This is a genomic window from Pseudomonas sp. MF6767, from assembly GCF_016405475.1.
GTDB lineage: Bacteria > Pseudomonadota > Gammaproteobacteria > Pseudomonadales > Pseudomonadaceae > Aquipseudomonas > Aquipseudomonas paracarnis.
In genome coordinates this window covers 113,130-164,420 of record NZ_JAEKCY010000014.1, presented here as the reverse complement: position 1 = coordinate 164,420, position 51,291 = coordinate 113,130, and the positions used below count along the sequence as shown (strand labels likewise).

At 57.6% G+C, this 51,291-nt stretch carries 76 protein-coding genes, 1 tRNA gene and 1 pseudogene (2 of these 78 running past the window's edge); 54 read left to right on the top strand and 24 right to left on the bottom strand.

The features are described from left to right. Positions 1-836 carry the 3' portion of a putative phage abortive infection protein gene (locus tag JFT58_RS30675; protein WP_198834561.1) on the top strand. It extends 232 nt beyond the left edge of the window, so the window shows 836 of its 1,068 coding nt (coding positions 233-1,068); the start codon falls outside the window, past its left edge; the stop codon is at positions 834-836. Positions 837-892: 56 nt separating this feature from the next. Here the strand turns inward: JFT58_RS30675 and JFT58_RS21315 are convergent, their stop codons facing one another. The 12 genes from JFT58_RS21315 to JFT58_RS21260 all read right to left on the bottom strand — a co-directional run bounded on the left by JFT58_RS21315 (position 893) and on the right by JFT58_RS21260 (position 6,879). Next, positions 893-1,375, bottom strand: a complete 483-nt coding sequence (locus JFT58_RS21315; protein WP_198834560.1) for a hypothetical protein — start codon at positions 1,373-1,375, stop codon at positions 893-895. A gap of 69 nt (positions 1,376-1,444) precedes the next feature. After that, the gene (locus JFT58_RS21310) at positions 1,445-1,915 is read right to left on the bottom strand and encodes a hypothetical protein (protein ID WP_198834559.1); all 471 of its coding nucleotides are present in this window, start codon (positions 1,913-1,915) and stop codon (positions 1,445-1,447) included. Further along, positions 1,912-2,154: a hypothetical protein gene (locus JFT58_RS21305; protein WP_198834558.1), complete on the bottom strand. Its 243-nt coding sequence runs from the start codon at positions 2,152-2,154 to the stop codon at positions 1,912-1,914. Before JFT58_RS21305 ends, JFT58_RS21310 begins: the two co-directional genes overlap by 4 nt. A 7-nt stretch (positions 2,155-2,161) precedes the next feature. Further along, entirely contained in the window at positions 2,162-2,725 is a 564-nt protein-coding gene (locus JFT58_RS21300; protein WP_076954162.1) for a siphovirus Gp157 family protein, read from the bottom strand. Continuing rightward, positions 2,722-3,459, bottom strand: a complete 738-nt coding sequence (locus JFT58_RS21295; protein ID WP_166405630.1) for a hypothetical protein — start codon at positions 3,457-3,459, stop codon at positions 2,722-2,724. Before JFT58_RS21295 ends, JFT58_RS21300 begins: the two co-directional genes overlap by 4 nt. After that, positions 3,459-4,553 carry a hypothetical protein gene (locus JFT58_RS21290; RefSeq protein ID WP_198834557.1) on the bottom strand — a complete coding sequence of 365 codons (1,095 nt, stop codon included), beginning with the start codon at positions 4,551-4,553 and terminating at the stop codon, positions 3,459-3,461. The genes JFT58_RS21295 and JFT58_RS21290 overlap by 1 nt, the downstream gene beginning before the upstream one ends. Before the next feature lie 159 nt (positions 4,554-4,712). Next, positions 4,713-4,907 carry a hypothetical protein gene (locus tag JFT58_RS21285; RefSeq protein WP_166405628.1) on the bottom strand — a complete coding sequence of 65 codons (195 nt, stop codon included), beginning with the start codon at positions 4,905-4,907 and terminating at the stop codon, positions 4,713-4,715. Continuing rightward, a complete protein-coding gene (locus tag JFT58_RS21280) occupies positions 4,904-5,095 on the bottom strand; it encodes a hypothetical protein (protein WP_076954166.1) in 192 nt (63 codons plus the stop codon). Before JFT58_RS21280 ends, JFT58_RS21285 begins: the two co-directional genes overlap by 4 nt. After that, on the bottom strand, positions 5,092-5,529 hold the full coding sequence (locus tag JFT58_RS21275) for a hypothetical protein (protein ID WP_166405626.1): 438 nt from the start codon (positions 5,527-5,529) through the stop codon (positions 5,092-5,094). Before JFT58_RS21275 ends, JFT58_RS21280 begins: the two co-directional genes overlap by 4 nt. A gap of 145 nt (positions 5,530-5,674) precedes the next feature. Beyond that, the gene (locus JFT58_RS21270) at positions 5,675-5,890 is read right to left on the bottom strand and encodes a hypothetical protein (RefSeq protein WP_198834556.1); all 216 of its coding nucleotides are present in this window, start codon (positions 5,888-5,890) and stop codon (positions 5,675-5,677) included. Between the two features lie 72 nt (positions 5,891-5,962). After that, entirely contained in the window at positions 5,963-6,202 is a 240-nt protein-coding gene (locus tag JFT58_RS21265; RefSeq protein ID WP_198834555.1) for a hypothetical protein, read from the bottom strand. Between the two features lie 425 nt (positions 6,203-6,627). Further along, complete coding sequence (locus tag JFT58_RS21260) at positions 6,628-6,879, bottom strand: DUF1654 domain-containing protein (RefSeq protein ID WP_019816745.1); 252 nt, start codon at positions 6,877-6,879, stop codon at positions 6,628-6,630. A gap of 243 nt (positions 6,880-7,122) precedes the next feature. On the opposite strand from JFT58_RS21260, the gene JFT58_RS21255 reads away from it, so the two are divergent. Next, entirely contained in the window at positions 7,123-7,611 is a 489-nt protein-coding gene (locus tag JFT58_RS21255) for a DUF2846 domain-containing protein (protein ID WP_198834554.1), read from the top strand. 174 nt (positions 7,612-7,785) lie between these two features. Here the strand turns inward: JFT58_RS21255 and JFT58_RS21250 are convergent, their stop codons facing one another. The 4 genes from JFT58_RS21250 to JFT58_RS21235 are packed head-to-tail and all read right to left on the bottom strand — an operon-like array spanning position 7,786 to position 9,749. Beyond that, positions 7,786-8,442 (bottom strand): hypothetical protein, encoded by a 657-nt coding sequence (locus tag JFT58_RS21250; RefSeq protein ID WP_198834553.1) that lies wholly within the window; start codon positions 8,440-8,442, stop codon positions 7,786-7,788. Beyond that, the gene (locus JFT58_RS21245) at positions 8,435-8,776 is read right to left on the bottom strand and encodes a hypothetical protein (RefSeq protein WP_198834552.1); all 342 of its coding nucleotides are present in this window, start codon (positions 8,774-8,776) and stop codon (positions 8,435-8,437) included. Before JFT58_RS21245 ends, JFT58_RS21250 begins: the two co-directional genes overlap by 8 nt. Positions 8,777-8,834: 58 nt before the next feature. Next, the gene (locus JFT58_RS21240) at positions 8,835-9,062 is read right to left on the bottom strand and encodes a hypothetical protein (RefSeq protein ID WP_198834551.1); all 228 of its coding nucleotides are present in this window, start codon (positions 9,060-9,062) and stop codon (positions 8,835-8,837) included. Between the two features lie 18 nt (positions 9,063-9,080). Then, positions 9,081-9,749 (bottom strand): LexA family protein, encoded by a 669-nt coding sequence (locus JFT58_RS21235; protein ID WP_019816751.1) that lies wholly within the window; start codon positions 9,747-9,749, stop codon positions 9,081-9,083. A gap of 82 nt (positions 9,750-9,831) precedes the next feature. On the opposite strand from JFT58_RS21235, the gene JFT58_RS21230 reads away from it, so the two are divergent. From JFT58_RS21230 to JFT58_RS21100, 27 genes are all read left to right on the top strand, one after another. Beyond that, entirely contained in the window at positions 9,832-10,044 is a 213-nt protein-coding gene (locus JFT58_RS21230) for a transcriptional regulator (RefSeq protein WP_019816752.1), read from the top strand. Positions 10,045-10,094: 50 nt separating this feature from the next. Next, on the top strand, positions 10,095-10,712 hold the full coding sequence (locus JFT58_RS21225) for a hypothetical protein (RefSeq protein WP_198834550.1): 618 nt from the start codon (positions 10,095-10,097) through the stop codon (positions 10,710-10,712). Between the two features lie 130 nt (positions 10,713-10,842). Continuing rightward, positions 10,843-11,691, top strand: a complete 849-nt coding sequence (locus JFT58_RS21220) for a BRO-N domain-containing protein (RefSeq protein WP_198834549.1) — start codon at positions 10,843-10,845, stop codon at positions 11,689-11,691. 1 nt (position 11,692) lies between these two features. Beyond that, positions 11,693-12,670 (top strand): phage replication protein, encoded by a 978-nt coding sequence (locus JFT58_RS21215; RefSeq protein WP_198834548.1) that lies wholly within the window; start codon positions 11,693-11,695, stop codon positions 12,668-12,670. Then, positions 12,657-13,454 carry a hypothetical protein gene (locus JFT58_RS21210; RefSeq protein WP_198834547.1) on the top strand — a complete coding sequence of 266 codons (798 nt, stop codon included), beginning with the start codon at positions 12,657-12,659 and terminating at the stop codon, positions 13,452-13,454. The genes JFT58_RS21215 and JFT58_RS21210 overlap by 14 nt, the downstream gene beginning before the upstream one ends. Beyond that, positions 13,451-13,921 (top strand): hypothetical protein, encoded by a 471-nt coding sequence (locus JFT58_RS21205; protein WP_198834546.1) that lies wholly within the window; start codon positions 13,451-13,453, stop codon positions 13,919-13,921. Before JFT58_RS21210 ends, JFT58_RS21205 begins: the two co-directional genes overlap by 4 nt. After that, positions 13,918-14,505 carry a recombination protein NinG gene (locus JFT58_RS21200; protein WP_198834545.1) on the top strand — a complete coding sequence of 196 codons (588 nt, stop codon included), beginning with the start codon at positions 13,918-13,920 and terminating at the stop codon, positions 14,503-14,505. The genes JFT58_RS21205 and JFT58_RS21200 overlap by 4 nt, the downstream gene beginning before the upstream one ends. After that, positions 14,502-15,083, top strand: coding sequence for a hypothetical protein (locus JFT58_RS21195; RefSeq protein ID WP_198834544.1), 582 nt, complete (start codon positions 14,502-14,504; stop codon positions 15,081-15,083). Before JFT58_RS21200 ends, JFT58_RS21195 begins: the two co-directional genes overlap by 4 nt. Before the next feature lie 144 nt (positions 15,084-15,227). Continuing rightward, the gene (locus JFT58_RS21190; RefSeq protein WP_087715896.1) at positions 15,228-15,410 is read left to right on the top strand and encodes a zinc finger domain-containing protein; all 183 of its coding nucleotides are present in this window, start codon (positions 15,228-15,230) and stop codon (positions 15,408-15,410) included. A gap of 11 nt (positions 15,411-15,421) precedes the next feature. Continuing rightward, a complete protein-coding gene (locus JFT58_RS21185; protein ID WP_198834543.1) occupies positions 15,422-15,739 on the top strand; it encodes a hypothetical protein in 318 nt (105 codons plus the stop codon). 156 nt (positions 15,740-15,895) lie between these two features. Then, positions 15,896-16,234, top strand: a complete 339-nt coding sequence (locus tag JFT58_RS21180) for a hypothetical protein (protein ID WP_010211438.1) — start codon at positions 15,896-15,898, stop codon at positions 16,232-16,234. Beyond that, positions 16,231-16,566 carry a hypothetical protein gene (locus tag JFT58_RS21175; RefSeq protein ID WP_198834542.1) on the top strand — a complete coding sequence of 112 codons (336 nt, stop codon included), beginning with the start codon at positions 16,231-16,233 and terminating at the stop codon, positions 16,564-16,566. Before JFT58_RS21180 ends, JFT58_RS21175 begins: the two co-directional genes overlap by 4 nt. A gap of 49 nt (positions 16,567-16,615) precedes the next feature. Further along, entirely contained in the window at positions 16,616-16,912 is a 297-nt protein-coding gene (locus tag JFT58_RS21170; protein ID WP_198834541.1) for a hypothetical protein, read from the top strand. A gap of 49 nt (positions 16,913-16,961) precedes the next feature. Then, on the top strand, positions 16,962-17,153 hold the full coding sequence (locus JFT58_RS21165) for a hypothetical protein (protein ID WP_198834540.1): 192 nt from the start codon (positions 16,962-16,964) through the stop codon (positions 17,151-17,153). Further along, entirely contained in the window at positions 17,150-17,401 is a 252-nt protein-coding gene (locus JFT58_RS21160; RefSeq protein WP_153649815.1) for a hypothetical protein, read from the top strand. Before JFT58_RS21165 ends, JFT58_RS21160 begins: the two co-directional genes overlap by 4 nt. Before the next feature lie 9 nt (positions 17,402-17,410). Next, positions 17,411-18,034 (top strand): putative metallopeptidase, encoded by a 624-nt coding sequence (locus tag JFT58_RS21155; RefSeq protein WP_198834539.1) that lies wholly within the window; start codon positions 17,411-17,413, stop codon positions 18,032-18,034. 31 nt (positions 18,035-18,065) lie between these two features. Further along, positions 18,066-18,542 carry a DUF2280 domain-containing protein gene (locus JFT58_RS21150; protein WP_198834538.1) on the top strand — a complete coding sequence of 159 codons (477 nt, stop codon included), beginning with the start codon at positions 18,066-18,068 and terminating at the stop codon, positions 18,540-18,542. Then, a complete protein-coding gene (locus JFT58_RS21145) occupies positions 18,517-19,842 on the top strand; it encodes a phage terminase large subunit family protein (protein WP_198834537.1) in 1,326 nt (441 codons plus the stop codon). Before JFT58_RS21150 ends, JFT58_RS21145 begins: the two co-directional genes overlap by 26 nt. Beyond that, on the top strand, positions 19,842-21,302 hold the full coding sequence (locus JFT58_RS21140; RefSeq protein ID WP_198834536.1) for a DUF4055 domain-containing protein: 1,461 nt from the start codon (positions 19,842-19,844) through the stop codon (positions 21,300-21,302). The genes JFT58_RS21145 and JFT58_RS21140 overlap by 1 nt, the downstream gene beginning before the upstream one ends. Then, positions 21,220-22,332 carry a minor capsid protein gene (locus JFT58_RS21135; protein ID WP_233095420.1) on the top strand — a complete coding sequence of 371 codons (1,113 nt, stop codon included), beginning with the start codon at positions 21,220-21,222 and terminating at the stop codon, positions 22,330-22,332. The genes JFT58_RS21140 and JFT58_RS21135 overlap by 83 nt, the downstream gene beginning before the upstream one ends. A gap of 8 nt (positions 22,333-22,340) precedes the next feature. Then, positions 22,341-22,832 (top strand): DnaT-like ssDNA-binding protein, encoded by a 492-nt coding sequence (locus JFT58_RS21130; protein ID WP_198834535.1) that lies wholly within the window; start codon positions 22,341-22,343, stop codon positions 22,830-22,832. A 3-nt stretch (positions 22,833-22,835) separates the two neighbouring features. Continuing rightward, positions 22,836-23,432 (top strand): hypothetical protein, encoded by a 597-nt coding sequence (locus JFT58_RS21125; RefSeq protein WP_198834534.1) that lies wholly within the window; start codon positions 22,836-22,838, stop codon positions 23,430-23,432. A gap of 89 nt (positions 23,433-23,521) precedes the next feature. Next, positions 23,522-24,259 carry a hypothetical protein gene (locus JFT58_RS21120; RefSeq protein ID WP_198834533.1) on the top strand — a complete coding sequence of 246 codons (738 nt, stop codon included), beginning with the start codon at positions 23,522-23,524 and terminating at the stop codon, positions 24,257-24,259. Between the two features lie 3 nt (positions 24,260-24,262). Further along, complete coding sequence (locus JFT58_RS21115) at positions 24,263-25,240, top strand: major capsid protein (RefSeq protein ID WP_158958764.1); 978 nt, start codon at positions 24,263-24,265, stop codon at positions 25,238-25,240. Between the two features lie 56 nt (positions 25,241-25,296). Then, the gene (locus JFT58_RS21110) at positions 25,297-25,602 is read left to right on the top strand and encodes a HeH/LEM domain-containing protein (protein WP_198834532.1); all 306 of its coding nucleotides are present in this window, start codon (positions 25,297-25,299) and stop codon (positions 25,600-25,602) included. Between the two features lie 10 nt (positions 25,603-25,612). Next, positions 25,613-25,990: a hypothetical protein gene (locus JFT58_RS21105; protein WP_198834531.1), complete on the top strand. Its 378-nt coding sequence runs from the start codon at positions 25,613-25,615 to the stop codon at positions 25,988-25,990. A 2-nt stretch (positions 25,991-25,992) separates the two neighbouring features. Beyond that, entirely contained in the window at positions 25,993-26,385 is a 393-nt protein-coding gene (locus tag JFT58_RS21100; protein WP_198834530.1) for a hypothetical protein, read from the top strand. Between the two features lie 85 nt (positions 26,386-26,470). Here JFT58_RS21100 and JFT58_RS21095 read toward each other — a convergent pair whose 3' ends face one another. Beyond that, positions 26,471-26,815: a hypothetical protein gene (locus JFT58_RS21095; RefSeq protein ID WP_198834529.1), complete on the bottom strand. Its 345-nt coding sequence runs from the start codon at positions 26,813-26,815 to the stop codon at positions 26,471-26,473. Positions 26,816-27,006: 191 nt separating this feature from the next. Here JFT58_RS21095 and JFT58_RS21090 point away from each other — a divergent pair, with 191 nt between their 5' ends. The 9 genes from JFT58_RS21090 to JFT58_RS21050 are packed head-to-tail and all read left to right on the top strand — an operon-like array spanning position 27,007 to position 34,418. Next, entirely contained in the window at positions 27,007-27,603 is a 597-nt protein-coding gene (locus tag JFT58_RS21090; protein ID WP_198834528.1) for a hypothetical protein, read from the top strand. Further along, positions 27,600-28,028: a phage tail terminator-like protein gene (locus JFT58_RS21085; RefSeq protein WP_198834527.1), complete on the top strand. Its 429-nt coding sequence runs from the start codon at positions 27,600-27,602 to the stop codon at positions 28,026-28,028. The genes JFT58_RS21090 and JFT58_RS21085 overlap by 4 nt, the downstream gene beginning before the upstream one ends. Before the next feature lie 39 nt (positions 28,029-28,067). Continuing rightward, complete coding sequence (locus tag JFT58_RS21080; protein ID WP_198834526.1) at positions 28,068-28,727, top strand: phage tail protein; 660 nt, start codon at positions 28,068-28,070, stop codon at positions 28,725-28,727. 9 nt (positions 28,728-28,736) lie between these two features. Further along, entirely contained in the window at positions 28,737-29,117 is a 381-nt protein-coding gene (locus JFT58_RS21075; protein WP_198834525.1) for a phage tail assembly chaperone, read from the top strand. 17 nt (positions 29,118-29,134) lie between these two features. Beyond that, a complete protein-coding gene (locus JFT58_RS21070; protein ID WP_073845212.1) occupies positions 29,135-29,440 on the top strand; it encodes a DUF1799 domain-containing protein in 306 nt (101 codons plus the stop codon). Positions 29,441-29,467: 27 nt separating this feature from the next. After that, entirely contained in the window at positions 29,468-32,515 is a 3,048-nt protein-coding gene (locus tag JFT58_RS21065; RefSeq protein WP_198834524.1) for a phage tail tape measure protein, read from the top strand. Continuing rightward, positions 32,515-32,853 carry a phage tail protein gene (locus tag JFT58_RS21060; RefSeq protein WP_054897324.1) on the top strand — a complete coding sequence of 113 codons (339 nt, stop codon included), beginning with the start codon at positions 32,515-32,517 and terminating at the stop codon, positions 32,851-32,853. The genes JFT58_RS21065 and JFT58_RS21060 overlap by 1 nt, the downstream gene beginning before the upstream one ends. Before the next feature lie 9 nt (positions 32,854-32,862). Beyond that, positions 32,863-33,615: a phage minor tail protein L gene (locus tag JFT58_RS21055; RefSeq protein ID WP_198834523.1), complete on the top strand. Its 753-nt coding sequence runs from the start codon at positions 32,863-32,865 to the stop codon at positions 33,613-33,615. A gap of 2 nt (positions 33,616-33,617) precedes the next feature. Further along, on the top strand, positions 33,618-34,418 hold the full coding sequence (locus JFT58_RS21050) for a C40 family peptidase (RefSeq protein ID WP_198834522.1): 801 nt from the start codon (positions 33,618-33,620) through the stop codon (positions 34,416-34,418). Here JFT58_RS21050 and JFT58_RS21045 read toward each other — a convergent pair. Further along, the gene (locus JFT58_RS21045; protein ID WP_054897321.1) at positions 34,405-34,791 is read right to left on the bottom strand and encodes an Imm41 family immunity protein; all 387 of its coding nucleotides are present in this window, start codon (positions 34,789-34,791) and stop codon (positions 34,405-34,407) included. The two genes, JFT58_RS21050 and JFT58_RS21045, sit on opposite strands and share 14 nt — an antisense overlap. Positions 34,792-34,862: 71 nt before the next feature. On the opposite strand from JFT58_RS21045, the gene JFT58_RS21040 reads away from it, so the two are divergent. Then, entirely contained in the window at positions 34,863-35,117 is a 255-nt protein-coding gene (locus JFT58_RS21040) for a hypothetical protein (protein ID WP_198834521.1), read from the top strand. Positions 35,118-35,995: 878 nt separating this feature from the next. Here the strand turns inward: JFT58_RS21040 and JFT58_RS21035 are convergent. Beyond that, a complete protein-coding gene (locus JFT58_RS21035) occupies positions 35,996-36,286 on the bottom strand; it encodes a hypothetical protein (protein ID WP_198834520.1) in 291 nt (96 codons plus the stop codon). Positions 36,287-36,385: 99 nt separating this feature from the next. Between JFT58_RS21035 and JFT58_RS21030 the strand changes: the two genes are divergently transcribed. The 11 genes and pseudogenes from JFT58_RS21030 to JFT58_RS30370 all read left to right on the top strand — a co-directional run. Next, positions 36,386-36,736 (top strand): hypothetical protein, encoded by a 351-nt coding sequence (locus JFT58_RS21030; RefSeq protein ID WP_198834519.1) that lies wholly within the window; start codon positions 36,386-36,388, stop codon positions 36,734-36,736. A gap of 60 nt (positions 36,737-36,796) precedes the next feature. Next, positions 36,797-37,408 (top strand): tail assembly protein, encoded by a 612-nt coding sequence (locus JFT58_RS21025; protein ID WP_198834518.1) that lies wholly within the window; start codon positions 36,797-36,799, stop codon positions 37,406-37,408. Between the two features lie 59 nt (positions 37,409-37,467). Further along, positions 37,468-41,421 carry a TipJ family phage tail tip protein gene (gpJ, locus tag JFT58_RS21020; RefSeq protein WP_198834517.1) on the top strand — a complete coding sequence of 1,318 codons (3,954 nt, stop codon included), beginning with the start codon at positions 37,468-37,470 and terminating at the stop codon, positions 41,419-41,421. A 306-nt stretch (positions 41,422-41,727) separates the two neighbouring features. After that, positions 41,728-42,630 carry a hypothetical protein gene (locus tag JFT58_RS21015; RefSeq protein ID WP_233095417.1) on the top strand — a complete coding sequence of 301 codons (903 nt, stop codon included), beginning with the start codon at positions 41,728-41,730 and terminating at the stop codon, positions 42,628-42,630. A gap of 55 nt (positions 42,631-42,685) precedes the next feature. Continuing rightward, on the top strand, positions 42,686-43,447 hold the full coding sequence (locus JFT58_RS21010) for a hypothetical protein (protein ID WP_054897312.1): 762 nt from the start codon (positions 42,686-42,688) through the stop codon (positions 43,445-43,447). After that, positions 43,448-44,002: a tail fiber assembly protein gene (locus JFT58_RS21005; RefSeq protein ID WP_054897311.1), complete on the top strand. Its 555-nt coding sequence runs from the start codon at positions 43,448-43,450 to the stop codon at positions 44,000-44,002. It begins immediately after the preceding gene. A gap of 57 nt (positions 44,003-44,059) precedes the next feature. Then, on the top strand, positions 44,060-44,593 hold the full coding sequence (locus JFT58_RS21000) for a glycoside hydrolase family 19 protein (protein ID WP_054897310.1): 534 nt from the start codon (positions 44,060-44,062) through the stop codon (positions 44,591-44,593). After that, positions 44,590-44,961: a hypothetical protein gene (locus JFT58_RS20995; RefSeq protein WP_198834515.1), complete on the top strand. Its 372-nt coding sequence runs from the start codon at positions 44,590-44,592 to the stop codon at positions 44,959-44,961. Before JFT58_RS21000 ends, JFT58_RS20995 begins: the two co-directional genes overlap by 4 nt. Beyond that, positions 44,958-45,215, top strand: a complete 258-nt coding sequence (locus JFT58_RS20990; RefSeq protein ID WP_054897308.1) for a hypothetical protein — start codon at positions 44,958-44,960, stop codon at positions 45,213-45,215. The genes JFT58_RS20995 and JFT58_RS20990 overlap by 4 nt, the downstream gene beginning before the upstream one ends. Positions 45,216-45,284: 69 nt before the next feature. Continuing rightward, positions 45,285-45,644: a hypothetical protein gene (locus JFT58_RS20985; RefSeq protein WP_054897307.1), complete on the top strand. Its 360-nt coding sequence runs from the start codon at positions 45,285-45,287 to the stop codon at positions 45,642-45,644. Between the two features lie 4 nt (positions 45,645-45,648). Continuing rightward, a pseudogene (locus tag JFT58_RS30370) lies at positions 45,649-45,827 on the top strand (lysis protein); the annotation flags it as partial. Here the strand turns inward: JFT58_RS30370 and JFT58_RS20980 are convergent. After that, positions 45,814-46,500 (bottom strand): SOS response-associated peptidase family protein, encoded by a 687-nt coding sequence (locus JFT58_RS20980; protein WP_054897306.1) that lies wholly within the window; start codon positions 46,498-46,500, stop codon positions 45,814-45,816. The pseudogene JFT58_RS30370 and the gene JFT58_RS20980 sit on opposite strands and share 14 nt — an antisense overlap. A 101-nt stretch (positions 46,501-46,601) precedes the next feature. Here JFT58_RS20980 and JFT58_RS20975 point away from each other — a divergent pair, with 101 nt between their 5' ends. Further along, positions 46,602-47,027, top strand: coding sequence for a LexA family protein (locus JFT58_RS20975; protein ID WP_034135895.1), 426 nt, complete (start codon positions 46,602-46,604; stop codon positions 47,025-47,027). Then, on the top strand, positions 47,020-48,294 hold the full coding sequence (umuC, locus tag JFT58_RS20970; RefSeq protein WP_198834514.1) for a translesion error-prone DNA polymerase V subunit UmuC: 1,275 nt from the start codon (positions 47,020-47,022) through the stop codon (positions 48,292-48,294). Before JFT58_RS20975 ends, umuC begins: the two co-directional genes overlap by 8 nt. Positions 48,295-48,297: 3 nt before the next feature. On the opposite strand, the gene JFT58_RS20965 is transcribed toward umuC, so the two are convergent. Together JFT58_RS20965 and JFT58_RS20960 are read right to left on the bottom strand one after the other, a co-directional pair. Beyond that, positions 48,298-48,507, bottom strand: a complete 210-nt coding sequence (locus JFT58_RS20965) for a hypothetical protein (RefSeq protein ID WP_034135893.1) — start codon at positions 48,505-48,507, stop codon at positions 48,298-48,300. A 162-nt stretch (positions 48,508-48,669) separates the two neighbouring features. Beyond that, positions 48,670-48,756: transfer RNA gene (locus JFT58_RS20960), tRNA-Leu, on the bottom strand. A gap of 223 nt (positions 48,757-48,979) precedes the next feature. On the opposite strand from JFT58_RS20960, the gene JFT58_RS20955 reads away from it, so the two are divergent. Further along, entirely contained in the window at positions 48,980-49,456 is a 477-nt protein-coding gene (locus tag JFT58_RS20955; RefSeq protein ID WP_054897300.1) for a hypothetical protein, read from the top strand. A 133-nt stretch (positions 49,457-49,589) separates the two neighbouring features. Here the strand turns inward: JFT58_RS20955 and JFT58_RS20950 are convergent, their stop codons facing one another. Beyond that, a complete protein-coding gene (locus JFT58_RS20950) occupies positions 49,590-50,117 on the bottom strand; it encodes a DinB family protein (protein WP_054897299.1) in 528 nt (175 codons plus the stop codon). A gap of 124 nt (positions 50,118-50,241) precedes the next feature. On the opposite strand from JFT58_RS20950, the gene JFT58_RS20945 reads away from it, so the two are divergent. Next, complete coding sequence (locus JFT58_RS20945) at positions 50,242-50,940, top strand: tellurite resistance TerB family protein (protein WP_034127613.1); 699 nt, start codon at positions 50,242-50,244, stop codon at positions 50,938-50,940. On the opposite strand, the gene JFT58_RS20940 is transcribed toward JFT58_RS20945, so the two are convergent. Next, positions 50,937-51,291, bottom strand: partial view of a hypothetical protein gene (locus JFT58_RS20940; RefSeq protein ID WP_054897298.1) — the 3' end only. The gene runs 458 nt beyond the window's last position; only the last 355 of its 813 coding nucleotides appear in the window; its start codon lies beyond the right edge, outside the window; its stop codon occupies positions 50,937-50,939. The two genes, JFT58_RS20945 and JFT58_RS20940, sit on opposite strands and share 4 nt — an antisense overlap.

Below are 51,291 nucleotides of genomic sequence, written 5' to 3'. Positions count from 1 at the left end.
AGCACCCGGAGACCGCGCAATATTGGGGTCAGCTTGGCGATTTTATTGGCGGTATTTTGAATCCGCTATTGAGCTTCTGCGCCCTTATTGCTGTGCTTTATAATCTTTCTCTTCAGAGAGAGGAGCTTGCTCTCGCTCGTAAAGATGCTAGAGATGCTCAGGATATACAGATCAAGCAAAGTGCTATTTTCAAGCAGCAAAACTTCGAATCAGTTTTTTTCAGGCTGCTTGAAGTGCACTCATCTCTTTCAAAAAGTATGAGAATCAGGGTGGGTGCTGGAAGCAACGCTAAAGTGTATGAAGGTGAAGATGCTTTTAGGCACCTTGAGTTAAAGTATCTCGGAGCATCGTATTTGGAGCCAAACCAATACATACCTCTGGATGATCAGCTAAAAGAGGTAAGAGAAAAATCGCAATTATTTTTAGACGACCACGTCGGGTCGGTAGGTCATTACTATAGGAATATTTACCAAATATTGAAATATGTTGATGGTTTTGGCAGTGCTTCGTTTGGCGCTCCAAACAAGCCGCCAGTTGGCATGGAAGTAAGGCGTGCATTGCGATCATATAGATCGCAGAGAAACTATGCGAACATATTAAGGGCGCAATTAAGTAGTAGTGAGGTTTCCTGTCTTTTTCTAAATTGCTTAGCTAAGCAAGGAGATGGCCTGAAATTTTATGTAGAGAAGTACTCTATGCTGAAAACAATAGAACGATCAGTTGTTGGGGATAATAAGGGTTTTTGTGATCTTTTTAATAAGCTTGCATATGCCGATTATGAGGAGATGGATATGCTTGATATTGTAAGCTTAATACGCTCAAGATATAAAAGTTAACGAATGGGCGAGGATGAACTGACTGATCCCCCATGTACGCATATGGGGCGAGACAATCATGAGTTGTCTTCTTTGGCGTTCATTTGAAGCGAATCGGCGAAACCTGCTTGCTGTAATTTGCGCGCCACGATTTGGGATACACAAAAATCGTGGCGCGGAATTACGAAGTAATCGGCGGACTTAACAGTGCCCAGCGAGTGAGCATGCGCGATCAGTCGCCAGATGGCAATCCGGCCCTTCGTCTCGCCCAACTCGGCGGTGAGCGCCGCCAACTGGTTACGCATTCCTTGGCGGAAGTAGTGGCGGATTATGTCGGGTGGCCCTTTGACCTTCGGCGGTGCCGGCGGCAGATCCTCGGCCTGGCCATTCAGCACCAGCAACTGGACCGCTTCGCTTACCTCTTCAATCTCATGCCAGAGCATCAGCTCGTCGAGCATCTGCCGGGTGCCGTACGGGACCGTGTGCCGCAATTCCTGCTCGCCCAGCTCCTGCCGCTTCTCGGCAAGCTTGGCCGTGCGTTCCTTCTGTTCGGCAGCCATGGCCTACCTCTTCTATTCCGCTGGCCGGCAGTGCTAGCCAGGTTTGACGTTTGCGTTGCTGGGCGCGGGCTACGCGGCGCATGAATCGACCTTCACCTGGTGCCAAGCGCCGAACGCTTCGAAGATCCGTGCGGCGTGCGCCTCGTCCAGCGACATCACTTCTGGAATGGCAATCCAACCTGAAGCCACCATCTGGCTTTGATTTGCCTCATCGCGCAGCTTCTTGTAGCAATGCTCGATCACATCTTCCAGGTGGTCGGAGAGGTAGACGCCATCGGGCGCCACCTCCACTGACTTGCTATAGCGGTCGCCGCGGGCGTCAATGCAAAGGGCGCTGAGGTAGATCGTCCAGCGGTGGGGGATACCGCAGACGGCCTGGCCAATCGTCCCAGGTGCGATGTTCTTGAGCGACTTGTAATTGATCATGCCCTGGCGGCCGCTTGGGTCGATGTTCACCACCGCAACGTGATTGGATGCCAGTAGCGAGCGGCACGACCTGGCGATTCGTGCCTGCAGGTTATGCGGCTTGCGCTTGCTCATAACGCCTCCGCAAGTTTGCGCAGCGTCTTACGCTCGGCCCGGGTGATGGGCGGCTTGCGGCGCTTGAGAATGGTCTCAGGATCGATCTTGTTGGAGCGCTTCGCCGGTGGCGGGTTGATCGCCGGGCTTTCGCCTAGGTAGATCGTTCCGCCAGCGGCCAGGAACTGCGCGGTGCGCTCCGATATTGAGTCGACGTGCTGGCGTTGCTGTTCGACCAGGCTGAGGTGATTGCTGATCATGGCTGCCTCACTTAATTCTGATTGAACTGTCGCCGCGTTCCAGGTGCGCCCATTTCGGCTCTTCGAGCAGCTCGTGTTCGGCATCTTCGCCGGCGGCCATACGCTTGCGCACCGCCTCGTTGTGATCGCGGATTTCCTTAAGTTTGGCGGCAATTGCTTTTTTGTCCGGGGCAATGCTCGATTTCACAGTGGTCAACTCGTCCGGCACCGCGTCTTCGTTGTCGACGATCACCCGTTCACTTCCCATCGCTAGAGTGATGGTGAAGAGCGGACGCTTGATCGACTTGATGTTGGCGGCTTCCATGTTCCGGCGCAGGTAGTCGCTGATCTGCGACACGCTGTTGGATTTGATCCGCTTGAGTTCGGCCAGGCGCTCGATTTCGCTTTCGATGGCTGTCACGTCACTTTCGATATTGCGGCGCAACATGACGATGTTGTCAGCCTTGATGTTGAAATCGCCTTGAACCTCGTCCATGGCGTGCTGCAAAGCCTCTTTCAGGCCTTCATCATCAGTGTCGGCCATGGCCTGAAGTTCGGCGAGTTTGCCGGTGAGTGCGTAGAGCTGGGTCATGCTGCTGCCTCTGCGCCTTTCTCAAGGCTTGCTTTGCGCTCTTCGAATGCGCGAGTGATACGGGCAATGAACGCGGGCTCATTGCGGCGAGTGGCTTCGCGGATGTATTTCACGTTCAAGGTCTTCAGTTCGTACGTAGTAACGGCCTTGCCGATGGTCTCAACTGCTGAGGCGAGCCAGTCCACGCGCTCCTGCTTCTGCCGAAGGATTTCTGCGTCCTTGTCGTCGGCGTTTGCGATCGCTTCCTCTTCTTTGAGTTGAGTGACGTACGCTTCGTCATCGAACAGCCCGAGGAACACGTCGGCGCTGAACCCGAGCATCGAAAGCGATTTCTTGATGGCGTCGGTAAGCGATTTTTTTGGCGCTTCGCCGTCAGTGGTCATGCCGTAGGTAGTTTTGTACTGGTACCGAGTGCAGCCGTATTGCTCGATCTCGCCGCGCTGGCCGTCCTGCATGAACCAGAGGGCGATTTTGACTGTGTGACCAATCTCGCGACCTATGCATGCGCGCTTGTCGCCTTCTCCGATGAAGATTTCATGACCCTCATCGAAGCGCTCTTCCACAATCCTCCAGCCCCAACCGATGCCGACCGGGCCAAACAACTCGGTGGCCTTCATGGCCATCGCAGTACCACTCAAGCTAGTGATGTCCTGGCCGTTGACCTTGGCTTTCTTGGTGAACCTGGTGTCGGTCTTATCGACCTTGTTCCAGATATGCATGTTTTGTTCGGACATCACTTATTCCTCCAGCCGTCAGCACGCTTGGCCAGTTCCTTGAAGGAAGCGGCTGGCAGCCTGTTCATGTATTTTTTGTTGTCGCGGTACCATTCTTCCAAGGCCGCCTTGGGCGTCTGGATGGCAACGACGTGCGAGACCTGCTGCTTGTATGAGGTCGAGTTGGCGACTTGCGAGTAATACGCGCCGCGCACAACCACGGTATTGGTCATTCCCTGTTTGACCAGGCTGTTCAGCTCTTCCTGGGATTGAACGGCAATGGCACCGGGGTGCTTCTGCTGGAACAACCTGTAGCAGGCCTCCCGTACAAGCTCGGTACTGCCGTACTCGACGTATTCAACGTCCGGGATGCCCGCCTCGATCTTCTCTGCCACTTCATCCAGGCGCCCGGTGTCGATCCAGGCGTTTTTGGATACTTGCTTCAGGTCCCAGCCGCTGACCGTTTGGCGATCGCGCTCAAGCTGCAGGTGCTCGGGGAGGATGTCGTAGCCGTAGGTCAGGTCTGTGTCGCAGACGAAGAGCGTTCCGACGTAGAGCTTCCCCGGCCGGGAGGGCAGAATGTGGCCGTACTTAGTGCCAATGACGTCGCTCATTGGCGGTTGCATGCGAAGGCACATGCTGCGGATTTCCGTTTCGTCTTCCTCGGTGAGGCCGGAGACAACGAACTCAACACCCTGATTCTGCCGATGCGCCGGCGTCTCATTGATGCACAACACTTCCGCGTCGAACTGGTCGCTATGCCGGAACTCCGGAACCCACTGTTTGTTGCCGTTCCAAACCTTCACGTCGTAGCCGTTCCGGGTAAGCACCAGCAAAGCGATTTTGTAGCCTTCGCCAAAGCTACCGATGGCGTCGGCGCGGTCGGCCTTTGACGTACTACCCAACACCAGAGTGCTGGCTTTCAGCTTTGCAAAGCGGCTGGTGATGAACAGTTGGCCGTCGGCGAAGGCGTATTCGAAAGGCGACTCGCTATCCAGCGCGTTCTGGACCAGCTCCCGGATGGCCTCTTTCAGACCCCAGTGGCGGACGTAATCGCGGGACAGGGGAAGTTCGTAGGACTTGGAGCGGATGCGATCTGCAATTGCTGCGAGCATGGCGATACTCCCGCGCCATCCTTGCGGGGCGCTGTGAGGTGTATGGTTATTGGGTGATTCGATCAGCGAGGCCGCTGAGCAGCATCAGGAACGTAAAGAGGGCGAGGACAGGGAAGGCGCCGCGCCAGATGAGCATGCGTCGGGTGCGCTGGCGGGTTTTCAACGTCGGACCCTCACCGCAATCCGGCCACCTTTCATGGTCGGTGCCAGGCGCTGGGGCAGATCCCGCACCAGGTCCTCACGCTTGCGGCCGATGAGCTCGTTGAAGGGAAGGCCGAAACCCAGGATGGCGATGCGGCGCTCGATGTCGTCGAGCTGCTCGTCGATCAGCGATTTAACCGGTGCGGTGGTCATGCTGCCTCCTTACGCAGCCGGCTGATCTTCAGTAGCCAGGCGCTGTAGTGGTGGAACTCTTCGGCGTTGATGGCGCCGGTAGTGAAGTGGCGGACAATCAGGCCCTCAGTCAGTGACTCGGCAAGGTCTGTTGTGTCCGGATGCTCAAGCTCGAGCAGAGCGGTGGTTATCGCGACGTGCGGGCTCACAGGTCCGCATCCACGTCGTCTTCGGCCGCTTCCCGCTCCGCTGCTACAGCTTCGGCGGCGTAGGGCCTGAGCAGGTCCATGGCGATCTTCTCGGCGGCTTCGATGGGGCGGGGCTGGCCGATCAAGTCGGCGGCGTGGCCGCGCGAGTCCGCCTGGCCGCCGAGGATCGACGACAGGAACAGCCGAGCAAGTGAGTCGCGCTCGTCCAGGCCGTCGATCTGGCGTTGGTTCAGGTGGCCTTGCAGGTAAGTGCAGAACCGGTCAAACGTAACCGCTTGCGGCTGGCCGTGGCGGCGCTTCCACTTGATATCGACGCCGCACACTAGCTGTTCCGCTGAGTGTTCCAGCCACTCCTGTTCCGGATTGGCCTCGCTGACCTCTGGAGGCAACTGAGCGTCGTAACGCTCCTGGCATATCTTCAATGCTGCATTCATGGTCGCCTCCAAAGTGGCGGGTTGTTCACCTGTATTCGTCAACACTCATGCTTCCCGCTGGTTGCCGATGGGCGTGGGGGACGAGTGCTGACGGGTAGAGGCGAGGTGTTTAAAGCCCCAGTTAAGGGGCTTGAGGTGGGCGGGGTCAGACTTTGTAATGTCCGATGAACTCGGCGTGATCCGGCAATGAGGAAGAGTGGCCCCAGTCATCCGGGTTCTTTGGACCGAAGTCGCGGCAGTTCAGGCCGTGTCCCGAGGAGACCAGGACCTTTCCGCAAGGCAAGACAGCGTAGTGATTTTCGGTAGTTCTGTTCTCGTCGTTGGTGTAGGTGAGGAAACCTTTTGCCAGATCCTGTTTCATTTCGTCTTACTCCGGTGTTCGGTTGTTTTCCAAATGCCCACCGCTCTGGATGTGCATCAGCGAAAAGGTCCGTCACGCCAAAACGTTGTTGTCGTACTGCCGGGTGCCTATGTCGCAATGGCTATGGCCTTGGGCAATGGCGTCGTAGTGGTAGAACAGCGAACCAGTAGCGCGGCACTCTCCGCTTTCTTCATCAGCGATCACTACCGCTGTGATCCGAGTGTTGCGTGCGCTGCTGGTGAAGTGAGCGCTGTATTCACCCAGACGGGCGATGGTCTTTCCGTTTTCTTGAGTGCTGGTGAAGTTGAACATTGCATTTCCCTCCAGGGCTCGGTTGTCATCCCAAGCAGCCCTCGCAAGAAGGCTGCTCAGTGATGCTTTCCGCCGTGACCCGCATAACACCTGGCGTCGGTCTCCGGCTTGAATCAAATGTCACTCCAGCCGCGGGCCTTTCGGCTTGTTCTCCCGCTGGATAACTGTTCTTGGCGCTTTACGCTGCACGCCCGGGTCAGTTGCCAACCCTCTGAACCGTTTAGGCCGGTTCATCGCTGCCTTTGAATCTGGGCCGGTAGTGATCCGGCGAGGGGTGTAACCAAAGAGCGGCGGGCGGAGGCCCTTCGCAGTGGCTGTGTGTCGCTGCGATGGATTAAATATAAGCATGCTTATCTTATGCGTCAATAAGGATGCTTATATATTTTCATGCGGGCGATAAAAAGCCCGCTCAACGGCGGGCTCTTTTATGAGTCGCAGTACTCGCGCCAGCCGATCCTGACGGCGCCGTCATCTAGATGCTCGATCCTTATGCCGGCTGTGTCGCCAATATCCTGGATGACCCGGTGCCAGGCTTCAGGGCTTTCGTCGTCGCGCCTGGAAACCTCGACCAACTGAACCCGCTGGACACGGGGAGAGGCGATCAATCCTTGAAGGCGGCGACCCACAAGCTCGTAGGAATTTCTCGGTTTGGGTGTTGGGTAGGGTGCCTGGTTCATGCTTCGCTCCTTGCGAATACTGTATGTATACACAGTATTGATGCTGTCATGTGTTGGCAAGAGGGCGGTATGAAGTTTCATGCACAAATGCATAGGTTGTCCCCTGCCTGTCGCCTGTGCAGATTCTGCGAATGAGGAGCAGCAAGGAAGCAAGCGAAGCAAATACTGCTGTGACCCAACAAAGGATTTGATTGATAGCCCATCAGTGTTGATCATTAGTCGCTTAATTAGGATGGAGCAGTTATGACTCAAGCACGGAAGATCTCAGTATTCGTCTTATTTGGGCTCCTCAGCTCCTGCACGATGACAGGACCAAAATTCACGCCACTTGAAAACGTAGATTCTCAGCGTGGTGTTATCTATGTCTACAGGCCCAGTAACTACGATATGGGCCTAATGTCCGCCTTGATTTCCTTGGATGGAAAGCAGGTAGCATCTCTAGAGAACGGTGGCTACGTAGCCGTGCCTGTAGCACCAGGTGAGCACACGATCACTCAGAAATGGAAAGCGGGAATTCTGGGGAACTCCAATCTTGAGAGCGGCACCACCACCACTATGGTTGAGGTGCAAAGCTCGAGTGCCTCTTACGTCAGCCTCACATCCAGCGGCAAGAGAGTGGAGGCAAAGCGATTCAATGCGGTTGCGGTTGAGCTCAAATGGCAACTGAATCAAGTCTCTGCCGATCAAGCATTGCCCGAGATATCTCAATGTAGAAAGGTTGAGGCGATCTAGCTTTAATCGGAGCGCAATAAGGAAAGGCAAATTGCAGACAAAGAAAAGCCCGCGATGGGGAGTAGCGGGCTTTAAGGGATGATCGCTAGGAGCTGGGATAACCATAGGCGCTCGACTGTGAAAAGATCGTGAAAGCCCAGATACAAGAAGCCCGGCGCCGGGCCGGGCTGTTCGTTATCTAGCAGATGGTGGTGCCGACGCTGGAGGAGTAACCATGCTTTTCTGCTGAGCTTGTATTTGCTCAAGAAGCTTCCTGGTTTCGGTCGCTTGCTGTTTTGCCTCTTGCACCAGTTCCGAGGTTTCTCTTCCAGAATCAAATGCCGTGAAAGAAAGCCCTACTACAGCGACGATGGTGCCAACCATGACAGCGGTTGCGGACCAGATATTCGCCTTCATACCCTTGATAGGCTGTATTTCCAGTCGGAAGTCACTAACAGCCTGGCGCATGTCGCTTTGGAAATCGGCGATACGACGATCCATCCGCGCTTCAACAGCGGATAATTTGGCGTCCAGTTCTTCACGATTGATGTCACTCATAGCTTCAGTATCGCTCGGTTTTGGAGCGATGTCATCCGGACGGCTTTTAATCATGCTATCAACATCGGCAAGCATTGAATCCAGCGCTCGCCTTGCCTCTCTCATCTTTACCTGGCGACCTGACGCTGATCGAGTTTCGATAGAAGCCTTGCTGCCAATCACGCCTTCGCTGAGGTCAATTACTTTTGATGCTTGAGGGGGATGTGGCTCTCTACCTTCATACGCCTTAATAACGGACCAATCTTCTGCCGTGACGTTTAAGTGGTCAAAGTTAAAGCCGAATCCCTTACTCACCTGATCGCGCCGCCTTCCGCTTGTTTTCCTGAGAGATCATTTTCAGGAGAGTGACGGCCAACTCTTCAGCAACTTCAATGGGGATGGTCAGAGCTGCAATATCATTACGATAGGGAAGCGGAGTCTGTGGCTCAAGAGTGGCTTTTTCAGTATTGTTTGGGTCCGGAACAATCCGCTCCCCAGGTATCTCAAGTGAATCACGACCAAACGTTACGTGCAGTCTCGTTTCACCATTCCAGCTCATAGCCATCGCGGTGAACTTGTCTGCAAACTCATCAACGAATGAGCCAGACCGACGATGCTTGAGTATGCTCCCTTCTTTCGTGCTGCTCACTATCGTCTCCCTGTCTGGATTAATTTTCTACGCCATCCTACCGCGCCAAACGACGCGACTACTCGGGCTTGCTCCGACTTATCTGGCCAGCCTTCACTTCCTCCGCATACCCCACCAACCTGTCAGCTTCCTCATAAAGCGTACCCACCAACCCCATCAGGGCTATAGCGTCGTCATCACTGAGCTTTTCTGCGAGCTTACCCAGGTCGATACAGGACACCTCAAGGTTTGAGGCGATCGCCTTGAGGTCGCGGCGCAGTTGCTGGTTTGGCTTCGTTAGGGACATAGGCCCTCCTGAAAAGCATCAGTAAAACTTCTGCAGCGCCTGTACCACCACACCCACGATCCGGCAGTTCTCGTCGACCGCCTCGATGGGGTAGCTCGGGTTCAGTGGCTTCAGGAACAGCCGGCCGCCATCGCTGACCAGCTTCTTGAACGTCGCTTCATTGCTATCCGGTAGCTTGGCCACCACGAGCTTACCTGGTGCAACCTCAGCCTCTGTGTCCACAAGGATCAGAGTGCCCTCGGTAATGCTCTGGCCGGCGGGCGCCGTCATCGAGTCGCCTTTGACTGTCAACCAGAAAGCGGGGCCTTTGGCGTCGTACTCCGAAAACTCATACGTGTCCGAGATTCCGGTCGGGTAGGGCTCAACCGCCTCGGCCCAGGATCCGGCAGACACCCAACTGATCACTGGATAGCGGAAGCTCTGAGGATTCTGGGCAGCCAGCGATACGTTCGACTCTTCCTTTTTTGAGTCAATGACCATGGGGCCAATATCGTCCGACAGCCAAATAGCACTCACGCCACATATGTGGGCGAATTTTGGAAGGTGTGCGCTTTGAAGGTTCTTGCCTGTCTCCAACTGGGAGATCAGGGGCTGCTCAACACCGGAAACCGTCGCCAGTTTTGCCTGGGTCAGCTTCGCGTGTTTCCGCGCTTCTTTTAGACGTTCTGCAAGTGTGCTCATGCACATGAATTTATAAGTTCCCTTATTGGCTTGCAAATAAGCCTGCTTCTACATAGGATATAAGCAGGCTTATTAGGAGGGCGCTCATATGACCCCTATCGAAAGGCTCGTCGACTTCTTCGGCGGGCAAACCAAAACCGCTTTAGCGCTCGACGTATCCCAGGCGGCAGTTTCGTACTGGGTCGCGGGAATTCACCCAATGCGCGCAGAAAAAGCTTTCAGGGCTGAAGAGTTGACCGGCGGAAAGATCACAGCCCGTGAGCTGTGCATGCCCCAAAAGGGATCCCGATCCGCCGCATGACATCCCTGTCCCCCGTTCCATTGAAGCCAGATTAGAAGAGAGTAGTCGCCATGCATACGTCCAGTTCCAGACACACCGTACAAACCCGTGATCAGGTGCTGGTCGCCCACGCTGCAAACCAGATCGCACGCACCAGCTTGAGCCAGGACGACTTCGCTCAGGCGCTGAGCCGCGAGCTTCACCTGTCGTGCCCGGAGAAGGCCGTCGCCAAAGAGGTGCCGGACTTCGCCGCACTGACCACACAGAACGATGTTGCCGAGTTCGTTAAGGCGACCGGCCGCTGGCTCAAGCGTGTTCAGCGCTGGTTGTCCGGAGACCAGGAAATACCGTCATGGCTGGAAGAGTCGTGGGTTAACGCTCTTGAGCCTGAATACCGCGATCACTGCCTTAACGAGTTGGCGAGCCGCCACGGCCTGACCGGCGCCCGCCAGATGACCAGCGACCAATGCGCCAACAAGAGCTTCGGCGCGCTGATCCGCGCCCTGGGCGATGTGATCGACACCGGCAGCGAAGTCTTCGACGACCAGGTGATGTGCGAACTGGATCTGCCGCACTTACCGGCGTTCGCCAAACAGTGCCGCCAGGTTGAAGCGAAGGCGGGGGAGTTGGGGCGCCGTGCCGAGCAGTTGCTCGTTTCGGTCCAGCGAAATTTGAAATCTGTTTCCTGATTTCCCGCGCATGCGCGGAAATCGGTGCCCATCGGGTTCGCACTATGAATTAAGCGGATCTGAAGCCCAGGCACAAAAAAGCCGACGGTCGAGGTCGGCTAATTCGATAACACTTTGTGAGGCCGATTATATGCAAACCCCGCCACATATCAATAGCTCTACCAATCTCGCGCCACGTTTCTCGCAATCTGAAAACGTGGCGCACAATTCAGCAGTGATTCCGTTCGACTTCGACGGCGCCGCAATCCGGGTCATCACCGACAGGCTCGGCGATCCGTGGTTTGTTGCGCGCGACGTCGCTGACGCCCTCGGTTACTCCAAACCGGAGAACGCGGTGGCCCGTCACTGCAAGGCAGCGACCACTACCCCGAAACAGGGTGGTGGTTTCATGACCATCATTCCTGAGGGGGACCTGTACCGGCTGGTGATGAAGTCCAAACTGCCGGCCGCCGAGAAGTTCGAAGAGTGGGTGGTCGGGCAGGTGCTGCCGAGTATCCGCAAGACCGGCACCTTTTCTGCCCAGAGCCCGAACAACTCCAAGATCGTCGGCGAGCTTGCCATTTTGGAATGCTTCGACCGCCTGTTGAAGCCTGCCAACTCCAGCAAGATGCTGATGCTGGCCAAGATCGCCGCCAACAACGGCCTGGACGCCAAGTTCCTTCCAGGCTACGCCGTTGACGCCGCCCCTGACGCTGCTGGTGGCTCTTCGATGCCCACTAAGGCAATCACCGCCCTCATCAAAGATCACTCCATCGCAAGCACGGCTCGCGCCTTCAACCTAGCATTGGAGGCTCACGGTTTCCTCAAGGTTCTCCAGCGCAAAAACTCCAAGCAGGAGATGGTGGACTTCTGGTCCGTGACCGAGAAGGGCATGGCCTACGGCAAGAACCTCACCAGCCCTCAATGCCCCCGCGAGACGCAGCCTCACTGGTACGTGGATCGCTTCCTTGAATTGGCCGCTAAGGTCGGGAAGGCCTGACATGCAATACACCGTCACGATTAACCAGGTGAAGGCGCTGGAGTGGGGGCTGAATTCTCAGCAGGCCCTGCTGTTCGCCTTCGTCTACGGCTGCCCGAGCTGGACCAAGCCAATCAAAACTGATGACGGGATCTTCTTCGCGCTGAGCAAGGCCAAGATCATCGAGGAACTGCCGCTGCTCACTGATAAGCCGGACACCGCTTACCGCATGCTGAAGGCCTTGGAAGAGGCCGGCTTGATTGAGCTTTCCAGTACTTCGAACATCACGCTTTTCCGCCTCACAGAGAAGGCCGTCGAGTGGAATCAGAAGCTGGACGGGTCGGAAAAATATCCGACCCCACCAAACAACAAGGGTCGGAAAAAAATCCGATCTGCCTCGGATAATTCTCCGAGCAAGGTCGGAAAAAAATCCGGGCAAGGGTCGGATAAATCTCCGACAAATCAGGATACCAATCATCAGGGTACCAATCAGGACACCAGTCAGGACTTGCAGGACGCCGCCGGCAAACCGGCTCAGTCCCGCGGCTTGGTGGTGGTGGTTGACCGCACCGATACTCCCCGGGTCGAGATTCCCGCCGATATGCCGGGCCCCAAGGACCAGGCCTGCAAAACTTTCAAGGTCTGGGCGAACTACGCCATGGCTTACCGCAAACGCTACAGCGCCTGGCCGGTTTGGAACGCCAAGGTCGGTGGCCAGCTCGGCCAACTGGTTGACCGCCTCGGCGCCGATGTCGCCCACCACGTCGCAGCCCACTTCCTGAAAACCAGCGATGCAGTTGTTCTTCGCAAGTGCCACAGCCTCAACGAGCTACTGGCCAACGCCGAGAGCTACCACACCCAGTGGGTAACCGGACAGCGCGTTAACGGCACAACCGCCCGCCAGATGGAACGGACTGAGGCAAACCACTCCGCAGCGGAGCAAGCCGCCCAGATGGTTCTGGCCAAACGCCAAACAGGTGACCGCAATGAATACCTCTGAAATGAACGACCAGCAGGTCGCCGGACTGGCCGCCGCCATCTGCGCCACAGCCGAGGCCATGGGCCAGGAAATGAACCCAGGCACTGCCGCGATGATGGCCGAAGACCTCTGCGCCTACCCGGTACCCGTCGTCAAAGCCGCGCTGAAGGCATGCCGCTTCGAGGTGAAGGGCAAGCTGGCAATGGCAGACATCCTGCAGCGCGTCCAGTCCTCCGACGGCCGTCCCGGCAAGGACGAGGCTTGGGCTATCGCCATGACCACCAACGACGAATTCGAAACGGTGGTGTTGACCGACGAGATCCAACTGGCCCTGGCCGCTGCGAAACCGATCTTGGATGGCGGCGACAAAATCGGCGCGCGCATGGCGTTCATCGACGCTTACCAGCGGTTCGTGAGCAAGGCTCGCGAGGATGCGAAACCGGTCAACTGGCACGTGTCCGTGGGTTTCGATGCCAATCGCCGTATCCAGGCTGTGACCAAGGCGATGGAGTTGAAGCGAATCCCGCGCGAACACGCCCATAAGTACCTAGAGGACCTGAGCGTCGAGCCGATCAGCGAGGATGGTCGGGCCATCGCGGGTTTGCTAACCGGCACCGTTACGCGGCCAGCGCCCGCGCTTCGCCAGAAGCTCGAACTGGTGAAGAACTCCATGCTGGAGATGCGTAAGGCCAGTACCGAGCGGAAAACCGAAATGCGGATTGATGCAGCGAATGGATTGGCTGATCGTCGAGCGCTGCTGATCAAGCAGGTCCGAGAGCTGGAAGCGAAGAGGGCGGCGCAATGACCGACAAGATCAGCGTCAACTGCCAGGCCAAGCTCTCCGAGGCCATCACCAGCCTGACTGCCATGTATCGCGACAAGAAGTTCGTGGTGGTTTCCCTGCGACCTGGCAAGGATCGCACCCTGGATCAGAACGCCTTGTGGTTTGCGATGTACAAGCGCATCGCAGAGATGACCCAGATCGGCGATGCGGCCGACACCCGCCGTTACTGCAAGCTGCACTTCGGTGTGCAGATCCTACTGAACGAGGACGCTGGATTCCAAGCCGATTGGTACCGAGTCATGCGTCACCTTCCATATGAAACGAAGCTGGCCATGATGGGGGAGTGTCATTTGTTCGGCCCTGATGGCTTCCCGGTTACCAGCCTGTTTAATCGCACCCAGGGCATCAATTACACCGACCGCATCGCCACCTATTTCACAGGCCAAGGTGTGGTTTTCACTGATCTGCTCAGCAAGGAGGCTGCATGATCGCCAAGCAACCAAAACCGCGTCGCCCGAAGAAGTGCAGTGTCTCTTCTTGTAAGGCATCTTTTATCCCGCGCGAGAGCTTTCAAACCTGGTGCTCTCCTGACTGCGCTGTAGCTATTGCCCGCGATAGGCAGCAGAGGAAACGTAAGGCACTGGCTCAGGTCGAGCGCCGCGAGATCAAGGTACGCAAGGAAAAGCTGAAGAGTAGGGCGGACCACCTCAAAGATACCCAGCACGCATTCAACGCATGGGTGCGTGCCCGTGATGCGGCACTGCCATGCATCAGCTGCGGCCGACACCATGAAGGTCAGTATCACGCAGGCCATTACCGCACTGTAGGAGCGAACCCAGAGCTGAGGTTTGAACCGCTCAACGCCTGGAAGCAGTGCGCCCCGTGCAATAACCACCTCTCGGGAAACCTCATCAATTACCGAATCTCGCTCCTACAGAGAATTGGCGAGGAAAAGGTGGCATGGCTTGAAGGCCCTCATGAGGCCAAGAAATACACCGTGGAAGAGCTGAAGGCGATGACCGCCGAATACCGGGCAAAGACCAGAGAACTGAAAAAGGGGCAGGCAGCATGAAGATCAACTCAGCGCGCCAGGCGTGGCATGACTGCAACTACAACCCCGCGCCTGGTCAGTCCTCAGATGCCGCGGAACTTGGGGTGGTGGTGCAGAGCAGCGAGCGGGGGCCTACGGCAAATCATGCGGTGCACGGTGCTTTGGCTGGCCATATCCAGTCGGCGATAGCGCGTCTCCATTACCAGTTGCGGGCCTTCGGCAACGCCATGTACGCGGCAGAGCCAACCGATGATGATCGGGAGGAGGCGGAAGATGCGGTTTTCCACCTAGCGTGCTCTCGGGTAGAGCGCATGACTTCCAGTAAGCGTGAACGTGCCGCGTACGTCGCAAAGGGCGTGTTTCGCCGGTATCGATATATGCACCAGGGGGGGCAGTCTTCCAATCCTGACCCGCTCATCAAACCAGAGATCTTTCGTACATGGGTGGAAGGGGAGTACGGCATCAAGCTCTCCTCAGCAGCTTGGGGGAGGGATTGGGAGCCCTTCGTGCAACTCTGCTTCGATGCCTGCTACGACATCGACGCCAAAGCACTGAGCCCAATTGGCGGGATAATTTACAAGATGAAAGAGGCCGCTTGACTTCCCGCACGGCTGAGGGCATTATTTCCCCACAGTTAGTATTTTGCCTTAGGCAACTTGTAATGGAAATTCAAGAAAACCCGGCCATCGAGTCGGGTTTTTTATTGCCCACGGAAAGGGCGATCCAGCAAAAGGAATTTGCAGATGTTGAAAGAATTCAGATGCGGTAACTGCAAAAGACTTCTCGCCCGTACGGGTGGGTTTACAGAGCTCCAGATCAAATGCTCCCGATGCGGGACGTTGAATCATGTGAAGGCCACGAGCCTCGAGCAATCGCCCTTGAGCGACATGAAAGCGGAATCCTCCGCGACAAATCATTCGACTTAAAGGTGACAACGATGGAACCAGTAACTATTGGTGCGAAACACTTCTCCGGCAGCGTTTACATGTCTGCCCAAATCATCAAACCAGCCGATAACGTGGCTGGCGTGATCATTCGGACGGGCCTTTTCTCGGGCCCGGGCGGCTCTGTTATCACGACGGGCACTGCAGCGGCTTCTGGTGTCGGTGATGCAACCAAGCCATTCTTGGCTTACCTGTCGGCCTCGAACGTTATGCAATTGCAATATCCGATCTTTCTACCGCCAGGCTATGGTCTTTGGGCTAAAACTAGCTCTTACCTCGATACCTACATCACTTACGATCTGCTCACCTAACAGGAGGGGCTGCTTTCGCGGCCCTATTCATTTCTATTCAGGGCCTCGACATGATCGGGGCCTTTTCATTTTCGGCTCCACCACACCCATTGCTCCGAGCTGGGAGTGCTGTGTGAGCCGATTCAATTCCCAAACATGCCCCACGGAGTCGAGCGCATGGAGTATCTACAGCGCCTGCTCGACAAGATCGACAGGTTCGAATTGTTGATTGCGGGCCTGATTGGGGCCGTTGTTGCGAGCTGGTGGCACAAGGACGATTTGTCCGACTGGCGAGCCTGGATGGTGTTCTTGATCACCGGGGTTGCATGCTCTCTGTACCTGACGAGCATGGTCAGCGCCTACCTGAATGTCACTGAGCCTAAGATCGTCGCCGGGATTGGTTTTCTCCTGGGCACGTTCGGCGGTTCGCTCCTGGCAGCAATCAACCGAGCCATCAAAGCCGCTGACCTCTGGGCGCTTATCCGCCAGCGGTTCGGGGGAGGCAATCCACCATGAATCTTGAACTGATCAACTCCATCGCCTGCGGCCTGATCGCGGCATGGGCGACCTGGTGCGTACTGAGCGGGAAGGTAAGGGACGGCATCCTCGGGAAGCTGATCTACACCACGATCGCCATCACGGGTTTCGTCGTGTCGGTGCGCAGCCAGAACATCTTCTTCGGCCCGACCACTGCCGGCCTGACGCTGCATGTCTCACTTGCCCTGGCCGGTGCCCGCCACATCTTCATGGTCACCTACTGGCAGACGGTAAAGGCCTGGCTGTGCAAGACGCTGAACTGCGAACACTGCATGACGTGTGCTGATGAGCTAAAGCGCAAAGCCGATTAAATCAAACGCGCCCGGTACTGCCGGCGCCAATCTATTGAGGGCGGACCGAATGGATTACGTCCTCGGCGACCATACCTACTCAGCCAGCTACCAAGACCTACGCGAAGAGCACGCCCGATACGTCCAGATGACTGACAAGCGCTACCTGAAGAAACTGCCAGGGGCTCTGCACTTCGCGGTGTTCGTGTGCTGGTTCAAGGAGCTGCCATCAAGCCAGGTGCTTTCCGATGAGGGGATCGTCCATCAACTGGCTCACCTGATCCATCTGAAGGGTGAGCCCATTGTGATGCGACGCCTTGGTGAGATCCGGGAGCTGTTCGACCAACAACTGCGGCTTGCACCTTAATCCGCGCCACGTTTTCGAATGCGCCAAATCGTGGCGCGAGGTTTTGCAGATGAGCAATGTCACACGCCTGCGCCACGCACTGCCGATGAGCCAAGACATCAACGCCGCGGTAGGCGCCCTCGACAAGGCCATTGCTGATGCAGTGGACGCCGCCAAGACTGCCGGGCTGCCCCAGGGCCTGATCGTTGGATTGCTCCACGGCCACGCCCACGCACAAACGCACCAGATGGTGATGCAATGACTGTCAAGGTTCTTGAGTTCAAGCGGGAAGACTGGCGCGATGCCGCCAAGACCCTGCGCAAGATTGCCGATGACCTCGATGCTGGTGAGCATCCGGAGTGCACGGTAGGCGCCTTGACGCTGATCGGCGCGAAGGGAGAGGTGACCGTGTTCGGCCTCGGCCCTAAGTGCGACGACCTGCAATGCCTGGGTGCCATGCGCCTGGGTGAGCAGAAGCTGATTGATGTGCTGTTGGACGCCGGCGACTGAGGAGAACCAATGGATAGGCCAATGCCACCGGCGTCACTGCTGGATCTGTCTGAGCTATCCGACTTCGGCATCCGCCTGACGCGCGCTCCCGAGGTATGGGGGTGGCTACAAGCCGAGATCCTTGCCGATACCGGCAGCATTCACAACGAAGACCATGCCCATCTACTGGATGCAGACATCCAGGTCATGTGGGCGTCGTCGAGCTTCGAGAAGCAGGGTAGGACGGTCCTGGGCCAGGCCGAACAGGTAGCGTTCCGTGCTGGTGGCTGGCAGAAGGCGCGGATGGAGCAACAGATGCGTGATTGGTTCGGCGATGTGCCGGCCTTCATTATCACCCTAGCTGCGGACTACTGCGCTCAGTGCAGCGACATCGACTTCTGCGCTCTGGTTGAGCATGAGCTGTACCACATCGCACACGCCATGGATAAGTACGGACAGCCTGCCTTCACCAAGGAGGGAGCGCCGAAGCTGGAGATGCGTGGTCACGATGTTGAGGAGTTCGTCGGTGTCGTCCGCCGCTACGGTGCGAGCCCTGACGTTCAGGCGTTGGTGGATGCTGCAAACAAACCCACCGAGGTGGGGAAACTGAATATATCGAGGGCTTGCGGAACCTGTCTGCTCAAGCTGGCCTGATTCTTGACAGGCTCTAGACGGATGAGAACCTATGGCGAACCTGAAAAATGAGGTGAAGAGCTTCATCGTTCAGGCGTTGGCGTGCTTTGACACACCGTCCCAGGTGGTGGAAGCCGTCAAGAACGAATACGGGGTTGTGGTGAGCCGCCAGCAGGTGGAGACGCACGACCCAACCAAGTCTGCCGGAAAGGGGCTTGCTGTGAAGTGGGGGACCCTGTTCCACGACACCCGCAAGCGATTCCGAGAAGAAACCGCCGAGATCCCGATCGCCAACCGCGCCTTCCGGCTTCGTGGCCTGGGCCGAATGGCTGAAAAGGCCGAGAACATGCGCAACCTCGCACTGACCGCTCAGCTGTATGAGCAGGCAGCCAAAGAAGTGGGCGATGTTTACGTGAATCGCCGCATCGAACCTGAGAAGCCTTTGGGCTCCCAAGCGGACCAGCAGCACGCAGTTGCTGAGTACACCCTGGAGCCTGATGAGAATGTCCCCGCTTCCCCGCACCTTTGATCCACCGGTAAAGCTGACGCCCAAGCAGGCGAACATTTACTGCTGGGGTTTCCAGCCTGAGGCCCGCTTCCGTGATGCGGTGTGTGGCCGGCGGTTCGGCAAGACGTTCCTGGGCAAGGCCGAGATGCGCCGCGCTGCTCGCCTGGCTGCCGAGTGGGGTGTAAGCGTCGAGGATGAGATTTGGTACGGCGCGCCGACCTTCAAGCAGGCCAAGCGCGTGTTCTGGCGGCGCTTAAAGCAGGCTATCCCTGAGGCATGGCGTGCACACCGCCCAAACGAAACGGAATGTTCCATCACCCTCAAATCCGGCCACGTCATGCGCGTGGTGGGGCTCGACAACTACGACAACCTGCGCGGCTCCGGTCTGTTCTTCGTCCTGGTGGATGAATGGGCGGACTGCCCGTGGGCTGCCTGGGAGGAAGTGCTGAGGCCGATGCTGTCGACCTGTCAGTACACGATTCCGGGTGTCGGGGTGCGCAAGGGCGGCCATGCGCTGCGAATTGGCACTCCGAAGGGCTTCAACCACTGCTACGACACGTACCTGGACGGTAAACCAGGTGGCGAGCCTGATCACAAGAGCTGGCAGTACACGTCATTGCAAGGTGGCAACGTTCCTCCTGAAGAGCTTGACGCCGCTCGTCGCAAGATGGACCCGCGAACGTTTCGGCAAGAATACGAAGCCGGCTTTGAGAACTACGCGGGCGTCGTCTACTACACGTTCAATCGTACGGACTGCCGCACCAGCGAGCGAATCAAGCCAGGTGAGGCCCTGCATATCGGTATGGACTTCAACGTCATGAAGATGGCGTCAGTTGTCTATGTCGTACGGGACGACCTGCCGCTGGCCCTGGATGAATTCCATGGGGTGCGCGACACGCCGGAGATGATCGAGAAGATTCAGACACGGTTCCCTGGTCATTCGGTGGCGGTCTATCCCGATGCCAGTGGGCAGAACACCAGCAGCAAAAACGCGAGCGAGTCTGACCTTTCGCTACTGAAGAAGGCAGGGTTCACGGTGGTCGTTGACTCAACGAATCCAGGCGTTAAGGACCGCGTCAACTCAGTGAATGCCATGTTCCTGAACACTTACGGTGAGCGCCGACTGAAGGTCAATATTGATCAATGCCCACAGCTGATGTTGTGTCTTGAGCGTCAGACCTATACCGACAAGGGTGAGCCGGACAAAGATCCGAAGAAGGGTCACGACCACATGAATGACGCCGCCGGATATTTTATTGCCAAGCGCTACCCGATCAAAACACGCACAGGCGGAACACGCCGAATTGGAGGCTTGGCCTGATGCCAGTGCAATCGACAAACCCCGACTACGACGCGCACATCGCCGAGTGGGAGATGATGGACGACGCGCTTGAGGGTGAGTGCGCCGTGAAGCGCAACGAGCGCAATCTGCCAAAGCCGAGCGGCATGGTTGAAGCGGAAAAACTCGACGGCGCGGGTAACAAGTACCTGTATGAGAACTACACGAGCCGGGCTCAGTACGAGCATTGGGTGCGTGACTCTCTGCGCTCGATGATGGGGTTGGTGTCTCGGTTGATCCCTGAGATCGAGTTGCCCACCGGCCTGAAAGGGCTGGAGGACAACGCCACTGCCGACGGCTTCGGCCTGAAACAGCTGTTCTTCCGCATGGTGCGCCAGGCCATCTCCCACGGCCGGGTACCGCTGGTGGTGAACATCGACGAGAGCGGCGAGCCGTACTTTTCTACGTACGCCACTCGCAACGCGATCAACTGGGACACGGCTGATCAAGGCGGTCGGCAGGACCTGGTCCTTTCAGTGTTCCGGGAATTCCGCAAAAAGGGCGGGGACCGATACAGCCATGACTGCGACACGGTGTTCCGTGAGTTCTTCATGCTCAACGAGGTTTGCTACACCGCCGTGCGGAATGAAGGCGGAGAGCTGGTCGAGGACGAGAGGCCGTTGGGCACCACCGGTACCGACAACCGCTTGGTCAAAGGCCTGCCATACCTGCCCGTGATCTACTGCGGTTCCACCGACAACTCCCCGGATGTCGACGAGGTGCCGCTGCTGACCATGGCCCGGGCCGCGCTGAAGTCCTACCAGTTGAGCGCTGACTACTTCACGTCGCTGCATCAGACCAGCCACCCGCAGCCGTGGGTCTCTGGCCTGGATGAGGCGGTGGAGTTGAGCGTCACCGGCCCATCTGCTGCGTGGGACTTGGGCCCGAACGGCGAATGCGGCTACTTGGAGTTCCAAGGGGCTGGTATTGAAGCTGTCCGCAAGGCGATGGACGACCAGAAGAATGCAGCACTTGAGGCTGGTGCCAAGGTCATGGACGTGGGCGGTACTGAGTCGGGCGAGGCGCGCAAAACACGCCAGAACGACCAGCACGCAACCCTACACAGCATCGTCATCACGATGGCTGAGGCGATGGAGCAGGGCCTACGGTACGCCGCCGAGTGGAAGGGCTACGACCCCAAGCAGGTCAAGTTCAAGGTGAACCCTGAGTTCGTGACTCCGGTGGTCGACGCCCAGGTGCTCGCCGAACTGCTCAAGGGTGTGATGGCCGGCACGATCAGCGCCGACACCTACTGGCAGTACCTCACCACCGGCAAGCTGCCGGACCGCCCATATGACGAAGAGGCCGACCTGATCAGCGATGAGCGCGAGTCGGCCGGCATCAACTTGGACAAAGACGATGCCATCGACAAACCTGGTGCAGGCGGACAGCCAACTGCTGGAGCAGACGACACGCCACTCAGTAATGCTGGAGCGGCTTAAGGCTGGCGAGGTCAAGAAGTTCGAGAAGTACCTACGCCAGATAGACAAGCTAGTAAGGGAGCAACTCACTCGCAAGGAGCTGACCACCTATAGCCGGGACCGGCTTGAGCAGTTCCTGGCCCGAGTGGACGGCAAGCTGCTGGATATCTACAAGGCCTACGGCGACCTGGTGCAGGCCGACCTGGTCGATATCGCGCTGTACGAGTCAACCTTCGAGGCTAAAAGTCTGAGCAATGCGCTCTCCATCGACGCGGTGGTTCCGACCAACACGGTGATCCGTGCGGCGGTGTTCTCCTATCCGCTTCAGGTAAAGGGCATCGACGGCGGCAAGCTGCTGAAGAGCTTCGTCAGCGGCTGGACGCGCACCGAGACGATGCGCATCACGAACACAATCCGGCTCGGCTTCGGCCAGGGTCAGACCAATGCCCAGATTATCCAGGCGATTCGCGGCACCGCGGCGCAGAACTTCACGGACGGCGTGCTGGCGGTGAGCAACCGCAATGCTGCCGCTGTGGTGCAGACGGCAATCCAGCACGTAGCCACCACGGCACGAATGGAGACGCTGAAGGCCAACAGCGACGTGGTGCTGGGCTATCGCTGGGTGTCGACACTCGATCGCAAGACCTCACAGCAGTGCAAGGGCCTGGACGGCATGCGCTTCGACTTGGGTAAAGGGCCGCTGCCGCCGGCGCACATCAATTGCCGGTCGACTACGGTGCCGACTACCAGGCTTTCGGAGACGTTTGCCAAGGACGCCACGCGCGCTTCGGTGGGGGATAATGGCGGTGCGCAGGTCGATGCCAGCCTGAACTATTACGAGTGGCTGGCAACGCAACCGGCGAGCTTCCAGGATCATGCTCTCGGGCCGGTCCGGGGCAAGTTGTTCCGCGATGGAGGGCTGACGCCGGAGAAGTTCGCCAAGCTGCAGCTCGACAAGTCGTTCAAACCGCTGACCCTAGCACAGCTGAAAGAGGCAGAGCCCGACATGTTCACCCGAGCAGGCGTTACACTCGGCGCTCAACCAGGCTGAGACAGCGCATGCAGATCATCGTTGAGGACGGGAAGGGCGCGCCAGACGCGAATAGCTTCGTTCCGCTGGAGAAGCTGATCTTCTACCGCGACTACTACGGGTTCCGGATCCCTGAAGCAGAGGCTGACCAGGTCGAGCTGCTGTTGCGCGCTGCGGCCGACATCAATGGTCGCCAGTGGAAAGGGCGCAAGGCCAGGCCTGAACAGGCAATGGCTTGGCCTCGGCGTGACTGCAAGATCGAATACCAAACGCTTTCCGAGACATTCGTGCCCTTTGAACTTGAGTGGGGTCAGGTGCGGCTGGCGGTCGAGTTGTATGCCGCCGAGCAGGGCTTCCAGATCGAGGAACCGACGCATTGCACTGAGCCGAATGGCCGTCGCTCCCGGCTAAATCGCGACACTCCTGGCCTGCGCATGCGTCCGCCGCCGTACGCGCCGAGCAGGACACAGTTCGCCGACTACCTGATAATGCGGGGATTGCATTTGGTCACTAAGGAGTAGCTGATGTTCAAATTGCTTCGGTGGGCATTTCTGATAGTGGTATTGGCCACCGTCATTGGTCTCGCTTTTTTGCTCGGTCTGTCGTTTGGCCTTGGCAACAGCCACGGCAAGTTCATTACAGAGACCGTTCCCGTCCTATCAATGCTTGGCGGATGGGTTGCAGGTATTGGCGCGCTGGCAGCGGTTCTCACTACCCTTTGGCTGGCTGATAAGCAGCGTAGAGAGGACGTCGAGAACCTTCGCGTTTCTGTTCGCTCGGCCATCGCGGATACTGGGGAGGGAGGTTGGTTTATTGCACTCGGGATCACGTCTGATGGCAAGCGTCCAGTCAAAGTGACAAGTCTCTCCGTGCAGTCGCTGCATGCGAGAAGTTACCTTCATGTCAGCCAGTTCTGGTGGGGTAGTGATCCATTGCCAGCGTCGATGACGTACGGCGACAGCATTTCCTTGCATTTGGCGCCTGGTTTTGACCGGCAGATTAGTAGTTACGTGAACCAACACTGCCACGGCAAAACTGCGGGCTTGCAGTTTGTTGTAAGCACGACGCTCCATGAATTCAAAGCTTCCATAGACAAGAATCTGCTCACCTTGAGCGACTGAACCTAAAACCTGATTCATACCAACCTCGGCAATGCCGGGGTTTTTTTATGCCTGCAAAGCGGGCTGACCAAACCCAAGGGGTGCACCAAGTGGCAGACGAAAACCAGATTGATCTTGAAGACCCGGCAGTTAAATCCGCGATCGCCGAAGCGGTAGGCGCGGCCACCCTGGGCCTCAAGAACAAAAACACCGAGCTGCTTGGCTCGCTCCGGACCAGCAAAACCGAACTGGACGGCTTCAAGTCCCAGTTTGAAGGCCTGGACATCGCTGCCGTGAAAGGGCTGCTGACCAAAGTTGGCCAGGATGAAGAGACGAAGCTGATTGCCGAGGGCAAGCTGGACGAGGTCATCACCCGCCGTACCGAGCGTCTGCGCACCGACTATGACACCAAGCTGGCAGCCGAGAAGGCCCGAGCCGACAAGGCTGAGCAATTCGCTGCCAAGTACAGCGACAAGGTGCTGGCTGATTCCATTCGCGCTGCAGCCATTAAGGCCGGCGCGCTGCCTGAGGCTGCCGAGGACATCATCCTGCGCGCCCGGGGCACTTTCAAACTCAGTGAAGACGGCGAGGCGATCGCCACCGACCGTGACGGCGAGGTCGTTTACGGGAAGGACGGCAAAACCCCGCTGTCGCCGCTCGAATGGGCGGAATCGCTGCGTGAAACAGCAACACACCTGTGGCCAAGGGCTCAGGGTGCCGGGCAGACCGGTGATCAAGGTGGCAAGGCCACGAAAAAGTGGGGTGAGTACACGGAAACCGAGCGCGCTGCGATCGCCCGTGACAACCCTGAGCTCTTCAAGAAAATCCAGGCCACCAAAGGAACTTAATCCATGGCAACTACCCAACTGACCGACATCTTCGTCGGCGACTACTACGCCTCCCTGGCGCCGGTTAACAGCCCGGAAAAGACTGCTGTATACGAGTCGGGCATTGTGACCCGCTCGCCTGTGCTGGACGCGATCGCATCCGGCAGCCAGGGCACCGCCGAGATCAGCTACTGGCAGGATCTCAACGCGGATGAAGCCCCGAACATCAGCAACGATGACCCGAACGATCAGGGCGAAGTCGGCAAGGTTGAGCAGGACAGCATGCGTGCCCGTGTCCTGTATCTCAACAAAGGCTACGGCGTAACCGATCTGACTGCCGAACTCGCCAATACCGAGCCTCAGCAGCAGATCCGTAACCGCTTCGGCACCTACTGGACCCGTCAGTGGCAGCGGTACACCCTGGGCGCCGCTCGCGGCATCATCGCCTCGAACATTGCCAATAACGGCGGTGACATGGTTATCGACGCGGGCGCGACCATCAACGCCAATGCCTTCCAAGACGCCGCGTTCACTGCGGGCGATGCTGCTGATCAGTTCGGCGCGATCGGCGTGCACTCGGTCGTGATGAACCAGATGGTCAAGCAAGACCTGATCGAGTACCTGCGCGACTCCGACGGCAAGATCATCCTGGCCACCTACCTCGGCAAGCCAGTCTTCATGGACGACGCTCTGGTGTATGGCGCTGGCAAGTACCTGTCTGTGTTCTTCGGCCAGGGCGCTTTTGGTTACGGCGAAGGCACGCCAAAGGTGCCAGTGGAACTTGAACGCAAGCCGGGCGGCGGCAATGGTGGCGGTGCTGAAGTGCTGTGGGAGCGGAAGACTTACATCCTCCAGCCTGCCGGCTTCAGCTGGAAGGGCTCCGAGGCTCAGAACCTCAGCCCGACCGCGACTCAGTACGCGGCTGCTGCGAACTGGCAGCGCGTGTTCAGCCGCAAGCAGGTTCCATTCGCCGCTGTCATCAGCGGTACCACCACGCCGTAATCCGGCCCACACAACCTGGCGCCTTTATGGGCGCCGGGGTGCTTTTGAGGTGACTCATGAAAGTGATCTACACGGACAAGCCGGGCAAAGAGCGCGGTGTGTGCTACCGCCTGTTGAGCGAGTTCTTTGGGGTGATCGGCACCGCGACCGAGGTAGTCGTCGATGGCGATGCCCCGGATATATGCGATGCCTACCAAGCAGCCGGCATCAAGGTTTCCGATGGCAAGGAGCAGGAACCCCCAGAAACCGACCCTCTGAAAATGAAGGTCCCCGAGCTGAAAGAATGGCTGACCGAGAAGGGCATTTCGTTCGACGCGACCGCCAAGAAAGAAGACCTGCAGGCCCTGGTGCCAGCAGAATAAGGACAAGCACATGACCGACTTCATCACCGTTGTCGATGTTGACGCCTCGCTGGGTCCTGACTGGGCCGGCGCCGGTGTTCCGGTCCTTGCTGTGGCTATGGCAAACGCCTGGCTCACAGCCAAGATTAAGCGGGCTGTTCCTGATCCGGTTCCGGCCGAGATCAAAACAGCCGGCGCCCAGGTTGCCAAAGAGGCGGCAGCGGGCAAGTTGTACACGTCCACGCAGAAGGAAGTGCAGAGCAAGACAGTATCCGCGCAGTCCGGCACGTCCGTGAGCAAGACCTACGTGGCAGGCTCTACCGATCAATCGGCCGGCGTGAACTTCGCCCTTGCGCTGCTGGCGCCCTGGATCACGCGATCCGGCGTAATGATGCTGAAAAGGATCTGATCATGGGCATGCGCGAAGAGATCCAAGCCGAGCTGGCGGAAGCGTTCGACGATCCTAATGGCCTGGCCGATGCCGTCAAGCCTGCGACGGGCGTGCGCAAGGTTGCGGGCGAGTATGACCCTGACCTGGGCGGCGAAACGTCGGCGATCACCCTGACGTACGCAGGGCGCGGTGTTCTGGGTAGCTATTTGTCCAAAGAAATAGACGGCTCACTCATCCAGACCACGGACAAGAAGCTGCTAGTGCTCCAAAACGAGCTATTCGTCTCCGAGGCAGGTGTACCGACGGCTATACCAGCGGCACCGGCCATCGGCGATATCGTCAATGGCCTACGAGCTATGAATGTGTCCGCCGATCCGGCAGATGCAACATGGACCGTACAGCTGAGGAAGTGATATGGCGAACCAGTTCTTCTATTGCGAGCATCAACTGAGTTCGCCTAAAGTAAAGAGGAGTGCGATTCCGATCTTGAATAAGCGCCTAGTAGGCGAGCATCTCGTCGATTTTTTTAAGCGTATCGATGTTCGCTTCTCCCTCCTCGAGTTCTTGCTCAAGCAATTTTAAGAGTTCAATCGCGTCGTCAGTGAGTGGTTTGTTATATGGCACTCTTCCGGTAGCAAAACCCGTTACCCATTCCCGATGTGAACTTCTGCAACTAGCTGCAATAGCGTCGCGAAGCTTTGTTGCACTATCGGTGAGGTCTCGTCCGGCGGCCGTATCATCTTGCATACTCTTTCTTGCGTTAGCGATGTTTTTAGCGGCTTGTTGAGAGAAGGGAATTCCCGCTTTTGGAATGATTGACGGGCTGGTTTTTTGCTTGTTCATAGAGAGGATTTCCTTATGCCAATGTTCTATGAGCGTAGAACTAAAATGGCTCTACGATTCACCGTGATGAGTCAATTTCAAGTTGAAATTTACTTTATCACTTATGAACATTGCACTGAAACAAGATCAGTTGACTGGGGAGAGGTCAGTCCCGCCGGGACGTCGATTCTGTATGAAATGCAGGTGCGGTCGTGAGCCGGTCAGGTGTCGGCCAGTCCGGCAGCTTCGCCCTGAGCCTTGCTGAATTCGCCGCCCAGACGGGTGAAGCCATCGACGCCAGCGTGCGCGAGATCATCATAGAGGTCGGCAGCAGCCTGATCCGCATGTCTCCTGTGGGCAATCCGGAGATCTGGGCGCAGAACGCCGTGGCGACCCAGTACAACAAGGCCGTTGACGATCACAACAGCGCGTTGCGTAGCGACCCGGCCAACCTCACGAAGGGCGGCAGGCTCAAGAAGGGCCGCAAGCTCAACGACGGCATGGACATAAAGGCGCCTGAAGGCTATGTCGGTGGTCGTTTCCGTGCGAACTGGCACATTTCGCTCGGCGTGGTCGAAAACGTCACCTTCGACGAGGTAGACCCTAGCGGTGCCGAGACAGTCGCTGCTCTGGTCGCGGCAATGAGTGACTTCACCGCCGGCCAAATGGCCTACATCATCAACAACTTGCCCTATTCGATCCCGCTGGAGTTCGGTCATTCGACCCAGGCCCCTGGCGGGATGGTCCGGGTAACAGTGGCTCGCTTTCAGCAGATCGTGCTGGAGGCCATCAGGAACAATCAGGTATGAGTCACGCACGCGCCCGTCAGGCCATCGAAACGAAGCTGGCCGCATGGGCGGCTGCGCGCCCGATACGAGTGGCCTACGCAAACCAGCCTTTTACACCAAGTGCCTCTGAAACGTACCTGCGAGCCTACCAGCTGCCGGCCAGCACCACCTGCCGCTATCTCGACGGGGAGGCTTACGAGTACGCCGGTGTTTATCAGATCAGCATCGTCTGCCCCTCCGCCCAGGCCATGGCCACCGCCGAGACGCTTATTGATGAGCTGACTCGTCTATTCCGCGTTGACACGCCTCTGACCCGCAACGGTTTCGAGGGACTGATCATTGAGCCAGTAGATCAGGGGCCAACTATCACAGAGTCGGCGACCTACACGGTCCCGGCCAGCTTCACCTATCTGGGTGTCGCAGACCAACCGCCCGCTGGGGCATAACCTACCGCCATCAGGCGGGCATTTAAGAGGAAACACATCATGGCCGCACGCTTCCCGCTGCCGAACGGCGCTGTGCTGGAGATCGCCAGCGTTTTGGGATCTGCTGTACCGTTCACCGCCCTGACAAATGCGAAGCCACCTGTCGCCGCCTCTGTAGGGCACAGTATTGAAAACGGCGACGTCCTGCTGATCAATTCTGGCTGGGCACTCATCAATGACCGCGCTGTAAAAGCTTCCGGCATTACTGCGGACGCTTTTGCTTTGGCTGGTCTCAATACCGCCAATGTCGACAAGTACACCGTGGGCGCAGGCGCTGGCTCGGTGATCCCGGTGTCCGGCTGGACGCAAATCTCGAAGGTCACATCGTTCACATCCTCCGGCGGCGAGCAGCAGTATCAAACTGTCGGCTACCTGGAAGATGACGACGACAAGCAGTTCCCAACCAACCGTAACCCCACCACCATCACCATCGTGGTGGAGGACCAGCCAACGGCCCAGTACGTGGAGACTGTCGAGGGCTACGACGACACCAAGGAGCTGGCAGTTGTTCGCATGAAGCTGCGTAACGGCGATCAGATCCTCTACCCCGGCTACGTGAGTATCACTCCGGATCCGACCATGGAGCGAAATAACGTAATGACGCGCACCATCAGCATCGGGCTTTCTGCTCGCTCGCTCCGCTACTTGGCTGGCGCATAAGGAGTTCCCATGGCAAAAATCAGGATCGCCCAGAGCCCTACATTCAAGGCATTCGTGCTGATTCCAATTGTTGGGGAAGAGCCCGAGAAAATCGAGTTCACCTTCAAGTATCGGGATCGCCCAGGGCTTGCAGCCCTGTTCGATGATTGGAGTGCAAAGGGAAAGGAGATGCGCGCGAGCTTCGGTGAGGCGACCACACTGTCCGATGTCGTCGCGGCCGAGACCGAGCTTCAGGTGCAGCAGATCAAGGATCTAGTTGTTGGTTGGGGTTTCGATGACAAGTTCGACGACAAAAGCATCAACGCCCTTGTTAAGTCCTGTTACGGCACCGCCGAAGCGGTTGTTAACGCTTATCAGGGCGCGTTCAGTCAGGCTCGCCTGGGAAACTGAAGGCGGCAGCCAGCGCGATGTACGCAAGCGGCCAATCTGCTGAGCAGTTGGCTGCTCTCGGGCTGACGGCTGCCGACCTCGATGAGGAAGAGGTCGAAGTCTGGCCCTGCAACTGGCCGTCCTTCCTCTTGTTCAACCGCATGTCCACTCAGTGGCGAGCAGGCTCCAGCGGCGTTATCGGTCTCGACTACAGCAGCATCCGCGACGTAGCCGGGTTCCTCGGCATCAAGAAAAAGAAACTCGCTGAAATCTTCCCTGACCTTCAAGTCCTGGAAGGCGAAGCCCTGCGCGTTATGGCGGAGGAAAGGGAAAACAGCCCGTAACCACGGGCACTTATTCAAGGTGAGTCGATGAACATTGCAGAACTCGGCGTCAAGATCGACTCGGCCGATGCAATTCAGGCAAAAACGAGCCTGGATGAAATGGCGAAGGCCGGCGGCCGGGCCGAGCAGTCCGCCGTTTCGCTGATGAACGAAATGCAGGCGCTGGAAAAGTCGCTGTCCACCAGCGCCAAAACCACCCAGGACCTAGCAAAGCAGCGTGACGCGCTTGCCAAGCTGACCAAGACCGGCGCCTACGGTGAGGCTGAGGCGGCGAAGATCTCGGCTCAGCTCGATAAGCAGCAGATCGCCCTGGCCAAGTCGGCCATGGATGAACAGAAGGCACTGAACAGCCTGCTTGGGGCGATTGACCCGGCCCGCGCGGCGCTGGCAAAGCTGGACAACCAGGTCGAGCAGCTCGGCAAGCACCTCGACGAGGGCCGGATCAGCCAGGATCAGTACAACAGCGCCCTGGGCAAGATTGACAAGGATTATGCAAAGCTTGAAAAGACCACCACCGGCTTCGACAAGCTTCGCCTCGGTACCCGCCAGGCTCAGGAAAACGTTGTTCAGCTTGGTAACGCGCTATCGTCGGGTGACTGGGGCAGCGGCGTGCGTGCCGTGGCTCAATTGGGGGCTGGTGCCGGTGCCGGTGCGGCTGGGTTGCTTGCCATACTTGCGCCGCTGGCCCTGGCCACTGCCGCAGTGGGCGGCTTGGCCTACGCCTATCACAAGGGTAGCGAAGAGCAGGACAGTTACAACAAGTCGCTCATCCTCACGGCCAACTACGCCGGCGTCAGCGCCGGCCAACTGGGCGACATGGCGCGGCAGGTCAGCGCAACCGTGGGCACCACCGGCCAAGCAGCCGCAGTGCTGGCGATGCTGGCTGACAACGGCAAGATCGCAGGCGAGAGTTTCACCGGGATCACCCAAGCCGCCGTATCTATGCAGGAAGCTACTGGCAAGGCTGTCAGCGAGACGGTCTCCGAGTTCTCCAAGCTGGCCGATGACCCAGTTAAAGCGTCCGCTGCGCTCAATGAGCAGTACCACTACCTGACGGCTTCGGTCTACTCGCAAATCGTAGCTCTGGAGAAACAGGGCGATCACGCCGCCGCCGTAAAGCTCGCAACCGATACTTATGCCGATGCGATCAACGACCGCACGCCAAAGATTCTGGCGAACCTAAGCCTTTGGGAGAAGGCGTACAACGCAGTCGCGCGCGCTGCTGACGGCATCAAAAATATCGGTCGTCGCGACATCAACACGGACATCGAAAGCGCCAAGACCGACCTCCTTGAAGCGCAGAACATGGACGGCTTGTTCCAGAACAAGAAGTCCAAGGATGCACTGATCGAGTTCCGGCAAAATCGCCTGAACATGTTGGAGGACGAGAAGGCTGCGCAGGCCGATATCGCCAAGTGGGAGGGCGAGCAAGCCAAGGCGCAGAGTAATGCCGTGACGTCGATGTCGAAAATCGACGCCCTGACCAAATCTGCATGGACGAATGAGCAAAAGCGCACAGAGGCGATCAAGGAGTACAAGCGGCAGCTCGAAAACATCCGCAAGGTTGCGCCGAATGACCCGCGGCTGAATCAGGCAGCGATCGACAAAAACCTAGCGAACATCAACGATCAATTCAAAGATCCAAAGTCTGCCGGAACCCAGGTCGATCTGACCGGCTTCAACGCTGCCAAAAACAACCTAGCCTCCATTGCCGCAGACTATAAAAACTATCAAAAGGAGCTTGACGCAGCGCAGAAGGCCGGGCTTGTGTCGGAGGCTGACTACCTTCTGCGGCGCCAGGCACTGATAGGCAATGAGCGTGACCAGGTGACGGCAGCCTACGAAGCCGAAATCAGCGCGCTTGAGTCCGCCAAGGGGAAGAAGACCACCTCAGCCGCGCAAAGCATCCAGTTGGACCAGAAGATCGCTGACGCACGCGCAGGGCTGGTCAAGGCGCAGAAGGACGCTGATAGCCAACTTGAGGTGCTGGCTACCAACGAGACCGGACGCCTGGCCAAGCAAGAGCGGGCGATAAGCTCCTACGTGCAGGCATTGGGGCAGCAACAGCGCGCCCTGGAGCTTGCCGGTCAGCGTGCCGTATTGGGCGTGGGCCAGGGCGACCGCCAGAACGCATTGAGCGGTCAATTGAACAGCCAGCAAGACCGGTTTGCTCAGCAGTCGCTTGAGCTGGAAAACCAACGCTCCGATCCGTCGCGGAACATGTCGGAGGAAGAGTTCAAGCGTAAGTCGCAGGCGCTCGCAGACGCGAACAAGGCCGCCACTGACCAGATCCGACAGAACTATGCGGATGTGGAGGCAGCCCAGGGTGACTGGACGAAGGGTGCTACCTCGGCCTGGGCCAACTACCTGGATTCCGCACAAGACACCGCAGGACAGACAAAAAGCCTGTTCGGCAATACGTTCAGCTCCATGGAGGACTCAATCGTCAACTTCGCCATGACCGGGAAGATGTCGTTTTCCGACTTCACCAAGTCAATTCTGGCGGACATGGCGCGCATTGCTACTCGGCAAGCAGCGTCTGGGCTTCTCGGCTCGCTTGTAGGGCTCGGTATATCTGCCGCCGGCTCGTACTTCGGCGGCGGGGCCACCACGTCAGCTGGCTCTACAGCGGCAGGGTACAGCCCTGATGTATTGGCGGGCTGGTCTGGCGTGACCCAGGCCAATGGCGGCGCCTGGTCAGGCGGCGTACAGATGTTCGCCGATGGCGGCGCCTTCACCAACTCCATCGTTAGCAAGCCCACGGCGTTCGGCATGGCCAACGGCAAAACCGGCGTAATGGGTGAGGATGGTGAAGAGGCAATCATGCCTCTGACCCGTACGTCGAGCGGCAAGCTGGGCGTTATGGCCATGGGCGGTGGCGGGGCCGGTGCAACGCAGATCAACGTTGAGGTGCATATCGATGGTGATGGAAACGCATCGTCAACCGCTGACGCGCCTGGCTACGACCTGTTCGGCAAGGAGCTGGCGACCTTCGTAGAGCAGAAGTATCAAGAGCTGCGCACGAAGGATATGCGCCAGGGCGGCGTCATCAACAAAGCAATCAAGGGGCGCTGATGGGTATCGAACGATTCACCTGGGCGACGGAGAAGGGCGCGGAGGGCGATATTGCCCAGCGCGTCCGCTCCAAGAAGTTTGGCGATGGTTATGAGCAATCGGTCGAAGATGGCCTGAACAATCAGTGGGAATCCTGGCCGGTGACGTTTACCGGTATGGCAGTGCGAATCCTGGAGATCAGGAAGTTCCTCGACAAACACAAAGGGGCAAAGGCGTTTCTCTGGACGCCACCCCTTGGCGTGCTTGGACTCTACAAGTGCAACGGCTACAAGCCAGTGCACCGCGGCGGCCAGGTCTACGCCATCACCGCCACCTTCGAACAAACCTTTCATCCCTGAGACCTACCCATGGCACTGATCACGGACATCCAGAAGCTGGAGCCCGGCGGCGAAATTCGCCTGTTCGAAATTGACGGGACCGAGTACGGCGCGGATTACCTGCGCTTTCACGGTCACGCGATCCCTCACACGCCCGAGGAACTGCTGGCGTATGAAGGCTCGGAAGACGATCTGCCGGCCAAGTCGATTTGGTGGCAGGGCGCCGAATACGCGGCCTGGCCGGTCCAGATCGAAGGAATTTCTTCCAGTAGCGACGGCACCGCCTCTCGCCCGACGTTCGCCGCCGGCAACATCAACGGTCGCGTCACCGCGCTGTGCCTGGCCTTCGAGGACCTGCTGAAGTTCAAGCTAACCGTCCGCGAGACCCTGGCCCAGTACTTGGATGCGGTGAACTTTCCCGAAGGCAACCAAACTGCTGACCCTACCCAGGAAGCATTGGAGATCTGGTACATCGACCAGAAAACCAGCGAAGACGGCGAGGCGGTGGTCTGGGAGCTGTCCTCACCGGGCGAGATCGATAACCACGGTCTGCCCGGACGGCAAATGACGACGTTCTGCCACTGGGCCATGACCAATGGTTACCGGGGGCCAGATTGCGGCTACACCGGCGCGGCCATGTTCGACGACGAGGACAATCCCACAGATGACCCGGCACTTGACCAGTGCAAGGGCTGCCTGTCGTCCTGCAAGTTGCGCTTTGGCGAGAGCAACGAACTCTCTTTCGGTGGATTCCCTGCCGTTTCTCTGATTGCCCGGAGCTGACCATGCGCAAGCACATCATCGCGGCCATCCAGGTGCACGCGGCCGCCGAGTACCCGAAAGAGTGCTGCGGCCTGTTGCTAACCATCGGGCGAGCCCAGAAGTACTTCCCTTGCCGGAACATCGCCACGGAGGCGAACGAAGAGTTCCGACTTGATCCCGAGGACTATGCCGCTGCGGAAGACCTGGGTGAAGTGATCGGCATCGTTCACTCGCACCCGGACGCTACCAGCAGGCCGTCACCGCACGACCTGGCCATGTGCGAGGCCACGGCGCTGCCCTGGCACATTCTCTCCTGGCCCGAAGGAGACCTCAGGACGATCACGCCGTCTGGCGCCGTGCCGCTGCTCAAGCGCCCGTTTGTTCATGGAGTTTGGGACTGTTGGGCTGTATGCGCAGATTGGTATCAGCGCGAGTGGGGGCTTGAGTTTGAAACCTTCCAGCGCATTGATGGCTGGTGGGAAAGCGCGGAAAATGCCAGTCTCTACGAACAGCATTACGAGGCTGCCGGCTTTGTGCGCGTAGACAGCCCTCAGCGCGGCGACATGATCGTTATGCAGGTTGGCCGGACGGTGCACCCGAACCACGCAGGCATATACCTTGGCACCGATCCGGCGCTACCTGGTGAAGACTCAGGCACGTTCGGCCCAGGGCCATTTCTGCTTCACCACCTATACGGCAGGCCGTCCGAGATCATCGTCTACGGCGGACCATGGCATGACCGAACACGCCTGATCCTCAGGCACAAAGACCGGCGTGCATCATCTGATGTGAGGGAGGTACTTCAGCAAGTTAATGGACGGTGAGCAGCAGTGGGTTCTCTTCTTCAAAGATGTTTTGCTCAGGCATATTTCTGGAGAAAAAACCCTCAAATACCACCTGGAATCTTTCCCGACAGTCGTATAGCTGTGCTCTCTTGAGGTTACGTATTCTGTAGCCGTCATTCCGATCGAGGTGGCAGCCAAATGAAAGGAAACAGTGGCTGAAGATGCGAAACACCTGCCAGTAGAGCTCAGGGTCGATTTCCTCTTCCTTGGCCAATTGGTAGAGAGCCCACTCTAAGAGCCAGTATTCATCTTGTGCCCAGAGCGCGTGCTCGTGTAGTTGACCATTGAATGAGTTTTCGTCGTAGTCATCGCACCGCGGGAAGTTTCTTTGAACTACAAATCGAGGGTCCATCACGAGGTTCCTTATGTCTGCGTGGCAGACCGTTCTTTAACCACGACGATGATCTAAGCTCGGAGGGCCAAATGCAAATCATACACCGCTACATGCTGACCATTCATGACCTCTTCACCATCACTGGTGGCGGAATCTGCGGCGCTGAAGCCGAAGTCGCCATTCTTGATGGCGGTGTCGAGATTGATCGCGTGAAATTTTCCGGCAAGTGCCAGAGCAAAGGCGGCTACAGCCGAAGCTACCATGGCAAGTCAGGGCTTCAGGCTGCGCTTGTATCTGGTGCGGGTAGAATCGATTTTGGCTTGGCGCAGGCAGTCGCTATCTAGGCTCTACGCCGCCCCCCATAAACTCATCGGTTCCTAGCCTGTGCGACCCATACTTCACAGTGTGGCCATCACCTAGACGCTCAGCCTCGATCTCTGCCACATTCTTGTCGGCGTAGATGTCAACAAAGCTCCATGGATCATTACAACCCACTGCCCACCCCAGCACCCATCCAGGCATATCCGGATCTGCTGGTAGATTTTTCACGAGACTTCTGACTGACATGGCCATTCCTTGGTAATTGAAGGCGCAACGCTACTACGGCAATCGTCAGGCGAGTTACTGGCATTCCATCCACGCTGGATGCCTGGACAGGAATAGCGCAAGAGGTTGGAACCGGCATCGCTAATAAGGCAAGCTCTCCGGATATTTAGCCAGCAACACGGATAGGAGGATTTATGCCGAGCAAGTCGTATGAAGAAGGCCGCTGGGGTGTATTCAAGGATCGAGGGCCGGGCAGTCCTATTGGCCATTTGATCGACGGAGTCGGAGAGCCTGTTAGGCAGGGAGAGGGGGTGTTTCAAGTTAGGGACGGCGTTCTCTTCGATACCGATGGATCACGTATAGGTTATTTGGCACCTTTGGGTGATAGCTGGGCTGTCAACTTTGGGGATCATATTGGTCATGTGCTTAGACGTTTGCCTGCTTAGCCAGCGGCGGTGGCCTGGCCCCGCGCTGGGCTTTTTGCATCCGTCCTTCAGTGAAGCGGATGCCTGGCCAGACTCGCGTTTTCAGTGTGATTAGCCTGAATCGGCGAACAGCGTTCACAGGATGCTGAAGTGGGTTTCATCATTCATGTCCTCCAATCTGATCTGCACTCCATTTGCGAAATGAAACGCTATGGTGCTTCCGGTGGCGGTGGGTGCCATGACGTATCCGTTTAGCGCGACTCTACAACGCCTGCGAGCGCACCCACATCTATGTGTGGGCAATTCCAGCCTTGTTCCGGATCGCTCCAGGGCTCAGGCGGTGTTGATGAGGAGCGCCAGAAGATAATGCCGCAATCAAAATAGGCCCTGTACTGCCGACCACCGAAACTGATGTGACTCACGTTGGCCGGGGCGAACACTTTCCCATCACAGGCAAATGATTCGCAGATGAAGGCGTCGCATACCAGTCCGGATAGGTCCGGAGGTGTACCGTTGATTTCCAGTTCAATAGTTTGAGTCATGTTCCCTTGCTCGGTTGAAAAAACGCTGAGGTTGTGCGCGACGCTTTTTGCATCCTACCCCTCAGTGCTACAGTCCCGCCAAACCAAAGAGGGAACGATATGCGGATTTTGATAGCGGCAGTAGCGGTGGCGATGCTGGCGGGGTGTATGGCGCCAACCATGAACGAGGCTCGCCAGTCTGGCCCGTACAAGGTCCTCACTTCCAAAAAAACGGACGCTGCGCTGGCTAAATGCGTCCAGTACGAATGGCAGAACCAGTCGATCTTCGGCGGTACGCCTGGCGCCACCCTTCAGCCTGGCCGCGACACCGGATACACGGTATTCACCGAGGGGTCTCAGTACTTCGTTGACATCCAGTCCAAGGGTTCTGGGTCCGAAGCGAAGTATTACGTGGTGGTCGGCAACTGGATTGCGAATAAGCGATTGACCGCGCTGCAAGGCTGCCTATAGGCCGCACCATTTCATCAAGGCTCGCTTCGGCGGGCTTTTTTATTGTCTGGAGAAAACTCAATGGCAGCACTCGCCATCAATTACCAGCCCATGACTACGATCATGCTTTACGGTCAGCTTCGACAGTTTGGCCGGTCCTTTCGCATGGCAGTGAAGTCGCCGGCAGAGGCTATTAAGGCGCTGTGCGTTCAGATCCCCGGCTTCGAGCGATTTTTGTCGAACGCCAAATCAAGGGGGCTTGAGTTCGCCGTATTCCGAGGAAAGACGAACCTGGCAGAAAAGGAGCTTGGGTTTGCGGGTGGCGGCGATATTCGTATTGCCCCGGTCATCACCGGCAGTAAGCGCGGCGGGGCGCTGCAAACCATTATCGGCGCTGTACTGATTGTTGTCGGCCTTGTCATCACTGGCGGCACTTTCGGCGCAGGCGCCCCTTTTGGCTCAGCGCTGATTATGATGGGTAGCTCCATGGTACTGGGCGGCGTAATCCAAATGCTCAGCCCCCAGGCCGGCGGCCTCAAGACCAGCGCAGCGCCAGAGAATACCCCCGGCTATGCCTTCGGCAGCGCCAAGAACACCACTGCGTCAGGTAACCCTGTACCGCTGTGCATTGGCGAGCGTCGGTGGGGTGGCGCAATCATCAGTGCCGCGATTTACGCCGAAGATCAGATGTAACGACCATCCGCAGCACCAATGCCGGCCATGAGCCGGTTTTTTATTGCCTGGAGGAAAGCATGGGCGCAGCACGCAAGATTGATATCCACGGCGCCAAGGGCGGCGAAGAGAAACCCAAAACGCCAACCGAGGCTCCGGACAGTCTTCGCTCTGTTGCTATTGCCAAGATGCTTATCGCAATTGGAGAGGGCGAGTTCGAAGGCACCCCGACCGCGCGCGATATCTACCTCGACAACACCCCTCTGCAAGATCCCCAGGGCAACATGAACTTCCCGAACGTGAAGTGGGAGTGGCGCACCGGGGCGGTGGATCAGACCTATATCCAGGGCATTCCCTCGGTTGAGAACGAGACCACTATCGGTACTGAGCTGCGCAGCGGGACGCCGTGGGTGCGTTCGATCAGCAACACCCAGCTTTCCGCCGTGCGCGTTCGGTTCGCTTGGCCGGCACTCCAGTCTGTGGATGCCGACGGCAACATCAATGGGTACCGGATCGAATACAAGGTTGAGTTGGCCATTGACGGCGGCGCCTATCAGCAGGTGATGAGTGAAGCTGTCGACGGCAAGACCACTAGCGTATACGAGCGTACCCGCCGTATCGACTTGCCGAAGGCCACTACTGGCTGGCTGATGCGCATCACCCGTATCACGTCCAACCAGAACAACAACAAAATTTCCGACACTATGCAGATCGCCGGCTTCACCGAGGTGATTGACGCAAAGATCCGCTACCCGAACACCGCGCTGCTCTACATCGAGTTCTCCGCTGAGCAATTTCGCAGCATTCCGGCGGTAACCGTCGGCTGCAAGGCTCGCAAATGGCCAGTCCCAAGCAACTACGACCCAGTTTCGCGCACATATAGCGGAATTTGGGACGGGACATTGAAGGAGGCTTATACCAACAACCCTACCTGGGCTACCTACGGCATTACCACCATTGATCGCTTCGGCCTTGGCCGGCGCATCAAGCCGTGGATGGTGGACAAGTGGGAGCTTTACCGGATTTCCCAGTATTGCGACCAACCGGTACCGGACGGGAAGGGTGGCCAGGAGCCGCGCTTCATCTGCAACCTGAACCTGCAGAGCAAGGCTGATGCCTGGTCGCTGTTGCGTGACATCTCGGCAATCTATCGAGGCATGACCTATTGGGCCCAGGGCCAGGTCTTCACCTTGGCTGATATGCCGCGCGCTACTGACTTCGACTTTGCCTACACCCGCGCGAACGTCATCGACGGCAAGTTCACCTACTCCAGCGCCTCTGAGCGCACTCGTTACACCCGGGCGCTGGTCAGCTACGACAACCCGCTGAACAACTACGACACCGACGTCACCGCAGTGACAGACCAGAAGCTGCAGCGGCGCTACGGCGATAACCCGCTGGAGATCAGCGCTATCGGCTGCACCCGCGAATCCGAGGCCCAGCGCCGCGGCAAGTGGGCGCTACTGACCAACTCCAAGGATCGGGCCGTAACCTTCAAGGTTGGTTTGGATGGCCGTATCCCGCTGCCTGGCTACGTGATCCCGATTGCTGACGAGCTGCTGGCCGGCCGCGCCATTGGCGGGCGTATCTCAGCGGTAAACGGCAAGGTCATCAAGCTGGACCGCGACACCCAGGCCAAGCCCGGCGACCGACTGATTCTCAACCTGCCTGACGGCAAGTGCGAGGGCCGCACCGTGCAACTCGTCAGCGGGCGGCAGGTTACGGTCACCGTGGCCTACTCAGTGACGCCTGAGCCGGAACTTGTGTGGGCGCTGGATGCTGATGACTTGGCTGTCCCGCTTTACCGGGTGGTCAGCGTTGCGCGGCCAGAGCCTGGCGTGTTCGAAATCTCGGCCGTACAGTACGACCCGAGCAAGTTCGCGCACATCGATACGGGTGCACGCCTGGAAGAACGCCCGATCAGTGTTGTCCCGGTCACCGTGGTACCACCACCGGCCAGCGTCACGCTGACGTCGAGCTACGCGGTGAACCAGGGCATTGCCATCAGTACCATGAACATCTCGTGGCCAGCCGTCGCTGGCGCCGTCGCCTATGACGTGGAGTGGCGCAAGGACAGCGGCAACTGGATCAAGGTGCAGCGTACCGGCTCGACGAGCGTTGATGTCACCGGCATCTACTCGGGCGCCTACCTGGCCCGCGTGCGTTCGGTGAGCGCCTTCGAAATCTCGTCGATCTGGAAAAGCTCTAGCCTGACCCACCTGGAAGGGAAAACCGGGGCGCCGCCGGCGGTGTCGTTCCTGACCACCACCAGCCTTGTATATGGCATTGGCATTCAGTGGGGATTCCCACCAGGTGCGGAGGACACTGAGCGCACGGAACTTTGGTACAGCCAAACGGCTGACCTGACGACCGCGATAAAGCTGAGCGACTTCAGTTACCCGCAAGCCAAGCACGAAATGCACAGCCTGTTGGCTGGCGCGAGTCTGTTCTTCTGGGCTCGCCTGGTGGATCGGACCGGCAACGTCGGCCCGTTCTTTCCTGTACCTGGTGCAGTCAATGGTCAGGCCAGTTCGGATCAAGCCGAGTATGAAAAATACTTTGCGGACAAGATCGGAAAGGGCGCCCTGTACCAAAGCCTTCGAGAAGAGATCGAGCTGATTACAGGCGATGGGCCAGGGTCGGTGAATGAGCGCCTGGAGGAGGCCAAGCAGGAGCTTGAAGAACTGATCAAGCAAGTAAGCGATGCACTCGCCTACGATCCTGCAAAGCCTTACCTCAAAGGCGACATTGTGCGGCTTGATCAACATCTGTATCAGGCAAAAGGCCCGGTCCCTGTGGGAGAGGCACCACCCAATGCAGTCTACTGGACCGATATTGGCACCATCCTTGAAACAACTGAGGCGCTGGTGTCACAGGTCCAGATCATCGAAACCAAGATCGAGGAAATCGACGGCAAGGTGTTGGCCACCGCTACTTCCGTCGAGGCGTTGCGTTCTGCTGCTCGTGGAGATGATGGTGCAGGCGATCTGGCCGACGCAGTCAAGGGTTGGACATCCACGGCGGATCTTGCAGTAGAGCGTAAAACCCGAGCCAGCGAGAATGATGCGATGGCCCAGCAATTGCTGACCCTGGGCGCCCAGGTCGGTGACAACAAGTCGTCGCTGACGGTGCTTGAGCAGGTGGTTGCCACCAACCGCGAAACTTCCGCAACGCAGATCACCCAACTCAAGAGTGATCTGTCTGCGGTTGATCAAAAGGCGATCGGCAATGCCCAAGCGATTAATGGCCTCGACACGAAGGTCACCAACTTGGACGGGCGGGTCACGGCCCAGGCATCCAGTAATGAATCACTGCGTGCTTCGGTGCGTGGTGACGACGGCGCCGGCGAGCTGGCGGGGGCGTTGAAAGCGTATGAGTCCACCGCAAGTATCGCCCAGCAGATGCGTGTTGAAGCATCTCGCGAATTAGCAACTGCTGAGCGGCTGACTACCTTGCAGGCCGGGATTGATAGCGCGAAGGGGCTTATTCAGCAGGAGGAGCTGGTTAGGGCCACCGCGATCGAGGTTCAGTCCAAGCGAACTGATACGGTCCAGGCCAGTTTGGGCCAGACCAATGCATCGGTTCAGCAGGTGAGTCAGGTCGTAGCGGGCCTTGACGGCAAGGTTTCGGCACAGACAACCATCAAGGCCCAGACCAATGTGGACGGAAAGAAAGTAATGGCGGGGCTCGCCCTTGGCAGCGATGGGGAGACGTCCGAAATTCTGGCGTTTGCTCAGCGATTCGCCATTATCGACGAGGCCAGTGGCGTTGCAACTTTCCCATTTGTGGTTTCTGGCGGGCAGGTTTTCATTAGTTCGGCAGTAATTAAGACGGGCATGATCACCAATGCCATGATCGGTGATTACATTCAGTCAAATAACTACGAGGCAGGGGTCAGCGGGTGGAGGCTTTCATTCGACGGTACGTTTGAGATGAACGGGAATATTGCTGGCCTTGGCACCATGAGGCTAACAAATACATTCCTTAAATTCATTTACGCCAACGGTGTGATTGGTATTGATTTGAGTCTCTAATATGGTCGGATTAGTAATAAGGGATCGCGATACGGGTCTGGTTAAAGTCGATATGACTATGAGTATTAGCCAGACCCAGGGATCAGTAGTTACCAACTCTGCAAATGGTTCAATAGCGATCTCGGCACCGCCCCCTGGCAAGGTCCAGTTTCCAATCGTCGTTCCTCTTCAGGACAGGCAGCTAGAAAAGGGAAAGGTCCCCTCGGTAACCATATCCAACGGGATTCTCTCTTGGATCTACTCGTACAACACCAATGGCTGGGGTAATTTTTCAGCCAATTGCATTATTTACTACGGTTATTATTAATGGCTAATCTCGTAGTTAAAAAACAAGATGGCAGCCTTCTGTTTGATACGGCCAAAATTACCTATGGTCTTGTGAAAAGCGGAAACCTGAGCGTTATCGAGACCTGGTGGCGTCGAAGTTTTAAAGGAGGGAACGTAGATCCTAATTGGGGTGGAAATTGGACAAGCGGAGGTGTAAGTCCTAGCGTTGCCTTTTCAGATGTCATTTATGGCTTCACTGTGGTTGGAGTCACGTCCCCAATTGTATTTCTCACTGGCAGCGGCTGCTTGCAGGGGACAAAGATTACCGGCGATTCAATGACTTTTCTTTACACCAATGCAAGCGTGAATACTAAGTTCTATTGCTTTGATTTGATGAAGGACTCTATTGCGGGGTCTCCGTACCTCAAAACCCGGCAAACGGACGGTGCAGTTACGTTTAACTCTCTGCAACTGGCCTTAAATGTGGTTGCATCCATTCAAGCGCCTGCGCCGACGGGAACGCAGGAGTCGCAATACCCAATCCCGACGGGTAGCAGGCCATACGCGAATGCCGTCTTGAACGTTGAGCAGCGCCAAACACTTCCCAGTTACCAGTCAAATATATTCACCGCAAAGGTAACGATTAATATCAAGTCGGGCATTGAGTACGCCGCGTACCTTCCCTGGAGTAGGGGGTGTCAGATTTGGTTGTACGGGAGCAACGAGGCGAAGGTGACTTATCGTTACGGTGGCAGTGAAGGATGTGGCGGGGTTGTAGGTGGCATTCAGTTTATGTTCGGACCTGCCGGGGGGACACCTGAAGATAGCCCGACGGTTGTGAGTGGTACTCCAATGCCACCGAACTTTTCGCAGATTGCAACGGATAGGCTACCGACGGCTTTGGTGATCGAAACGGCCAACCTGCCATTTCCCTTCAACTGATTTACTTACTCAAAAAGCCTGCCGAGCGCGGGTATTTTTTTGCCTGGAGAAAAATATGGCTTCTTGGTTCTCAGAAGGAACCGTCACCGTCAATAACGGCAACACCGTTGTGACTGGTGTCGGTACGAAGTTTTCTAACTGCCGCTCCGGCGACATGTTTGTCGGTCCGGATAACGGCGTCTATCAGGTTATCAATCCGTCGAGCGATACCTCCGTGTCGATCTCGCCGGCTTATCGCGGAGCCAATGTCTCCGGTGCGTCCTACGGCATTGTCCCTGTAAACGGCTACCCAAAGGCCCTGGCCGATGCGGTCAACCTGATGGTTCAGCAGTGGGGAGCAACGCTCGCAGGGCTTGGCCCCGTCTCCAGCATGACGGTTGTCCCGTTTGCAAATGGTGGTTTAGGTACTACCACCAAGGCAGCAGCCAAGGTAGCTCTGGACCTGGGTACAGCTTCTGCAAAAAACTTTGGCCTTACTAACGGCGACTTGATCCCGGCGGGCGTTCTCAGCGGGATGTTTTCCAATGTCGCCCCAGACGCCTATCAGATGGACAGGCCCGGCGAACCTGGCCAACAGGGCGCGTTCTACAAGTTTCTCAATAATGGTTCTTCGTCTGGGCTGAGCTACTCAACCCTAATTCGAATTCCGTACAACGTTGGATATGAGGCGCAAATCTTCATTCCCGTTTCGCAAGGCACCGGTTCGCTGCACTTCCGCACCACGCCTGGTGCCGCTGGAACCTTCGGTCCCACGTATAGCGTTTACCACACTGGAAACACCACTCGTGCCGCAGACGGCACCTTAAAGGCTATTTAAATGACTACTCGCGCAGCGGTAAACATTCTAGGCGCAACTGGCGCTGTCATTGACATCGCCTCCCTGGGTGTCGACTCCATTACCACAGAACACCCCGGACCCGGCCAGTACCTGGTCTACGGCACGCTCGGGATGGCGCTGGCCCCTGAAGGTTGGGGCTACGTTTTGAACCAGATGGATGCGGCTTGCTCAGTAGCGATCAGCTACCATGACGGGGTGCTGGCGGTGAGCGTTGCTAAAGACGGTGAGCCTGCAGATCTGGCACACAGTATTACTCTGCATGTGGCAGTTGACGCCCTGCCGGCCCAGGAGATTCCTCAATTGCCCCCAACTCCAGCCGATCCCCTGGAAGCCGCCCAGGAAGAAATCGCCAAGCTACGTTCAGCCGCCGACTACGCTATCGCGCCACTTCAGGATGCGGTTGATGTCGACGAAGCCACGGATGCGGAGCTCGCTGCCCTGAAGGTATGGAAGAAGTATCGGCTGGCGCTTAGCCGAGTGGTCGACCAGGCGGACTATCCGCAATCCATTGAATGGCCCGTCGTCCCGGCTTAACGGGTACCGCGCACCACCAGCCGCCTTGAGCGGTTTTTTTTCGCCTGGAGAAAAGCCATGCCTATCACCGAGCAGCAAATGCTGCAGATACTCCCGAACGCCGGCCGCAATGCCGGCGTTTTTGTTCCTGTGCTGAATGCGGCGATGAGTCGACACGCCATTGTCACCCCGCTGCGCATCGCGGCGTTCATCGCCCAGGTTGGGCATGAGTCGGGCCAGTTGCGATACGTGCGGGAGATTTGGGGGCCAACGAAACAGCAGGCCGGGTACGAAGGTCGTGCCGATCTGGGCAACACCGTGAAGGGGGACGGTTCCAAGTATCGCGGGCGCGGGCTGATCCAGGTCACCGGGCGCGCCAACTATGCCGCGTGCGGCGAGGCCCTTGGCCTAGACCTGATCAACAGGCCTGAATTGCTTGAGATGCCCCAGAACGCCGCTATGTCAGCGGCCTGGTTCTGGTCGACTAAGGGCCTGAACACGCTGGCGGATCAGGGTCAGTTCGAGAAGATCACCAAGCGCATCAATGGTGGGCTCACCGGACAGGCCGACCGCCAGGCGCTGTACGACAAGGCGCTGAAGGTGCTGGTATGACGTTGGCGCAGAAGTTGGCTGGCTTGGTCCTAGTGGTGATCCTGCTGCTGGTCTTGGGTGGTGGTTGCGGGGCCTGGTTGGCCGCGCGGCATTACAGACCGCTACTCGATGCAGCGAACACAAACCTGGTAACCACCAGATCGGCCCTGGATAGCTTGGAAGCTCTGGCTGTGGAGCAGGGCAGGAAGCTCGGCGAACTAGTGCAGGCCGGTGAGCTGCGGGAGCGGAACGCCGCGCTGGCGCAGGAGAAAGCCCGGCAGGAGGCCCGGCCAGACTACGCGGCAGCCAATAACCTATTGCGGGAGCGAACCGGTGGTGATCCGGCACAGGCTGCCAGGGCGATCATCGATAAGGAGTTGGGTCTATGAGGGCTTTGCTGGTGGTGCTGGCCATGATTTTGTCCGGATGCGCGGTCCGCCCGCCAGAGGTGCGCACTGTTCGCGTCGAGGTGCCCGTGCTGGTGCCATGCAAGATTAAGGAGGTCGCAGTCCCGCCGTGGGCGGCGCAAGGCCTGAAAAAGTCCGATGGTCTGGAACTCAAGGTGCGCGCGCTGCTGGCTGAGCGCAGGCAGAGAATCGGGTATGAGAAGCAGTTGGAGGCCTTGGTCCAGTCTTGCAACTAAAGTATAGATTGATTGTTTAGGTTGCCGGGTGATATCAGTCTGACTTCATTCATGAGATAGGAAGTCGAAATGTCAGTCACTTTTGCAACAACCAAGCCACAAGCGTTGCTTGATGCCTTCAAAAAGCGTGTTAATCAAGATGAGCAGAAGGACAAGATCACAACATGGGAGGAAAACAAACAAGGCAACTTTACGCATAAAGCTCCGCAGGTTGCGAAGCAAGCCTATATGTGTCCAGTCGTTGGCGATAATGTATTGACTTTCAATATCCGTGCTCCCAAGGGTGAGCCTATCAGTGATTACATCTATGCGTATTATCACGGCCATCTGACCGAAACCTTCATTACTCACTTCAAGAGCTATTTCAGCACGGCCAGCAGCACGGCTGCACCGGCGAAGGGCGACAACATAAAAGGTGAGTATAAATAATTCAGCAGACGGCTGCGATGTGCATGCCTCTCCCTCGGTGCCGTTGTCGTGGTTCATGCAGCCCGTCGAGCCCAGCTTGACCCAGCGCATGCGCAACGAATTGTCCGCATCACCGGTGACGGGGATAACGCGATAATCGCGTTGCGTGCTTGTCAGGCGTATGTTCGGACTATTGCGCGTTGACAGGATTGATAACTCCGGCCTGTTGGTTCCGCACGTTGCCCACAGTCGTATCAACCTTGAACCACTCGAATACCTCGGAGGGTTCGCCCTGGTGGAGCGCCATCTGTTCGGCTCGCTCCTTGGGCGTGGCCGGGTCCAACCATTCCCGTGCCAGGTCTGGCGTCAGCGCCACAGGCCGCCGGTCGTGAATGTCCACCATGCCCCCGGCGCTATCGGCGGTGATGATCACGAAGCCATCATGCTCGCCCGGGCCTTCATCAGCGTCCGGTAGCTGGCCAATGGCAGCGCAGAATATCGGTGCACCATCCCGCCGGCGGATCAGGTAGGGCTGCTTCTTGGGCCCACCTTCGTCCACCCACTCAAACCAGTTGTCGATAGGCGTGATGGCCCGGTGCGGCCAAATCGCCCGGAAGAACGGGCCGTGGGCTACCTTCTCCACTCGGGCATTTATCGGCGCTGCCCTGTCTTTCGCCCAATGCGGCCGCCATCCCCAGCGAACTGGATCGGCGTGGAGCAAATCGCCCTGCAGATGCAGCAATGCAACCGCAGTCGATGGCGCCACGTTGTACCGCTCAATCGGCTGATCGCCCACAGAGTTCGCCAGAGCATTGGGCATGCTCAGCGCTGCAACGAAGTCGTGGATTCCCCGGTACTGCGAAAGCCTTCCGCACATAGGCACCTCTCCGTCTGTCGAAATCCCCTACAGAAAAATTGACCGCAAGCCGGCTGCAAAGTTAACTGTACATTCGTACAGTATGTGTAGAAGGCTGCATCATGAGCTTTACCATTTTAGGTCCTATATCCGAAGGCGGCACGAAGCTGCCTTTCTGCTCGTTTCGTGTACCTGCTGGGTTCCCATCACCGGCAGCCGATCACATCGAACAGCACATCTCATTGGATGAGGTCCTAAATATCAGGGCGCCGCACGTCTATCTGATCGCGATTACTGGCGAAAGTATGCAAGGGGCGGGAATTTTTGAGGGAGACCTGGCTGTTGTGGATCGGTCAATTGAGCCGGCCCATGGGCACGTTGTTGTGGCTCTCTTGAATAATGATCCTGTCTGCAAGCGACTGTGCAAGCGTGGGAAAGAGGTGATTCTTCTGTCAGAGAATCCGAAATACCCAGCGCGGTATGTCCTGGAGGGGGATGAGCTATCGATCTGGGGCGTGATCACCAGCACGGTGCGCAGTCATGTCTAACGCGCCGGTCTTCGCGCTGATTGACTGCAACAGTTTCTATGCGAGTTGCGAACGGGTCTTTCGTCCAGATCTGGCAAAGGTGCCTATCGTCGTACTGAGCAATAACGATGGCTGCGTCATTGCCCGCAGCTACGACGCCAAGCCGTTTATCAAGATGGGCGAGCCGTATTTTCTAATCAAAAACAAGCTGAAGCAACACGGCATCATTCCCTTCTCGTCTAACTACGCACTCTATGGCGACATGAGCGAGCGAGTGATGACTCTGATCGAATCGATGGTTCCTGCCGTTGAAATTTACAGTATCGATGAGGCGTTTGCTGACCTATCGGGTATTCCCGGGCTGGATGCTTTGGGTCGTCAAATCAGGGGGCGAGTGCTGCGCTGCACTGGCATTCCAGTGGGGGTTGGAATAGCGAACACCAAGACCTTGGCCAAGCTGGCCAACCACACGGCAAAGCGATTGCAAGCTCAAACCGGTGGTGTAGTGAACATCACCGATCCGATCAAGCGCGATTGGGTCCTGCGTAATACTGACGTCTGCGAAGTGTGGGGCGTGGGCCGCAAAATGAAACTCCACCTCGACGCCATGGGCATAAAATCAGCGATGGACCTGGCCAAAGCAGATCCTTGGACGCTCCGTAAGAAATTCAGCGTAGTGCTCGAGAAAACGGCGCGTGAACTGGCCGGCACGTCGTGCTTGGAGCTGGACGAGCCGGACCCGCCGAAGCAGGAAATCTGCTGCAGTCGGATGTTCGGCAAGCGGCTGACTGAGCTGCCACCGATCAAGGAGGCGGTGGCCACCTACATGATGCGAGCCTCGGAAAAGCTGCGTGCGCAGAACTCACTCTGCAAGAAGGTCCGCGTGTGCATCCGCACAGGCATGTTCAATCCGGAGGAGGCAAAGTACGCCAACGGCGTGGTGGTGGATATGCCATACCCCACCGATGACGTGCGCCTGCTCACGAAAGCCGCCGTCGATGCGCTCGACAGGATTTTCCGGCCGGGTTTCAAATACAGCAAGGCCGAGGTAATGCTGCTCAACCTGTGCCAGCCAGGCGAATACACCGATGATCTTTTTGCAATATCGCAGCCGACCGAGGCAACCCAGGTGATGACGGTTCTTGATCAGATCAATGAACGTTGGGGAAGGGGAACGCTTCGATCTGCCAGCGTACCTACCAACCCTGACTGGGGTATGCGTCGAGAGATGATGAGCCAGAGCTATACCACTAAGCTGGACCAACTCTGGACGGTGGCCTGCAAGTAGTGCTCATTCCTCCGTCATAAGGACAGCCAGAGACATTTTGATGAATTCTTCATTGTGGCCGATTGTGAAGAGGGCGCCTCGCACGTTGTCTGCTACCTCGGCGGAGCCACGCTGCTCCACCCAGTTAGACAATTCCAGGATGGACGCTTCGAGGGCGAGCTGGTTTTCGTAGAGTTTGGAAAGCAGGGAAGGGATTAGGTCTGAATTCGGCATTGTTGTTCCTCCGTAGGGTGAACAGGGTAGCAGGCAAATTATGGGTTGGGAGATAGGTCGGCAGAACGCCGGAGGAGGGATAATTGCGGAACAGTTATTAGAATTGCGGAACAGAAAAGATAAGGGCCTGCCCAGGTTTCCCTGGCAAGCCCTTGATATCTATGGTGCCCGAACCCGGAATCGAACCGGGACGCCCTTACGAGCGGGGGATTTTAAGTCCCATGCGTCTACCAGTTTCGCCATTCGGGCGGTAGCGCGGTGTAACAGGGTTGGGAATATATAGATCCAGCCGCTTCAGCGCAACCTCCCAGCCGGTTTTCCCGTATAAAGATGCGCAGAAAAAAACGTGACAGATCAGTGATCTACATGGCCTTTGTACCAAGTCCTGATGAACGCTTGCAACCCAGGAACAAGCCCCATAAATGACAGTCATAGCGATATGCCATTTCGGCATTTCGCAGGGAGTCGTTTGATGCTCAGTATCCGTAAGCAGGCTTGGATCATGGCCGCAGGTGTAGCGGGGTTGTTGGGCACTGGCGCGTTCAGCTCGGCGCAGGCGGGGAGGGCGGTGCAGTGGGGCGAATTTAGTGCGTCGTCTTCAGACAAGTTGACGGCCGGCTCGATGGACGTGGGCGGTGCCTATGTGTTGAAGCCGTCGGGTGTTTCCGTGGGGGATGTCGAGGCGCTGCAGGCTGGGCAAAAACAGAGTCAAAGCGAACTGCAAAGCTTGAAAAGCAAAGTGGAGGGCCAAGAGCGTGCGTTTGATGAGTTCAAGCGCAAGGACGGTTCGAGTGCCAGTAGCAGTGACAGTCAGCTATCGAGTCTCAAGCGTACGGTGGATGAGCAGAAGAGCATGATAGAGCGGCAGAAAAGCGAGATCGACGGTCTCAAGCGCAGCCTGGATGATTTGAAGCGCAGCGTGGAGACCTTGAGCAGCAAGGTGAAGTGACAGCACTGATGCTGTGGGCAATATAGGGCAACTGTGGGAGCTGGCTTGCCTGCGATAGCGATGTGTCAGTCACAGGTATGAACCTGTTACACCATCGCAGGCAAGCCAGCTCCCACATTGACCGTGTCGGCCTTCAGTCAATCAGTGCCAGCAAGTCGGTGACCCCCACGTCCACACCCGCCTGGCTCAGCAGTGTCGTCACCTGGCCGCGGTGATGAGTCTGGTGGTTGAAAAAGTGCACCAGCAAACCGAAGAAGGGTTTCTCGGCGGCCACGCCGCGCATGTTGTGATAACGCAGGCGTTGGTCGAGGTGGGGCTCTTGCAGGCTGTGGGCCCAATCGATGATGAGTTGATCCAGCCAGGCGCGATGGGCCGCTAGTTCGGCAAGACTGGCGAAGGCCAGTTGCTTGAGGTCGCCGGGCGTGGCAACCCCGTTCAGCGGCGCCAAGGCCGCAAAGTTGGCCGGGTGTTCGGCGAAGCGCTTGAGCCAGACGGTGTCACCCAGCATCAGGTGGTTCAAGGTGCCGAAGATCGAACCGAAAAACGCTTGGCGGTCCAGGGTCAACTGCGCGTGCGTCAGGGCGGCGGCGGCGTCGTAGACCTTGCGGTTCATCCATTGGTTATAGGTGGCCATCAGCGCAATGTGCTCGATGCGGTTCACCGCGGTTCTCCCTTCTTGGCGTGATGGCGCCATCATAAAGCTTGCCCGCCCGACGGTCATGGTGTTCCATCGCGGGAGGACTATGTTTGATCAATGCCACTATTGCGCCCCGGAGGGCGACACCATGAATACCAGCGATCTACTGGAACAACTGTTGCGTGCAGGGCAGCAAGGCGGCGGGGCTTCGGGCGGCGGCCTGGGCGGGTTGCTTGGAGGGTTGTTGAAGGGCGCCGGCACCGGCAATGCGTCTGCGGCGGGTGGCGGTTTGGGTGGTTTATTAGGTGGCCTGGGCGGCTTGTTGGGCGGCGCTCCGGCAGGTGGTACTACCCAGACGCGCAGCGGCGGTGGGATGAACTACGCGGCGCTGGCGTCCCTGGGGATGGCGGCCTTCCAGGCGTATCAAGCCTGGCAACGCCAACAGGCTTCGGCACCGCAGCAAGCTATCCAGACCGTTGACCAGCTTGAAGGGCCTGAAGCCGAAGCCCATAGCCACGGCGTACTGCGTGCGTTGATCGCGGCGGCCAAGGCCGATGGCAAAATCGATGCGCAAGAGCAGCAGATGATTTCTGCCGAGATCGGCCGTCATACCGACGACCCACAACTGCAGCAGTGGCTCGACGCCGAAGTCGCCAAGCCCCTGGATGCCGCCGATTTTGCCGAGTATGCCAATGACCCCGCACTCGCTGCGGAGATTTACCTGGCGAGCGTGATGCTGGTCAATGATCAGCAGGACGCCGAGCGCAATTACCTCGACGACCTGGCCGGTCAGTTGCAAATCGATCCGCAATTGCAGCTGCATCTGGAGCAGCAGGCCAAAGCCTAGAACCTCAGCGTCGCCCCAGTGGTCAGCCACTGGGCGCGATCGCCAATCAGGCTGCGCCCGACCAGCAGGTCCACGTCAACACATTCACCAATGTGCAAACGCGGCCCAGCCTGCCAGGCCTGTTCGCCGCCTTCCTGGCCATACCGCTCGCCAATCAGCGTGAGCTTCTCTGCCAACTGATATTCGAACCCCGTGCCCCAGGTCAGGCGATGTTGTTGATCACCGTCGTTGTAGGCGTGGCTCCAGCCGGCGTTCAGGTTCAGGCGCAATGCATCCAGGGGTTGCCATGTCAGGGGGATGTTCAGGTCTGCGCCGTCAAGCCCGTGATGGCGATCCAGCGCGACATGCGCC

Bases quoted from the DNA above. Each gene is read 5' to 3' on its own strand.
- JFT58_RS20990 (WP_054897308.1), top strand. From the start codon at position 44,958: ATGAGGGCTTTGCTGGTGGTGCTGGCCATGATTTTGTCCGGATGCGCG.
- JFT58_RS21085 (WP_198834527.1), top strand. From the start codon at position 27,600: ATGAGTCACGCACGCGCCCGTCAGGCCATCGAAACGAAGCTGGCCGCA.
- JFT58_RS21095 (WP_198834529.1), bottom strand. From the start codon at position 26,815: ATGAACAAGCAAAAAACCAGCCCGTCAATCATTCCAAAAGCGGGAATT.
- JFT58_RS21295 (WP_166405630.1), bottom strand. From the start codon at position 3,459: ATGTCCGAACAAAACATGCATATCTGGAACAAGGTCGATAAGACCGAC.
- JFT58_RS21150 (WP_198834538.1), top strand. From the start codon at position 18,066: ATGGCGAACCTGAAAAATGAGGTGAAGAGCTTCATCGTTCAGGCGTTG.
- JFT58_RS21025 (WP_198834518.1), top strand. From the start codon at position 36,797: ATGGCAGCACTCGCCATCAATTACCAGCCCATGACTACGATCATGCTT.
- JFT58_RS20980 (WP_054897306.1), bottom strand. From the start codon at position 46,500: ATGTGCGGAAGGCTTTCGCAGTACCGGGGAATCCACGACTTCGTTGCA.
- JFT58_RS21135 (WP_233095420.1), top strand. From the start codon at position 21,220: ATGCCATCGACAAACCTGGTGCAGGCGGACAGCCAACTGCTGGAGCAG.
- JFT58_RS21270 (WP_198834556.1), bottom strand. From the start codon at position 5,890: ATGAAACAGGATCTGGCAAAAGGTTTCCTCACCTACACCAACGACGAG.
- JFT58_RS21300 (WP_076954162.1), bottom strand. From the start codon at position 2,725: ATGACCCAGCTCTACGCACTCACCGGCAAACTCGCCGAACTTCAGGCC.
- JFT58_RS21225 (WP_198834550.1), top strand. From the start codon at position 10,095: ATGCATACGTCCAGTTCCAGACACACCGTACAAACCCGTGATCAGGTG.
- JFT58_RS21285 (WP_166405628.1), bottom strand. From the start codon at position 4,907: ATGACCACCGCACCGGTTAAATCGCTGATCGACGAGCAGCTCGACGAC.
- JFT58_RS21130 (WP_198834535.1), top strand. From the start codon at position 22,341: ATGCAGATCATCGTTGAGGACGGGAAGGGCGCGCCAGACGCGAATAGC.
- JFT58_RS21055 (WP_198834523.1), top strand. From the start codon at position 32,863: ATGGCACTGATCACGGACATCCAGAAGCTGGAGCCCGGCGGCGAAATT.
- JFT58_RS21145 (WP_198834537.1), top strand. From the start codon at position 18,517: ATGTCCCCGCTTCCCCGCACCTTTGATCCACCGGTAAAGCTGACGCCC.
- JFT58_RS21030 (WP_198834519.1), top strand. From the start codon at position 36,386: ATGCGGATTTTGATAGCGGCAGTAGCGGTGGCGATGCTGGCGGGGTGT.
- JFT58_RS21220 (WP_198834549.1), top strand. From the start codon at position 10,843: ATGCAAACCCCGCCACATATCAATAGCTCTACCAATCTCGCGCCACGT.
- gpJ (WP_198834517.1), top strand. From the start codon at position 37,468: ATGGGCGCAGCACGCAAGATTGATATCCACGGCGCCAAGGGCGGCGAA.
- JFT58_RS20985 (WP_054897307.1), top strand. From the start codon at position 45,285: ATGTCAGTCACTTTTGCAACAACCAAGCCACAAGCGTTGCTTGATGCC.
- JFT58_RS21215 (WP_198834548.1), top strand. From the start codon at position 11,693: ATGCAATACACCGTCACGATTAACCAGGTGAAGGCGCTGGAGTGGGGG.
- JFT58_RS21070 (WP_073845212.1), top strand. From the start codon at position 29,135: ATGTACGCAAGCGGCCAATCTGCTGAGCAGTTGGCTGCTCTCGGGCTG.
- JFT58_RS21065 (WP_198834524.1), top strand. From the start codon at position 29,468: ATGAACATTGCAGAACTCGGCGTCAAGATCGACTCGGCCGATGCAATT.
- JFT58_RS21175 (WP_198834542.1), top strand. From the start codon at position 16,231: ATGAATCTTGAACTGATCAACTCCATCGCCTGCGGCCTGATCGCGGCA.
- JFT58_RS21170 (WP_198834541.1), top strand. From the start codon at position 16,616: ATGGATTACGTCCTCGGCGACCATACCTACTCAGCCAGCTACCAAGAC.
- JFT58_RS21075 (WP_198834525.1), top strand. From the start codon at position 28,737: ATGGCAAAAATCAGGATCGCCCAGAGCCCTACATTCAAGGCATTCGTG.
- JFT58_RS21205 (WP_198834546.1), top strand. From the start codon at position 13,451: ATGACCGACAAGATCAGCGTCAACTGCCAGGCCAAGCTCTCCGAGGCC.
- JFT58_RS21165 (WP_198834540.1), top strand. From the start codon at position 16,962: ATGAGCAATGTCACACGCCTGCGCCACGCACTGCCGATGAGCCAAGAC.
- JFT58_RS21035 (WP_198834520.1), bottom strand. From the start codon at position 36,286: ATGACTCAAACTATTGAACTGGAAATCAACGGTACACCTCCGGACCTA.
- JFT58_RS21115 (WP_158958764.1), top strand. From the start codon at position 24,263: ATGGCAACTACCCAACTGACCGACATCTTCGTCGGCGACTACTACGCC.
- JFT58_RS21125 (WP_198834534.1), top strand. From the start codon at position 22,836: ATGTTCAAATTGCTTCGGTGGGCATTTCTGATAGTGGTATTGGCCACC.
- JFT58_RS21200 (WP_198834545.1), top strand. From the start codon at position 13,918: ATGATCGCCAAGCAACCAAAACCGCGTCGCCCGAAGAAGTGCAGTGTC.
- JFT58_RS21185 (WP_198834543.1), top strand. From the start codon at position 15,422: ATGGAACCAGTAACTATTGGTGCGAAACACTTCTCCGGCAGCGTTTAC.
- JFT58_RS21290 (WP_198834557.1), bottom strand. From the start codon at position 4,553: ATGCTCGCAGCAATTGCAGATCGCATCCGCTCCAAGTCCTACGAACTT.
- JFT58_RS21060 (WP_054897324.1), top strand. From the start codon at position 32,515: ATGGGTATCGAACGATTCACCTGGGCGACGGAGAAGGGCGCGGAGGGC.
- JFT58_RS20955 (WP_054897300.1), top strand. From the start codon at position 48,980: ATGCTCAGTATCCGTAAGCAGGCTTGGATCATGGCCGCAGGTGTAGCG.
- JFT58_RS21140 (WP_198834536.1), top strand. From the start codon at position 19,842: ATGCCAGTGCAATCGACAAACCCCGACTACGACGCGCACATCGCCGAG.
- JFT58_RS21155 (WP_198834539.1), top strand. From the start codon at position 17,411: ATGGATAGGCCAATGCCACCGGCGTCACTGCTGGATCTGTCTGAGCTA.
- JFT58_RS21000 (WP_054897310.1), top strand. From the start codon at position 44,060: ATGCCTATCACCGAGCAGCAAATGCTGCAGATACTCCCGAACGCCGGC.
- JFT58_RS21010 (WP_054897312.1), top strand. From the start codon at position 42,686: ATGGCTTCTTGGTTCTCAGAAGGAACCGTCACCGTCAATAACGGCAAC.
- JFT58_RS21230 (WP_019816752.1), top strand. From the start codon at position 9,832: ATGACCCCTATCGAAAGGCTCGTCGACTTCTTCGGCGGGCAAACCAAA.
- JFT58_RS21255 (WP_198834554.1), top strand. From the start codon at position 7,123: ATGACTCAAGCACGGAAGATCTCAGTATTCGTCTTATTTGGGCTCCTC.
- JFT58_RS21100 (WP_198834530.1), top strand. From the start codon at position 25,993: ATGGGCATGCGCGAAGAGATCCAAGCCGAGCTGGCGGAAGCGTTCGAC.
- JFT58_RS20965 (WP_034135893.1), bottom strand. From the start codon at position 48,507: ATGCCGAATTCAGACCTAATCCCTTCCCTGCTTTCCAAACTCTACGAA.
- JFT58_RS21315 (WP_198834560.1), bottom strand. From the start codon at position 1,375: ATGGCTGCCGAACAGAAGGAACGCACGGCCAAGCTTGCCGAGAAGCGG.
- JFT58_RS21265 (WP_198834555.1), bottom strand. From the start codon at position 6,202: ATGTTCAACTTCACCAGCACTCAAGAAAACGGAAAGACCATCGCCCGT.
- JFT58_RS21210 (WP_198834547.1), top strand. From the start codon at position 12,657: ATGAATACCTCTGAAATGAACGACCAGCAGGTCGCCGGACTGGCCGCC.
- JFT58_RS21080 (WP_198834526.1), top strand. From the start codon at position 28,068: ATGGCCGCACGCTTCCCGCTGCCGAACGGCGCTGTGCTGGAGATCGCC.
- JFT58_RS21275 (WP_166405626.1), bottom strand. From the start codon at position 5,529: ATGAATGCAGCATTGAAGATATGCCAGGAGCGTTACGACGCTCAGTTG.
- JFT58_RS21235 (WP_019816751.1), bottom strand. From the start codon at position 9,749: ATGTGCATGAGCACACTTGCAGAACGTCTAAAAGAAGCGCGGAAACAC.
- umuC (WP_198834514.1), top strand. From the start codon at position 47,020: ATGTCTAACGCGCCGGTCTTCGCGCTGATTGACTGCAACAGTTTCTAT.
- JFT58_RS20995 (WP_198834515.1), top strand. From the start codon at position 44,590: ATGACGTTGGCGCAGAAGTTGGCTGGCTTGGTCCTAGTGGTGATCCTG.
- JFT58_RS21110 (WP_198834532.1), top strand. From the start codon at position 25,297: ATGAAAGTGATCTACACGGACAAGCCGGGCAAAGAGCGCGGTGTGTGC.
- JFT58_RS21040 (WP_198834521.1), top strand. From the start codon at position 34,863: ATGCAAATCATACACCGCTACATGCTGACCATTCATGACCTCTTCACC.
- JFT58_RS21015 (WP_233095417.1), top strand. From the start codon at position 41,728: ATGGCTAATCTCGTAGTTAAAAAACAAGATGGCAGCCTTCTGTTTGAT.
- JFT58_RS21105 (WP_198834531.1), top strand. From the start codon at position 25,613: ATGACCGACTTCATCACCGTTGTCGATGTTGACGCCTCGCTGGGTCCT.
- JFT58_RS20975 (WP_034135895.1), top strand. From the start codon at position 46,602: ATGAGCTTTACCATTTTAGGTCCTATATCCGAAGGCGGCACGAAGCTG.
- JFT58_RS21050 (WP_198834522.1), top strand. From the start codon at position 33,618: ATGCGCAAGCACATCATCGCGGCCATCCAGGTGCACGCGGCCGCCGAG.
- JFT58_RS21045 (WP_054897321.1), bottom strand. From the start codon at position 34,791: ATGGACCCTCGATTTGTAGTTCAAAGAAACTTCCCGCGGTGCGATGAC.
- JFT58_RS21005 (WP_054897311.1), top strand. From the start codon at position 43,448: ATGACTACTCGCGCAGCGGTAAACATTCTAGGCGCAACTGGCGCTGTC.
- JFT58_RS20945 (WP_034127613.1), top strand. From the start codon at position 50,242: ATGAATACCAGCGATCTACTGGAACAACTGTTGCGTGCAGGGCAGCAA.
- JFT58_RS21160 (WP_153649815.1), top strand. From the start codon at position 17,150: ATGACTGTCAAGGTTCTTGAGTTCAAGCGGGAAGACTGGCGCGATGCC.
- JFT58_RS21195 (WP_198834544.1), top strand. From the start codon at position 14,502: ATGAAGATCAACTCAGCGCGCCAGGCGTGGCATGACTGCAACTACAAC.
- JFT58_RS21260 (WP_019816745.1), bottom strand. From the start codon at position 6,879: ATGAACCAGGCACCCTACCCAACACCCAAACCGAGAAATTCCTACGAG.
- JFT58_RS21240 (WP_198834551.1), bottom strand. From the start codon at position 9,062: ATGTCCCTAACGAAGCCAAACCAGCAACTGCGCCGCGACCTCAAGGCG.
- JFT58_RS21180 (WP_010211438.1), top strand. From the start codon at position 15,896: ATGGAGTATCTACAGCGCCTGCTCGACAAGATCGACAGGTTCGAATTG.
- JFT58_RS21190 (WP_087715896.1), top strand. From the start codon at position 15,228: ATGTTGAAAGAATTCAGATGCGGTAACTGCAAAAGACTTCTCGCCCGT.
- JFT58_RS21310 (WP_198834559.1), bottom strand. From the start codon at position 1,915: ATGAGCAAGCGCAAGCCGCATAACCTGCAGGCACGAATCGCCAGGTCG.
- JFT58_RS21305 (WP_198834558.1), bottom strand. From the start codon at position 2,154: ATGATCAGCAATCACCTCAGCCTGGTCGAACAGCAACGCCAGCACGTC.